The 56,716-nt window shown below is 72.6% G+C and carries 54 protein-coding genes and 2 tRNA genes (2 of these 56 running past the window's edge); 43 read left to right on the top strand and 13 right to left on the bottom strand.

Translation table 11 applies throughout. The features are described from left to right. The 4 genes from EV384_RS31065 to EV384_RS31050 form a co-directional block, all read left to right on the top strand. Window positions 1-73: the final stretch of an ABC transporter permease gene (locus tag EV384_RS31065; protein WP_130338970.1), read on the top strand. Its footprint begins 779 nt before the window's first position; the window shows 73 of its 852 coding nt (coding positions 780-852); the start codon falls outside the window, past its left edge; the stop codon is at window positions 71-73. A gap of 10 nt (window positions 74-83) precedes the next feature. After that, the gene (locus tag EV384_RS31060; protein WP_130338968.1) at window positions 84-335 is read left to right on the top strand and encodes a helix-turn-helix transcriptional regulator; all 252 of its coding nucleotides are present in this window, start codon (window positions 84-86) and stop codon (window positions 333-335) included. Window positions 336-404: 69 nt separating this feature from the next. Then, a complete protein-coding gene (dnaG, locus tag EV384_RS31055) occupies window positions 405-2,297 on the top strand; it encodes a DNA primase (protein WP_130338966.1) in 1,893 nt (630 codons plus the stop codon). Further along, window positions 2,297-2,833 carry a hypothetical protein gene (locus tag EV384_RS31050; RefSeq protein ID WP_130338964.1) on the top strand — a complete coding sequence of 179 codons (537 nt, stop codon included), beginning with the start codon at window positions 2,297-2,299 and terminating at the stop codon, window positions 2,831-2,833. The genes dnaG and EV384_RS31050 overlap by 1 nt, the downstream gene beginning before the upstream one ends. 128 nt (window positions 2,834-2,961) lie before the next feature. Here EV384_RS31050 and EV384_RS36575 read toward each other — a convergent pair whose 3' ends face one another. Beyond that, entirely contained in the window at window positions 2,962-3,240 is a 279-nt protein-coding gene (locus EV384_RS36575) for a TAXI family TRAP transporter solute-binding subunit (RefSeq protein WP_278045692.1), read from the bottom strand. A gap of 9 nt (window positions 3,241-3,249) precedes the next feature. Further along, a complete protein-coding gene (locus EV384_RS36570; RefSeq protein ID WP_242624376.1) occupies window positions 3,250-3,447 on the bottom strand; it encodes a hypothetical protein in 198 nt (65 codons plus the stop codon). A gap of 68 nt (window positions 3,448-3,515) precedes the next feature. On the opposite strand from EV384_RS36570, the gene EV384_RS31040 reads away from it, so the two are divergent. From EV384_RS31040 to EV384_RS30940, 21 genes are all read left to right on the top strand, one after another. After that, window positions 3,516-4,448, top strand: a complete 933-nt coding sequence (locus tag EV384_RS31040) for an ABC transporter ATP-binding protein (RefSeq protein WP_130338962.1) — start codon at window positions 3,516-3,518, stop codon at window positions 4,446-4,448. Between the two features lie 45 nt (window positions 4,449-4,493). Then, window positions 4,494-4,685: a DUF397 domain-containing protein gene (locus EV384_RS31035; RefSeq protein WP_130340924.1), complete on the top strand. Its 192-nt coding sequence runs from the start codon at window positions 4,494-4,496 to the stop codon at window positions 4,683-4,685. Between the two features lie 79 nt (window positions 4,686-4,764). Continuing rightward, entirely contained in the window at window positions 4,765-5,304 is a 540-nt protein-coding gene (locus EV384_RS31030) for a dihydrofolate reductase family protein (RefSeq protein ID WP_130338960.1), read from the top strand. A 198-nt stretch (window positions 5,305-5,502) separates the two neighbouring features. Next, window positions 5,503-6,297, top strand: coding sequence for an ABC transporter permease (locus tag EV384_RS31025; RefSeq protein ID WP_242624375.1), 795 nt, complete (start codon window positions 5,503-5,505; stop codon window positions 6,295-6,297). A gap of 12 nt (window positions 6,298-6,309) precedes the next feature. Next, window positions 6,310-7,119, top strand: coding sequence for an ABC transporter permease (locus EV384_RS31020; RefSeq protein ID WP_130338956.1), 810 nt, complete (start codon window positions 6,310-6,312; stop codon window positions 7,117-7,119). A gap of 65 nt (window positions 7,120-7,184) precedes the next feature. Continuing rightward, window positions 7,185-8,291, top strand: coding sequence for a YihY/virulence factor BrkB family protein (locus EV384_RS31015; protein WP_130338954.1), 1,107 nt, complete (start codon window positions 7,185-7,187; stop codon window positions 8,289-8,291). Between the two features lie 343 nt (window positions 8,292-8,634). Continuing rightward, on the top strand, window positions 8,635-9,813 hold the full coding sequence (locus tag EV384_RS31010) for an ROK family transcriptional regulator (protein ID WP_130338952.1): 1,179 nt from the start codon (window positions 8,635-8,637) through the stop codon (window positions 9,811-9,813). Between the two features lie 160 nt (window positions 9,814-9,973). Beyond that, window positions 9,974-11,536, top strand: a complete 1,563-nt coding sequence (locus EV384_RS31005) for a sugar ABC transporter ATP-binding protein (RefSeq protein WP_130338950.1) — start codon at window positions 9,974-9,976, stop codon at window positions 11,534-11,536. 43 nt (window positions 11,537-11,579) lie between these two features. Then, window positions 11,580-12,701, top strand: a complete 1,122-nt coding sequence (locus EV384_RS31000; protein ID WP_130338948.1) for an ABC transporter permease — start codon at window positions 11,580-11,582, stop codon at window positions 12,699-12,701. An 89-nt stretch (window positions 12,702-12,790) separates the two neighbouring features. Then, window positions 12,791-13,843 carry a substrate-binding domain-containing protein gene (locus EV384_RS30995; protein ID WP_130338946.1) on the top strand — a complete coding sequence of 351 codons (1,053 nt, stop codon included), beginning with the start codon at window positions 12,791-12,793 and terminating at the stop codon, window positions 13,841-13,843. Between the two features lie 20 nt (window positions 13,844-13,863). Next, window positions 13,864-15,075, top strand: coding sequence for a Gfo/Idh/MocA family protein (locus tag EV384_RS30990; protein ID WP_130338944.1), 1,212 nt, complete (start codon window positions 13,864-13,866; stop codon window positions 15,073-15,075). 311 nt (window positions 15,076-15,386) lie between these two features. Beyond that, on the top strand, window positions 15,387-16,547 hold the full coding sequence (locus tag EV384_RS30985) for an inositol-3-phosphate synthase (protein WP_130338942.1): 1,161 nt from the start codon (window positions 15,387-15,389) through the stop codon (window positions 16,545-16,547). Further along, window positions 16,531-17,448: an SCO3242 family prenyltransferase gene (locus EV384_RS30980; protein WP_130338940.1), complete on the top strand. Its 918-nt coding sequence runs from the start codon at window positions 16,531-16,533 to the stop codon at window positions 17,446-17,448. The genes EV384_RS30985 and EV384_RS30980 overlap by 17 nt, the downstream gene beginning before the upstream one ends. After that, the gene (locus tag EV384_RS30975) at window positions 17,445-18,500 is read left to right on the top strand and encodes a sugar phosphate isomerase/epimerase family protein (RefSeq protein WP_130338938.1); all 1,056 of its coding nucleotides are present in this window, start codon (window positions 17,445-17,447) and stop codon (window positions 18,498-18,500) included. The genes EV384_RS30980 and EV384_RS30975 overlap by 4 nt, the downstream gene beginning before the upstream one ends. 32 nt (window positions 18,501-18,532) lie before the next feature. Further along, entirely contained in the window at window positions 18,533-19,156 is a 624-nt protein-coding gene (locus EV384_RS30970) for an EboA domain-containing protein (protein ID WP_130338936.1), read from the top strand. Then, entirely contained in the window at window positions 19,156-20,007 is an 852-nt protein-coding gene (locus EV384_RS30965; RefSeq protein WP_130338934.1) for a TatD family hydrolase, read from the top strand. Before EV384_RS30970 ends, EV384_RS30965 begins: the two co-directional genes overlap by 1 nt. Then, window positions 20,007-21,206, top strand: a complete 1,200-nt coding sequence (gene eboE, locus EV384_RS30960) for a metabolite traffic protein EboE (RefSeq protein ID WP_130338932.1) — start codon at window positions 20,007-20,009, stop codon at window positions 21,204-21,206. Before EV384_RS30965 ends, eboE begins: the two co-directional genes overlap by 1 nt. Then, window positions 21,203-22,597 carry an alkaline phosphatase family protein gene (locus EV384_RS30955; RefSeq protein ID WP_130338930.1) on the top strand — a complete coding sequence of 465 codons (1,395 nt, stop codon included), beginning with the start codon at window positions 21,203-21,205 and terminating at the stop codon, window positions 22,595-22,597. The genes eboE and EV384_RS30955 overlap by 4 nt, the downstream gene beginning before the upstream one ends. Beyond that, a complete protein-coding gene (locus EV384_RS30950; RefSeq protein ID WP_130338928.1) occupies window positions 22,594-23,661 on the top strand; it encodes a polyprenyl synthetase family protein in 1,068 nt (355 codons plus the stop codon). The genes EV384_RS30955 and EV384_RS30950 overlap by 4 nt, the downstream gene beginning before the upstream one ends. 97 nt (window positions 23,662-23,758) lie before the next feature. Further along, window positions 23,759-24,712 (top strand): sensor histidine kinase, encoded by a 954-nt coding sequence (locus tag EV384_RS30945; protein ID WP_130338926.1) that lies wholly within the window; start codon window positions 23,759-23,761, stop codon window positions 24,710-24,712. Between the two features lie 261 nt (window positions 24,713-24,973). Continuing rightward, entirely contained in the window at window positions 24,974-25,984 is a 1,011-nt protein-coding gene (locus tag EV384_RS30940; protein ID WP_130338924.1) for a sugar phosphate isomerase/epimerase family protein, read from the top strand. A 342-nt stretch (window positions 25,985-26,326) separates the two neighbouring features. Here EV384_RS30940 and EV384_RS30935 read toward each other — a convergent pair whose 3' ends face one another. The 4 genes from EV384_RS30935 to EV384_RS30920 all read right to left on the bottom strand — a co-directional run bounded on the left by EV384_RS30935 (window position 26,327) and on the right by EV384_RS30920 (window position 32,776). Beyond that, window positions 26,327-27,511 (bottom strand): ROK family transcriptional regulator, encoded by a 1,185-nt coding sequence (locus EV384_RS30935; RefSeq protein WP_130338922.1) that lies wholly within the window; start codon window positions 27,509-27,511, stop codon window positions 26,327-26,329. Between the two features lie 108 nt (window positions 27,512-27,619). Further along, window positions 27,620-28,693: a sugar phosphate isomerase/epimerase family protein gene (locus EV384_RS30930; RefSeq protein WP_165440118.1), complete on the bottom strand. Its 1,074-nt coding sequence runs from the start codon at window positions 28,691-28,693 to the stop codon at window positions 27,620-27,622. An 85-nt stretch (window positions 28,694-28,778) separates the two neighbouring features. Then, window positions 28,779-32,111: a ThuA domain-containing protein gene (locus EV384_RS30925; protein WP_130338920.1), complete on the bottom strand. Its 3,333-nt coding sequence runs from the start codon at window positions 32,109-32,111 to the stop codon at window positions 28,779-28,781. A 260-nt stretch (window positions 32,112-32,371) separates the two neighbouring features. Next, window positions 32,372-32,776, bottom strand: coding sequence for a hypothetical protein (locus EV384_RS30920; protein WP_130338918.1), 405 nt, complete (start codon window positions 32,774-32,776; stop codon window positions 32,372-32,374). A 272-nt stretch (window positions 32,777-33,048) separates the two neighbouring features. On the opposite strand from EV384_RS30920, the gene EV384_RS30915 reads away from it, so the two are divergent. The 11 genes from EV384_RS30915 to EV384_RS30865 all read left to right on the top strand — a co-directional run bounded on the left by EV384_RS30915 (window position 33,049) and on the right by EV384_RS30865 (window position 45,240). Further along, window positions 33,049-33,121 (top strand) — tRNA-Asn (locus EV384_RS30915). A 226-nt stretch (window positions 33,122-33,347) separates the two neighbouring features. After that, the gene (locus EV384_RS30910) at window positions 33,348-35,483 is read left to right on the top strand and encodes an MMPL family transporter (RefSeq protein WP_130338916.1); all 2,136 of its coding nucleotides are present in this window, start codon (window positions 33,348-33,350) and stop codon (window positions 35,481-35,483) included. Continuing rightward, window positions 35,473-36,756 (top strand): FAD-dependent oxidoreductase, encoded by a 1,284-nt coding sequence (locus EV384_RS30905; RefSeq protein WP_130338914.1) that lies wholly within the window; start codon window positions 35,473-35,475, stop codon window positions 36,754-36,756. The genes EV384_RS30910 and EV384_RS30905 overlap by 11 nt, the downstream gene beginning before the upstream one ends. 18 nt (window positions 36,757-36,774) lie before the next feature. After that, window positions 36,775-37,722, top strand: a complete 948-nt coding sequence (locus EV384_RS30900) for a hypothetical protein (RefSeq protein ID WP_130338912.1) — start codon at window positions 36,775-36,777, stop codon at window positions 37,720-37,722. Then, a complete protein-coding gene (locus tag EV384_RS30895; protein WP_130338910.1) occupies window positions 37,719-39,422 on the top strand; it encodes a M16 family metallopeptidase in 1,704 nt (567 codons plus the stop codon). The genes EV384_RS30900 and EV384_RS30895 overlap by 4 nt, the downstream gene beginning before the upstream one ends. A gap of 64 nt (window positions 39,423-39,486) precedes the next feature. Beyond that, a tRNA-Ile gene (locus EV384_RS30890) sits at window positions 39,487-39,563 on the top strand. Between the two features lie 341 nt (window positions 39,564-39,904). Continuing rightward, window positions 39,905-41,053 (top strand): low temperature requirement protein A, encoded by a 1,149-nt coding sequence (locus EV384_RS30885; RefSeq protein WP_130338908.1) that lies wholly within the window; start codon window positions 39,905-39,907, stop codon window positions 41,051-41,053. A 364-nt stretch (window positions 41,054-41,417) separates the two neighbouring features. After that, a complete protein-coding gene (locus tag EV384_RS30880; RefSeq protein ID WP_130338906.1) occupies window positions 41,418-42,179 on the top strand; it encodes an ABC transporter permease in 762 nt (253 codons plus the stop codon). Then, window positions 42,176-43,417, top strand: a complete 1,242-nt coding sequence (locus EV384_RS30875) for a betaine/proline/choline family ABC transporter ATP-binding protein (RefSeq protein WP_130338904.1) — start codon at window positions 42,176-42,178, stop codon at window positions 43,415-43,417. Before EV384_RS30880 ends, EV384_RS30875 begins: the two co-directional genes overlap by 4 nt. Then, window positions 43,414-44,199, top strand: a complete 786-nt coding sequence (locus EV384_RS30870; protein ID WP_242624374.1) for an ABC transporter permease — start codon at window positions 43,414-43,416, stop codon at window positions 44,197-44,199. Before EV384_RS30875 ends, EV384_RS30870 begins: the two co-directional genes overlap by 4 nt. A 57-nt stretch (window positions 44,200-44,256) precedes the next feature. Further along, the gene (locus EV384_RS30865) at window positions 44,257-45,240 is read left to right on the top strand and encodes a glycine betaine ABC transporter substrate-binding protein (protein WP_130338902.1); all 984 of its coding nucleotides are present in this window, start codon (window positions 44,257-44,259) and stop codon (window positions 45,238-45,240) included. Window positions 45,241-45,627: 387 nt separating this feature from the next. On the opposite strand, the gene nadE is transcribed toward EV384_RS30865, so the two are convergent. Then, entirely contained in the window at window positions 45,628-46,557 is a 930-nt protein-coding gene (gene nadE / locus EV384_RS30860) for an ammonia-dependent NAD(+) synthetase (protein WP_130338900.1), read from the bottom strand. Beyond that, the gene (locus tag EV384_RS30855) at window positions 46,554-47,486 is read right to left on the bottom strand and encodes an SMP-30/gluconolactonase/LRE family protein (RefSeq protein ID WP_130338898.1); all 933 of its coding nucleotides are present in this window, start codon (window positions 47,484-47,486) and stop codon (window positions 46,554-46,556) included. Before EV384_RS30855 ends, nadE begins: the two co-directional genes overlap by 4 nt. Before the next feature lie 101 nt (window positions 47,487-47,587). Between EV384_RS30855 and EV384_RS30850 the strand changes: the two genes are divergently transcribed. Continuing rightward, entirely contained in the window at window positions 47,588-48,046 is a 459-nt protein-coding gene (locus EV384_RS30850) for an Lrp/AsnC family transcriptional regulator (RefSeq protein ID WP_130338896.1), read from the top strand. Between the two features lie 191 nt (window positions 48,047-48,237). Here EV384_RS30850 and EV384_RS30845 read toward each other — a convergent pair whose 3' ends face one another. Further along, a complete protein-coding gene (locus tag EV384_RS30845) occupies window positions 48,238-48,984 on the bottom strand; it encodes an MBL fold metallo-hydrolase (protein WP_130338894.1) in 747 nt (248 codons plus the stop codon). A 109-nt stretch (window positions 48,985-49,093) separates the two neighbouring features. Between EV384_RS30845 and EV384_RS30840 the strand changes: the two genes are divergently transcribed. The 3 genes from EV384_RS30840 (at window position 49,094) to EV384_RS30820 (ending at window position 52,170) form a co-directional block, all read left to right on the top strand. Further along, a complete protein-coding gene (locus EV384_RS30840) occupies window positions 49,094-50,389 on the top strand; it encodes an IS256 family transposase (protein WP_165439937.1) in 1,296 nt (431 codons plus the stop codon). A gap of 596 nt (window positions 50,390-50,985) precedes the next feature. After that, window positions 50,986-51,384 carry a hypothetical protein gene (locus EV384_RS30825; RefSeq protein ID WP_242624371.1) on the top strand — a complete coding sequence of 133 codons (399 nt, stop codon included), beginning with the start codon at window positions 50,986-50,988 and terminating at the stop codon, window positions 51,382-51,384. Between the two features lie 138 nt (window positions 51,385-51,522). Next, window positions 51,523-52,170, top strand: coding sequence for a biliverdin-producing heme oxygenase (locus tag EV384_RS30820; protein ID WP_130338892.1), 648 nt, complete (start codon window positions 51,523-51,525; stop codon window positions 52,168-52,170). A 187-nt stretch (window positions 52,171-52,357) separates the two neighbouring features. Here EV384_RS30820 and EV384_RS30815 read toward each other — a convergent pair whose 3' ends face one another. Next, complete coding sequence (locus EV384_RS30815; protein ID WP_130338890.1) at window positions 52,358-52,936, bottom strand: TetR/AcrR family transcriptional regulator; 579 nt, start codon at window positions 52,934-52,936, stop codon at window positions 52,358-52,360. 72 nt (window positions 52,937-53,008) lie between these two features. On the opposite strand from EV384_RS30815, the gene EV384_RS30810 reads away from it, so the two are divergent. Further along, window positions 53,009-54,217, top strand: coding sequence for an FAD-dependent monooxygenase (locus EV384_RS30810; protein WP_130338888.1), 1,209 nt, complete (start codon window positions 53,009-53,011; stop codon window positions 54,215-54,217). A gap of 10 nt (window positions 54,218-54,227) precedes the next feature. On the opposite strand, the gene EV384_RS30805 is transcribed toward EV384_RS30810, so the two are convergent. Beyond that, window positions 54,228-54,770, bottom strand: a complete 543-nt coding sequence (locus tag EV384_RS30805; protein WP_130338886.1) for an SRPBCC family protein — start codon at window positions 54,768-54,770, stop codon at window positions 54,228-54,230. Between the two features lie 2 nt (window positions 54,771-54,772). Beyond that, entirely contained in the window at window positions 54,773-55,081 is a 309-nt protein-coding gene (locus tag EV384_RS30800) for an ArsR/SmtB family transcription factor (RefSeq protein ID WP_130338884.1), read from the bottom strand. A gap of 107 nt (window positions 55,082-55,188) precedes the next feature. Between EV384_RS30800 and EV384_RS30795 the strand changes: the two genes are divergently transcribed. Next, window positions 55,189-56,118: an LLM class F420-dependent oxidoreductase gene (locus tag EV384_RS30795; RefSeq protein ID WP_130338882.1), complete on the top strand. Its 930-nt coding sequence runs from the start codon at window positions 55,189-55,191 to the stop codon at window positions 56,116-56,118. Between the two features lie 30 nt (window positions 56,119-56,148). Here the strand turns inward: EV384_RS30795 and EV384_RS30790 are convergent, their stop codons facing one another. Then, window positions 56,149-56,538 (bottom strand): hypothetical protein, encoded by a 390-nt coding sequence (locus EV384_RS30790; RefSeq protein ID WP_130338880.1) that lies wholly within the window; start codon window positions 56,536-56,538, stop codon window positions 56,149-56,151. A 118-nt stretch (window positions 56,539-56,656) separates the two neighbouring features. On the opposite strand from EV384_RS30790, the gene EV384_RS30785 reads away from it, so the two are divergent. Next, window positions 56,657-56,716: the beginning of a hypothetical protein gene (locus EV384_RS30785; RefSeq protein ID WP_130338878.1), read on the top strand. The gene runs 699 nt beyond the window's last position; only the first 60 of its 759 coding nucleotides appear in the window; its start codon is at window positions 56,657-56,659; the stop codon falls past the right edge of the window.

Genomic DNA, 56,716 nt, shown 5'->3' with positions numbered 1-56,716 from the left:
CCGGATGGCCCGCCGGGAGTCCGGCTCGCGGGTCGCCGCACGCCGGGAGAAGGCCATGCAGCGGGTGGTGTGAGAGGGCATCGATGAGTGAGACGGTGCACAACCGGATCGCCGTGCTGCGCGCCGAGCGCGGCATCTCCCGCCGGCAGCTCGCCGACGCCCTCGGCGTGCACTACCAGACGGTGGGCTACCTGGAACGCGGCGAGTTCCGGCCGAGCCTGCACCTGGCGTTGCGGATAGCCGCGTACTTCGAGGTGCCGGTCGAGGTGGTCTTCTCCATCGAGCCGTTCCCCAGGATCGGGGACACGACCACCGGCGCCGCCCGTACGGCCTGACGCCGCGCCGGGCGGCATTCGCCACACGGCCGTCCCCCGACCGCCGGATCGTCGGTCCGGCAGGGCAGGATGTACGCCGAGGAGGTGGCGGAGATGGCGGGGCGGATCCGGGACGAGGACATCGCGCTGGTCCGCGAGCGCAGCTCCATCGCCGAGGTCATCTCCGACACGGTCACGCTGAAGTCGGCCGGCGGCGGCAACCTCAAGGGGCTCTGCCCGTTCCACGACGAGAAGAGCCCCTCGTTCAACGTCTCGCCCGCCCGCAACGTCTGGTACTGCTTCGGCTGCGGGGCCGGCGGGGACGCGATCAAGTTCCTGATGGACGCCGAGCACCTCAGCTTCGTCGAGTCCGTCGAGCGGCTCGCCGCCCGCGCCGGCATCCAGCTGCGGTACGTGGAGGACGACCGGTCCGCCCCGCGCAGCCGCCCCCAACAGGGGCAGCGGCAGCGGCTGGTCGCCGCGCACGCCGCCGCAGTGGAGTTCTACCGCGCCCAGCTCACCACGGCCGGCGCCCGCCCGGCCCGGGAGTTCCTGGCCCAGCGCGGCTTCGACCGGGCCGCCGCCGACCGGTACGGCTGCGGCTTCGCCCCGGACGGCTGGGACCTGCTCACCAAGCACCTGCGCCAGCAGGGCTTCACCCACGACGAGCTGGTCACCGCCGGGCTGTCCCGACCGGCCCGGTCGGGCTCCCTGATCGACCGGTTCCGCCGCCGGCTGCTCTGGCCGATCCGCGACCTCACCGGCGACGTCATCGGGTTCGGCGCCCGCAAGCTCTTCGACGACGACGACGGCCCGAAATACCTGAACACCCCCGAGACGCCGATCTACAAGAAGTCGCACGTCCTCTACGGCATCGACCAGGCCAAGCGGGAGATCGCCAAGCAGGGCAAGGTGGTCGTCGTCGAGGGCTACACCGACGTGATGGCCTGCCACCTGGCCGGCGTCAGCACCGCCGTGGCGACCTGCGGCACCGCGTTCGGCACCGACCACATCGGGGTGCTGCGCCGCCTGCTGCTGGACACCGACGCGGTGGCCGGCGAGATCATCTTCACCTTCGACGGGGACGCCGCCGGCCAGAAGGCCGCGCTGCGCGCGTTCGAGGACGACCAGCGCTTCGTCGGGCGCACCTTCATCGCGGTCAGCCCCGACAACATGGACCCGTGCGAGCTGCGCCTGGCCAAGGGCGACCTGGCCGTCCGCGACCTGGTCGCCCGCCGCGAGCCGCTGGTCGACTTCGCGTTGCGCCACATGATCAACCGGTACGACCTGGACACCGTCGACGGCCGGGTGGAGGCGATGCGCCGGGCCGCCCCGCTGGTCGCGAAGATCAAGGACCGGGAGAAGCGCCCGGAGTACGTCCGCAAGCTCGCCGGTGACCTCGGCATGGAGATCGAGCCGGTGCAGCGGGCGGTGCTGGCCGCCGGCAACGGCCAGCCGAACGGCGAGCGCCCCGCCCCGGCCCGATCCGCCCCGGCCGCGCCCGCCGTGGACAGCCCGCGGTCGATGGTCGAGCGGGAGGCGCTCAAGCTCGCCCTCCAGGAGCCGGTGCTGGCCGGCCCGATGTTCGACGCCGTCGAGTCCGCCGAGTACCGCCACCCCGTCCATTCGGCGGTGCGGGCGGCGATCGCGGCGGCCGGCGGCGCGGCGGCGGCCACCGGCGGCGCGGTCTGGATCGAGCAGGTTCGCGACGCCTGCGAGGACCTGGCCGCCCGGGCGCTCGTCGGCGAGCTGGCCGTCGAGCCGCTGCGCATCGACGGCGAGCCGGACCCGCGCTACGTCTCGGTGACCGTGGCCCGGCTCCAGTGGGGCTCGGTGACCGCCCGGATCAAGGACCTCAAGTCGAAGATCCAGCGGATCAACCCGGTGAGCAACAAGGACGAGTACTTCGCGCTCTTCGGGGAACTGCTCTCGCTGGAGCAGCACGCGCGGGCGCTGCGCGAGCAGGCCGCCGGAGGACTGTGATGGGACTGTTCAACCGGAAACCGAAGCTGTCCCCCGCCGACCGGCCGCCGCTGGCGACCGACGAGCGGGTGCTCGCCTGGGCCGCGGCCGGCAACGGCGAGGGCGACGGCGTGGTGGTCGCCAGCAACCTCGGGCTCTGGCTGCCCGGCCGGGCGCACCGGCTGGGCTGGCACGACATCCTCAAGGCGGTCTGGTCGGGGCGCGAGCTGACCGTCACCCCGGCCGAGCGGGTCGCCGAACGGGACGGCTACCTGGTGGTGGCCGACTGCCCGGCCGAGACGTACCTGCTGCTCGATCCTGGGGACCTGCCGCACCAGGTGCGGGCGAGGGTCACCCGCTCGGTGGCGTACACCGCGCACCACGAGGTGCCCGGCGGCGCCGGGCGGATCGCCGCCCGCCGGGTGGCCGGCGTGGACGGGCTGACCTGGACGGTCCGCTACGACCCGGGCACGCCGGCTGCGGACGAGGCGGTGGCCGCCGAGACGGACCGGCTGGTCGCCGCCGCCCGCGCCTCGACCGCCCCCGTCGACGTCTGAGGCGTACCCCACCGGTGGAGCCGAGCCGCCAGTGAACCGGGTGCCGGGGGCGGGCCTGGCGCGACCGGGGCGAGCGCCCGGCCGCGATGCCGGGCCCGGACGGGATGTCCGGACCCGGCCCGGGTGGATCAGTTCGCGTCGAGGTCCTGCAACGCCTTGGCCGCGCCCCGGTGCAGTGGCACGGGGTCGGTCTTGCGGGCGTTCTCCAGGCTGATGCCCTTGGCCGCCGGATTGGCCTGGGCGAGGGCGTCCTTCTTCTCGAACACGGTCTTCGTGATCGCGCAGGCGACGTCGGCGTCGAGGTCCTTGCGCACCAGCAGCACATTCGGCACCACGATGGTCGGGGTGTCGGTGGGCGTCCGGTAGACGTCCGCGCGGATCGTCCCCGCCTGGTACGCCGGGTTCAGCTCGGTCAGCTACGGCAGCAGCGGGCTGATGTCGATGAACTTGACCTTGTCCCCGGCGGTGGTGAACAGGTCGGTGAGGCCGTCGGTGGGCAGCCCGCCGGACCAGAAGAAGCCGTCGATGCCACCGTCCTTGACCCCCTGGGCCGGGTGGAGCGAGGCGGCGGCACCCCGTCGCGCACCGTAGCTGGCATTACCTTGTGTAGCCACCCGCGCGCCTTCCGCCGCATCCCGGTTAACCGGTCGATGGTGTCGGACCCGGCCGCTATGGTCGGCCGGTGACCACTGCTCAACCACTCATCCAGGCTCGGGGGCTGGTGAAGCGGTTCGGCGACTTCACCGCCGTCGACGGCATCGACGTCGAGGTGCGACCCGGTGAGGCGTTCGGCTTCCTCGGGCCGAACGGCGCCGGCAAGTCCTCCACCATGCGCATGGTCGGCTGCATCTCCCCGCCGAGCGGCGGCGAGCTGCGCATCCTCGGCATGGACCCGGTCCGCGACGGCCCGGCGATCCGGGCCCGGCTGGGCGTCTGCCCCCAGCTGGACAACCTCGACCCGGAGCTGACCGTCCGGGAGAACCTCACCACCTACGCCCGCTACTTCGGCATCCCCCGCCGGGTGGCCCGCGAGCGCGCGGCCGAGCTGCTCGACTTCGTCCAGCTCACCGAGCGCGCCGACAGCAAGGTCGAGCCGCTCTCCGGCGGCATGAAGCGCCGGCTGACCATCGCCCGCGCGCTGGTCAACAACCCGGAGATCGTCCTGCTCGACGAACCCACCACCGGGCTCGACCCGCAGGCCCGGCACCTGGTCTGGGAGCGGCTGTTCCGGCTCAAGCAGCAGGGCGTCACCCTGGTGCTCACCACCCACTACATGGACGAGGCCGAGCAGCTCTGCGACCGCCTCGTGGTGATGGACGGCGGCCGGATCGTGGCCGAGGGCTCGCCCCGCGCCCTGATCGAGCGGCACTCCACCCGGGAGGTGGTGGAGCTGCGCTTCGCCGCCGACTCGCAGGAGGCGTTCGCCGGCAAGCTCGACGGGCTGGGGGAGCGGGTCGAGGTGCTGCCCGACCGGATCCTGCTCTACGTCGCCGACGGCGACGCGGCGGTCGCCGAGGTCACCGCGCTCGGCCTCGTCCCGGCCAGCGTGCTGGTCCGGCGCAGCAGCCTGGAAGACGTGTTCCTGCACCTCACCGGTCGCACACTGGTCGACTAGGGGCATCGGTCCGCCCGTCAGCGGCGGGGTGTGGCCCAGCCACAGATGGACCTGACCGGCGCCGTCTGGCGCAAGAGCAGGCGGAGCAACACCCAGGGCGGGGACTGCGTCGAGGTGGCCGGCAACCTGACCGGTGTCGTCGCCGTACGGGACAGCAGGGACCCGGACGGTCCGGCGCTGCTGATCCGCCCCGCCGCCTGGCGCTCCTTCGTCGCCGCTCCGCCCAGCCAACCCTGAACCGGCCGGTCCCACCGATGAGTTCGGCGGCCGGGCGCGGTCGACCCCATGACGACCGACCGGATGGGTGGAGGACGACATGAGCGGTGGACTGGTGCGGTGGCACGTGACGATGTCGGTGGACGGCTTCATCGCCGGGCCCGGCGACAGCATGGACTGGTTCCTCGGGCAGGGATACCGGGCGAGCGGAGCGGCCGACGAGGTGATCGTCGGCGCCGGGGCGATCCTGACCGGCCGGCGCAGCCACGACGTCGGCCGGGCGATGGGTCAGCAGCCGTACGGCGGCGCGTGGCGCGTCCCGGTGCTGGTGCTGACCCACCAGCCGGCGGAGGTGGACGGCCCCGACGTCCGGGGCGTGTCGGCGGAGATCGGCGAGGCGGTCGCGCAGGCTCGGGCAGCCGCCGGGCGGCGGGACGTCGTGGTGTTGGGCGCGCACGTCGCCCGCCAGTGCCTCGACGCCGGGCTGCTCGACGACATCCTGATCCACGTCGCCCCGGTGCTGCTCGGCACCGGCGTACGCCTCCTCGACCGGCCCGGCGCGGCGCCGGTCCGGCTCCGCCAGCTCGACCGCGCGGATCCCGCCCTTCTCCCGGACCTGCACTTCGCCGTCCCCCGCTGACCCCAGCGGTCCACCTCGTCGATCATGAGGTGTCACTTTCCACGTCGGCGTGGCGAGGCGACACCCCATGATCGACGCCCCGGATGCGGGAGACGGAAAGTGACGCGACAGGGGCGGTGGGTCGCCGTAGGGTGGCCGGCGGTCTGTCGTACCCCGAGGGTAGGAAGGCCTGGTGAGCGGAGAGCGGGGAGGGTCGACGTGAGCGTGGCGGAGCGGGTCCGGCCGGCGTTGCCGCGGGTGCCGGCGCTGGCGGTGCTCGCGCACTACCTGGTGGGTTACCGGCGCACCTGGCGGGCCGGGGTCTTCTCGTCCTTCCTGCTGCCGGTGCTCACCGTGGTCGGCTTCGGCTTCGGCGTCGGGGCGTACGTCGACCAGGGCGTCGGCGGCGTGCGCTACCTCGACTGGCTGGTGCCGGGCCTGATCGCCTCCACCGCCATGCAGGTGGCGATCGGCGAGTCGACCTGGCCGGTGCTGAGCAACTTCCGCTGGATCAAGACCTACTTCGCCCAGGTCGCGGCGCCGCTGCGGGTGGGTGACATCCTCGCCGGCCACCTTGCCTTCGTGCTGTTCCGGGCGTTCACCAGCACGGCCGCGTTCCTGCTGGTGACCGCCCTGTTCGGGGCGCTGCGCTCACCGTGGGCGGTAGCCGTGCTGCCGGTGGTGCTGCTGCTCAGTCTGGCGGTCGCCGCGCCGACCTTCGCGTTCAGCGCCTGGGCGCCGAGCGACAGCTACCTGGCGCTGCTGTTCCGCTTCGCGGTGATTCCGATGACGCTCTTCGCCGGGGTGTTCTTCCCGGTCGAGTCGTTGCCGTCGGGGCTGCGCCAGCTGGCGTACGCGACGCCGCTCTGGCACGGGGTGGACCTCTGCCGGGCGGCCACGCTCGGGGTGGCTCCACAGTGGTCGGTCCCCGGCCACCTGCTCTACCTCGCCGTCTGGGCGCTCGCCGGCTGGCTGCTGGCCCGGCGCGCGTTCCGCCGCGAGCTCGTCGTCTAGGGGAGGGGTGTCATGGTCGGTCTCGTCCTGCCCCGGCTGGTCAGCTTCGAGGGGGCGCCGCGCCGGTCGGCGTCGGTCGCCGAGCGCAACCTCACGTCGCTGAGGAGCGCGTACTGGCTGGTGCTCATCTCCGGCTTCCTGGAGCCGGTGCTCTACCTCTTCTCCATCGGCATCGGGGTGGGGACGCTGGTCGGCGACCTCACCCTCCCCGGCGGCCGGGTCGTCTCGTACGCCGGGTTCGTCGCGCCGGCGATGCTGGCCTCGTCGGCGATGACCGGCGCGCTGGCGGAGACCACCTTCAACTTCTTCGGGAAGATGAAGTACATGAAGCTGTACGACGGGATCATCGCGACCCCGGTGCAGCCGTTCGAGATCGCCCTCGGCGAGCTGGGCTGGGCGATGATCCGGGGGGCGCTCTACTCGGCCGCCTTCCTGGTCGTCATGGTGGCGATGGACCTGACCAGCGTGGGCCGGGCGGTGACCGCGTTCCCGGCCGCGGTGCTGGTCGGTTTCGCCTTCGGCGCGCTCGGCATGGCCGTCGCCACGTTCATGCGCAGCTGGCAGGATTTCGACCTGATGGGCTCGGCCCAGTTCACCCTTTTCCTCTTCTCCGGCACCTTCGTGCCGGCCGAGGCGTATCCGGCCGTGCTGCGCTGGGTGGTCGAGCTGAGCCCGCTCTACCGATCGGTGCACCTGATCCGGGGCATCTCCGTCGGCGCGGCCGGCTGGTCGTGGCTGCTCGACGTGGCGTACCTGCTGGCGCTGACCGGGGTCGGGCTCCTCGTGGCCTCCCGGCGGATGGGCAGGCTGCTCTACAAGTAGGTGGTTACCACCCCTTTCGTCGGGGCATGTCGTTGCTGACGATGCCGACCATGAGGGGAGGGGCGATGGCCTCCGACGAGTCTTCCGCCCGCAGCGGGCGCGACCGCGACAAATCCGGCGCGGGCTCCGCGCCCCGCAGGGGCGTGGAGCGGGCCCGGAACCGCCTCGACCTGGACCGGCGGGGTCGGGGGCCGGACCGCTCCGGGCCGGTCGGCCCGGCCGACGGGCCGGACAGCCCGACCCAGCTTCCGGGCGCCGGGTGGAAGGCCGCGCTGAAGCGCACGGTCAGGGAGTTCCAGGACGACAGCCTCACCGACTGGGCGGCCGCGCTCACCTACTACGGGGTGCTCTCGATCTTCCCGGGCGTGCTGGTGCTCATCTCGGTGCTCGGCCTGCTGGGCACCCGCGCCACCGAGGGGGTCAAGGACACCGTCAACCAGGCGGTGCCCCAGGAGAACATCCGCGAGATCATCGAGACCGCGATCGAGCAGGCGGGCGCCTCCGGCGGCCTGGCCAGCATCGCCGCGATCATCGGTCTGCTCGCCGCCTTCTGGTCGGCCTCCGGCTACATCGCCGCCTTCATGCGCGCCTCCAACACCATCTACGACGTGCCGGAGGGGCGGCCGATCTGGAAGACCCTGCCGATCCGGCTCGGGGTGACCGCCCTGGTCGGCGTGCTGCTGCTGGCCGCCGCGGTGATCGTGGTCTTCACCGGCGGTCTCGCCGAGCAGGTCGGCAGCGCGATCGGGCTGGGCTCGACGGCCGTGACGGTGTGGAACATCGCCAAGTGGCCGGTGCTGCTCATCCTGGTCAGCCTGATGTTCGCGATCCTCTACTGGGCCTCGCCGAACGCCCGGCACGGCGGTTTCCGCTGGGTCAGCCCGGGCGGTGTGCTCGCGGTGGTGATCTGGCTGGTGATCTCCGGTCTCTTCGCCCTCTACGTCAGCAACTTCGGCTCGTACAACAAGACCTACGGGGCGCTGGCCGGCGTGATCATCTTCCTGGTCTGGCTCTGGCTGAGCAACATCGCGATCCTGCTCGGCGCGGAGTTCGACGCCGAGTTGGAGCGCGGCCGGGCCATCGAGGCCGGGCACCCGGCCGAGGAGGAGCCGTACGTGGAGCTGCGCGACGACCGCAAGCTGAGGAAGAAGCGCAACGCCGCCGGTCGCTGACCGCCACCACCATCCGTCGACCGCCCCCCTGGGATTGGGTGCTCGAGAGCCACGCCGCGGACCACTGACCGTCGGACGGGTGACCGGGGACCGTCGTCCACGGGTCGGGGCCGCGGGTGGCATCGCCACGCGCGGCCCCGCTGTCTGCGGTCGTACCCACGCCCGTCGCCCGCGACCAGCGCGCTTTTCGTGATCCACTACGTGCTTTTGCTCAGATGGACAAAAGTTTGGGTCGGATCGCGCTGAAGCTATGGACACGCGGCCCGGAAGGCTCCTACTGTGTCGGACACGACACATCGCCGTTGCGTCGATGTGAACGACTCCGATGCGGAGGTGAGTCCCGGTGCGGACGGTGGACCCCCTGCACGTACGGCTGTTGCGGTTGCTCCGGGACGAGGGGCCGGTGTCCCGGGCGGAGCTCTGCGACCGGTTGCAGATGCCGCGCCCCCGCCTCCTCACCGAGCTGGAACGGCTGGTCGGCCTCGGCTACGTCGCCGAGGCTGGGCTGGCCGCGTCCCGCGGCGGGCGGCGCTCCACACTGGTCGAGCTCAGCCCGCACCTGCGCTTCGCCGCGGTCGACCTGGGCGCCAGCTCGATCGACGTCGAGGTGGTCAACGGCCGCCTCGAACCGGTGGTCGCCTACACCGAGCCGGCCGACATCCGCTCCGGCCCGAAGGTGACCCTCCAGCGAGTCAACGAGCTGCTGCACAAGGCCAAGGTGGATGGCGCGTACGAGCGGCTCGACTCGGTCGGCATCGGCGTGCCCGGGCCGGTGAGCTTCCGCGACGGCGTCCCGGTCTCGCCGCCGATCATGCCGGGCTGGGACCGCTTCCCGGTCCGTGAGCTGCTCACCCGGGAGCACGGGTGCCCGGCGGTGGTCGACAACGACGTCAACATCATGGCGATCGGCGAACGGCACGGCGGCGTCGCCCACTCGGTGGACGACTTCCTCTTCATCAAGATCGGCACCGGGATCGGCTGCGGCATCTACCTCAGCGGGGAGGTGTACCGCGGCACCGACGGCTGCGCCGGGGACATCGGCCACATCCAGGTCGACGCGAACGGTCCGATGTGCTCCTGCGGCAACCTCGGCTGCCTGGAGGCGCTGTTCAGCGGCGCCGCGCTGGCCAAGGAGGCGACCGCGGCGGCCCGGGCCGGCATCTCCCCGGCGCTCGCCGAGCGGCTCGACGCCCGGGGCGCGCTGACCGCGCTGGACGTCGCGCAGGGGGCGGCCGAGGGGGACGTCACCTGCATCCAGCTCATCCGCGACGGCGGCCGGCGGGTCGGCGGCGTGCTGGCCGGGCTGGTGAGCTTCACCAACCCGTCGATGATCGTGATCGGCGGCGGGCTCGCCCAGCTCGGGCACATCCTGCTCGCCGAGATCCGCAGCGTGGTCTACCGCCGGTCGCTGCCCCTGGCCACCGGCAACCTGCCCGTCGTCCTCTCCGAGCTCGGCCCGCGCGCCGGGGTCGCGGGGGCCGCCGTGCTCGCCAGCGACCTGGCCTTCGGCGAGGCATCGTGAGCGCGAGGAGTGAGCCGGGCTTGCGAGCCCCGCAGTCGCGAACCTGGGAGGCATTGTGACCGGCCGCGACACCGATCCGGCCGGCCCGGCCGGCGCCGACGACGCGCAGGAACCGGCCGGCCCGGGCCGGCCACCGACGAGCGGGAGCGAGGAGGTCGTCGTGACGAATGCACCGCTGGTGGAGGCGCCCGCGGACACCATCGCGGGGGAGGTGGTCCTGCGCCTCACCGATGTGGTCAAGACCTTCCCCGGCGTACGCGCGCTGGACGGGGTGCAGCTGGAGGTGCGCGCCGGCGAGGTGCACTGCCTGCTCGGGCAGAACGGCGCCGGCAAGTCCACCCTGATCAAGGTGCTCTCCGGGGTGCACCGGCCGGACTCCGGCGAGGTCCATTGGCGCGGCGAGCCGGCGGCCTTCGCCAGCCCGCAGGCCGCGATGCGGGCCGGGATCGCCACCATTTACCAGGAGCTCGACCTGGTCGACGACCTCTCGGTCGCGGAGAACGCCTTCCTCGGCCACGAGCCGCGCCGGTTCGGTTTCGTCCGTCGCGGCCGGATGGCCCGCCGGACTCGGGAGATCCTCGGCCGCCTCGGCCACCCGGAGATCCCGCCGGGACGGATGGTCCGGGCGCTCCCCGCCGCCGGCAAGCAGGTCGTCAGCATGGCGCGGGCGCTCTCCCACGAGGCCCGACTGATCATCATGGACGAGCCGAGCGCGGTGCTGGCCCACGATGAGGTGGGCAACCTGTTCCGGATCATCCGCGAGCTGACCGCGCAGGGCATCGCGGTCATCTACATCTCGCACCGGCTGGAGGAGATCCGCGAGATCGGCGACCGGGTGACCGTACTCAAGGACGGCCGGACCACCGCGGCGAACCTGCCGGCGCGCGACACCCCGACCCGCGACCTGGTCGCCCGGATGACCGGCCGGAGCATCGAGTACGTCTTCCCGGACCGCCCGGTCGACGACCCCGCCGGCGCCGAGCTGCTGCAGGTGGAGGGCCTGACCCGGCCGGGCGAGTTCGCCGACGTCTCGCTGACCGTGCGGGCCGGCGAGATCGTCGGCGTCGCCGGGCTGGTCGGCTCGGGTCGCTCCGAGCTGCTGGAGACCATCTACGGCGCCCGCCGCGCGCAGGCCGGCACGGTCCGGATGGGCGGCCGGACGCTGCGACCGGGCAGCGTCGGCGCGGCGGTGCGGGCCGGCATGGGGATGGCCCCCGAGGAGCGCAAGAGCCAGGCGCTGCTGCTCGGCGAGTCGATCTACCGCAACGTCACCCTGGCCACCTTCGGCCGGTACGCCCGCTTCGGCTTCACCGACGCCGGGCGGGAGCGGGCCGAGGCGGACCGGATCGCCGACTCCCTGGAGCTGCGTCCCCGCGACGTCCGGCGGCCGGTGCGCACGCTCTCCGGGGGCAACCAGCAGAAGGTGGTGGTCGGGCGCTGGCTGCTCGGCGACACCCGGCTGCTGCTGCTCGACGAGCCGACCCGGGGCGTGGACGTGGGCGCCCGGGCCGAGCTCTACCAGGTCATCCGGGCGCTGGCCGCCCGGGGCGTCGGCGTCCTGCTGGTCTCCAGCGAGGTGCCCGAGGTGCTGGGGCTCGCCGACCGGGTCCTGGTGATGCGCGAGGGCCGGGTGGTCCGCGAGGCCCCGGCCGACGAACTCGACGAGAACACCGTGCTCGACCTCGTCATGGCGGGGTCCCTCATGGAAGGTGCGCCGGCATGAGCGAGCGCAGCGAGCGAATCGACGCGTGGACGGAGGTGGCGGCATGAGCGAGATGTCTCCCACGGCGACGCCGGAGCGGGCGGCGGGCCTGCCGGCGCAGTCGCCGCCGGTGGACCCGGCCGAGACCGCGGCGGCGGCCGCGAAGTCCGACGCGCCCGGCCGGCTCTCCTGGTGGCGGGGTGACGGGGGTGAGGGCGCCAAGCGCAACCTGGGCCTGCTGGCGACCCTGGTGGTGCTCGTCGTCATCGGCATCCTCACCCGGCCCGACCTGTACGGGAACGCGAGCTGGGTGTGGGGCAACACGCTCACCATCCTCAAGCTCGCCTCGGTGGTCGGCGTGGTGACCGTCGGGATGACCTTCGTGATCATCGGCGGCGGCATCGACCTGTCGGTCGGCGCGATCGTCGCCCTGGCCGGCGTCTGGTCCACCACGGTCGCCACCCAGAGCTACGGCGCCGGCGGCATGATCTTCAGCGCGCTGACCGTCGGGCTGGCGGTCGGCCTGGTCAACGGCCTGCTCATCTCGTACGGGCGGCTGGTGCCGTTCATCGCCACGCTGGCCATGCTCGTGGCGGCCCGGGGACTGGCCGCCGAGATCTCCGACAAGCAGACCCAGGTGTCGACCAACGCCACCATCAACGGCATCGCCAGCACGGAGCTGCTCGGCATCCCGCTGCTGGTCTACATCCTCGCGGCGGTGGTGGTCGCCGGCTGGGTGCTGCTCAACCGGACCACCTTCGGCCGCCGCACGGTCGCGGTCGGCGGCAACCCGGAGGCCGCCCGGCTGGCCGGCATCAACGTTCGGCGGCACACTCTGCTGCTCTACGCGCTCTCCGGCCTCTGCTGCGGCATCGCCGCGATCATGCTGACCGCGCAGGCCACCTCCGCGCAGGCGGCGATGGCGAACCTCTACGAGCTGGACGCGATCGCCGCCGCCATCATCGGCGGGACGCTGCTCAGCGGCGGGCGGGGCACCATCATCGGTTCCCTGCTCGGGGTGGTCATCTTCTCCACCATCACCAACCTCTTCGCCATCAACAACGTCTCGATCGAGGCCCAGAACATGGTCAAGGGCGGCATCATCGTCGCCGCCGTTCTGGTCCAGCAGGTGCAGTTCCGCAGTCTCACCCAGTTCCTCGGCCGCAACCGGGCCACCACCACCTGATCCATGCGAACCGGCGGCCACCTCGACAGCGACGGTGGCCGGGACCAGCACACCCATTTTCACCCCACCACCTCATCCAGGAGGTCGTCATGACCCAGCACAGTCGCGATCTGTCGCGCCGCCGGCTGCTGTTCGGCGGGGCCGCGCTCTCCGCCGGCGTCGTGCTCGCCGGCTGCACCAGCAACGAGACGGCACCGACCGCCGCCCAGACGAAGGCCGCCGCCGCCGGCGGCAACGCCGACCCGGGCAAGAGGGTGACCATCGGCTTCTCCGCCCCGGCCGCCGACCACGGCTGGATCGCCGCCATCACCAACAACGCCAAGGCGCAGGCCGGGGCGTACTCCGACGTGGAGTTCAAGAGCGTGGAGGCCGGCGCGGACGCGGCGGCCCAACGCGCGGCGCTCTCCACCCTGATCTCCCAGAAGCCGGACGTGATCGTGCTGCTGCCGCACGACGGCAAGGAGCTGAACGCGTTCGGCCTGGAGGCGATGAAGGCCGGGATCCCGGTGGTCAACCTGGACCGGGCCTTCCCCGACGCGCGGGCCTACCGACTCCAGATCAAGGGCGACAACTACGGCATGGGGGTGGCCGCCGCCACCTACATCGTCGAGCAGCTCAAGGCCAAGGGGGTCAGCAACCCGGTCATCGGCGAGATCCCCGGCATCGACTCTCTGGAGCTGACCCAGGAACGCTCCAAGGGCTTCGCCGACACCCTCGCCGCGAACGGGTTGAAGGTGGCCAACCGCCGCCCGGCCGAGTTCACGGCCGACTCCGGCCAGCAGGCCGCCACCGGCCTCTTCCAGGCGCTGCCGAAGATCGACGCGCTCTGGAACCACGACGACGACCAGGGCATCGGCGTGCTCGCCGCGGTGAACCAGGCCAACCGCAAGGAGTTCTTCATGGTCGGCGGCGCCGGCTCGAAGAAGGCGATGGAGGACATCCAGGCCGACAACACGGTGCTCAAGGCCACCGTCACCTACAGCCCCTCGATGGCCTCCTCGGCGATCTCCCTGGCCCGCCTCATCGGGCAGGGGAAGGGCATGTCCGACCTGGTGGAACTTCAGGTTCCCAAGGAGATCGTGCTCGCCTCGGAGACGATCACCAAGGAGAACGCGGGCAACTACCTGAAGCTCGGGTTCTGACACACGGGGGGAGACCCACCTTGTCCACTCACGACAGACAGCTGCGGGTCGGCATGGTCGGCTACGCGTTCATGGGCGCGGCGCACTCCCAGGCGTGGCGCACCGTGAACCGGGTGTACGACCTGCCGGCGCGGGTCCGGATGTCGCTCATCTGCGGCCGGGACGCCGGGAAGGTGGCCGACGCCGCCGACCGGCTCGGCTGGGAGGGGCACACCACGGACTGGCGGCGGCTGGTCGAGTCCGACGAGATCGACGTGGTCGACATCTGCACGCCGGGCGACAGCCACTGCGAGATCGCGATCGCCGCGCTGGCCGCCGGCAAGCACGTGCTCTGCGAGAAGCCGCTGGCCAACACCGTCGAGGAGGCCCGGCTGATGGCGGCGGCCGCCGCCCGGGCCCGGGCCGACGGGGTACGCAGCATGTGCGGGTTCAACTACCGTCGGGTGCCCGCGGTCACCATGATGCGGCAGCTCGTCGCCGACGGGCGGCTCGGCGTGATCCGGCACGTCCGCGCGGTGTACCTGCAGGACTGGATCGTGGACCCGCAGTTCCCGCTGGTCTGGCGGTTGCAGAAGGACAGGGCGGGCTCCGGCGCGCTGGGTGACATCGGTGCGCACATCATCGACCTCACCCAGTACGTCACCGGGCAGCGGATCACCGGGGTGAGCGCGGTGACCGAGACGTTCGTCAGGGAGCGGCCGTTGCCGGCCGGGTCGAGCGGCCTGGCCGCGCAGGCCGACGGCAACGGCCGGGCGATGGGCCAGGTCACCGTGGACGACGCGGCGGCCTTCGTCGCGCGGCTCGACGGCGGGGCGCTGGCCACGTACGAGGCGAGCCGGTTCGCCACCGGCCGCAAGAACGCGCTCCGGGTGGAGATCAACGGCTCGCTCGGCACCGTCGTGTTCGACCTGGAGCGCCTCAACGAGCTGGAGTTCTACGACGCCACCCGGCCGGCCGGCGAGCAGGGCTTCACCCGGATCCTGGTGACCGAGGGCGAGCACCCGTACATGTCGGCCTGGTGGCCGCCCGGCCACATCATCGGCTACGAGCACTCCTTCACCCACCAGATGCGGGACTTCGTCGAGGCGGTCGCCACCGGCGTCGACCCGGCCCCGTCCTTCGCCGACGCGTTGCAGGTCCAGCTCGTGCTGGACGCGGTGACCCGCTCGGCGGAGCGGGGCTCCTCCTGGACGGAGGTGGAACCGGCGGCGGTGGCCGAGCTGGCCGCCTGACCCGACGCGGCGCCGGCCGAACCGCCGGCGCCGCCCGAGCGACTTTCCGGAGCCGGCCGGCGAGGGACCGGCCGCGGTTGCGCCCCGCGGCGGGGACGAGGCCGGCCCCGGAGGGCGTGCCACCGGGGCTTCTCCGGTGCGGCACGAGCAGCACGGCCGTCCGGTGCGGCCGGACCGGGATTCCCCGGCCGCACCGGCGGTCGCGTACCACCCGGCGACGCGGAGGAGGCCGGACCCCCGGACGGACGGGGCCCATCCACACATCGACGACCAGCGAGATCACGGCCGGAGGTTCCACGGGAAGGAGCACTATGCGTACGGGTATCTGGCTGATCGGGGCGCGCGGCTCGGTCGCGACCACCAGCATCGTCGGGGCACTCGCCCTGCGGGCCGGGCTCACCGGCCCGACCGGCTGCGTCACCGAGTTGCCCGAGCTGCGCGGGCCGGCCCTGCCCGCCTTCACCGATCTCGTCCTCGGCGGCCACGACGTGGCGGCGACCCCGCTGATCAAGCGGGCCGAGACGATGGCCGCCGCCGGCGTGCTGCCCGGCCGGCTGGTCGACGCCCTCGCCGGGGAGCTGGCCGAGGTCGAGCGGGCGCTGCGCCCCGCCCCGACCGGGGGCACCCAGGCCGACCGGGCCGCCGCCGTCGGGCGGGACCTGACCGACTTCCGGGACCGGCACGGGCTGGACCGGGTGGTGGTGGTCAACGTCTCCGCCACCGAACCGGCCGCCGCCCCGCACCCCGCGCACCTCGACCCCGCCGCGCTGCGGACCGCGCTCGCCGGCCCCGACGAGGTGCTGCCACCCAGCTCGCTCTACGCGTACGCGGCGTTCACCGCCGGGTGCCCGTACGTCGACTTCACGCCGTCCACCGGGGCCCGGCTGCCGGCGCTGGCGGCGCTGGCCGCGGAGCGCGGCCTGCCGTACGCCGGGCACGACGGCAAGACCGGGGAGACGCTGGTCAAGTCGGTGCTCGCGCCGATGTTCGCGATGCGCCACCTGGCCGTCCGCTCCTGGTCGGGGGTGAACCTGCTCGGCGGCGGGGACGGCGCGAACCTGGCCGACCCGGCGGCGAACGCGGCCAAGGTGGCCAGCAAGCAGCGGGTGCTCGGCGAGACGCTCGGCTACGTCCCGCAGGGCGACACCCGGATCGACCACGTAGAGGAGCTGGGCGACTTCAAGACCGCCTGGGACCTGATCACCTTCGCCGGCTTCCTGGGCACCGGGATGCGGATGGAGTTCACCTGGCACGGCTGCGACTCGGCGCTGGCCGCCCCGCTGGTGCTCGACCTGGCCCGGCTGACCGCCGCCGCGCACGCCGCCGGCCGGCGCGGCCCCCTCCCGGAGCTGGCCTTCTTCTTCAAGGACCCGCTCGACGCCCCCACCCACTCGCTCGCCGAGCAGTGGGCCCTGCTGCGCGACTTCGTCGCCGGCCTGCACCGGGGAGGCGTCGATGACCAGTCTCGCTGACCTCGCCGAGCTGGTCCGGGCGCCGGCCGCGCTCTCCGTACCGGGGGACGTGCTGGCGGGTGCGGCGGCCGCCGGCGTCCTGGACCGCCGGACGCCGGCGCTGGCCGGGGCGTCGGTGCTGCTCTACTGGGCCGGGATGGCGGCCAACGACTGGGCCGACCGCCGCCTGGACGCGGTGGAGCGGCCGGAGCGGCCGATCCCGTCCGGCCGGGTGAGCCCGCCGGCCGCGCTCGGCCTCGCCGCCGGCCTCACCGCCGCCGGGCTCGCCCTGGCCACCGCCGCCGGCGGCCGGCGGGCGGCGGCCGTCGCGGTGCCGCTCGCCACCGCCATCTGGGGGTACGACCTGCTGGCCAAGAACACCGCCGCCGGTCCCGCCGTGATGGCCGCCTGCCGGGGCCTGGACGTGCTGCTCGGCACCGCCTCCGCCGGCCCGGCCCGGGGGCCGGCCGGCCGTCGCGCCGGCGCCTCGGAGTCCCGTGGTTGGTCATCGTCGGCGGGAGCACGCCTGGCCCGGGCGCTGCCGGCGGCGCTGACCGTGGCCGCGCACACCTGGACCGTCACCGCGCTCTCCCGCCGCGAGGTCACCGGCACCGACCGGCGGCTGCCCCGGGCCACCCTCGCCGGCACCGCCGTCGTGGCGGCGACCGCGCTGAGCCGGGCCGACCCGGTCCCGGTCGCGCTCGCCGCCGGCTACGCCACCCGGTACGGCTCCGCGCAGGCCAGGGTGGTGGCCGACCCGTCGCCCGGCCGGGTCCGCGCCGCCGTCGCCGCCGGCATCACCGGCCTGCCCGCGTTGCAGGGCGCGCTGACCGCCCGGGCCGGCGCCCGGATGCTCGGCCTGGCCGTCGCGGCCGCCGCCCCGCTCGGGCGCCGCCTCGCCCGGCTGGTGTCGCCGACATGACCGGGCGCGCGGCACCGGGTGCGGCCGGGGCGGGCCACGCCCCGCTCCGCCCGACCGGGCTGCGGTTCGGCTACGGCACCAACGGCTTCGCCAACCACCGGCTGCCCGACGCGCTGGCGGTCATCGCCGACCTCGGCTACCAGGGGGTGGCGCTCACCCTGGACCACGACCACCTGGACCCGTTCACGCCCGGGCTGGCCCGTCGGGTCGCCGCCGTGCACCGCCGGCTGGCCGCGCTCGGCCTGGCCGTCGTGGTCGAGACCGGGGCCCGTTACCTGCTCGACCCGTGGCACAAGCACGCCCCGACGCTGCTGCACGACGATCCGGCCCGGCGGGTCGACTTTCTCCGCCGGGCGGTACGGATCGGCGCCGACCTGGGCGCCGAGGCGGTCTCGTGCTGGGCCGGGGTACGCCCACCGGAGGTCCCGGTTGCCGTCGCGTGGGACCGGCTGGTGGCCGGCTGCGCCACCGTCTGCGCCGACGCGGAGGCCGCGGGCGTGCCGTTCGGCTTCGAGCCGGAGCCGGGGATGCTGGTCGAGGAGATCGCCGGCTGGCGGCGGCTGCGCGCCGCGCTCGGCGCGCCACCCGGGTTCGGCCTCACCCTCGACATCGGACACTGTCGCTGCCTGGAGCCGGCACCGGTGCCGGACTGCGTGGCAGCGGTCGCCGACCACCTGGTCAACGTGCAGATCGACGACATGCGCCGGGGCGTGCACGAGCACCTGGAGTTCGGCACCGGCGAGATCGACTTTCCGCCGGTGCTGCGCGCCCTCGCCGACGCCGGCTACCACGGCCTGGTCGCGGTGGAGCTGCCCCGGCACTCGCACGCCGCGCCGACCGTGGCCGCCCGCTCGATCGAGTTCCTCCGCGCCGCCGCCCGGACGGCCGACGCCGCGGCCCCGCCGGTCCGCGCGTCCGGCCCGGCCGGTCCCGCGCCGGGCGGGACCAGCGACTCGGCCCCTTTGCTCTGCTGCAGCGACGGCAACACCCCACGTCCGGTAGCCGGACAACCGCTGTTGCGTGGGGTGCAGCAGAGCAAAGGCGGTGGCTGAGCACCTGCCACCCGGCTCAGAGGGGAGACGGCATGACACCCGACCGACTGCGCGCCGCGCTGCGGGGCGTACCCGATCCACGGTGGCTGGACGCGGCGCTGCGCCGCGTCGCGACCGAACCCGCGGCGATCGCCCGGCTCTTCCCCGCCGCCGCGCGGCGCTGCGGGCGGGGACCGCTGCCCGACCCGCCCGGCTGGACCGTCGACGAGGCCGCCCGGGCGCTGCTGCTCACCGCGCTCCCCGTCGACCACGCGGCGACGACGGCGGAGACCCTCTACCGGCACGGCGACGCGGCCGAGAAGCGGGCCGTGCTGCGGGCGCTGCCGCTGCTGCCGATCGGCGCGGCCTGCGTACCGCTGCTGCACGACGCCATCCGCACCAACGACACCCGGCTGGTCGCCGCCGCCCTCGGCCCGTACGCCCGGCACCTGGAGCAGGCGGCCTGGCGGCAGGCGGTGCTCAAGTGCGTCTTCACCGGCGTACCGCTGGCGGTCGTGGACGACCTCGACGGCCGGGCCGACGGGGAGCTGGCCGCGATGCTGGCCGCGCTGGCCGCCGAGCGGCACGCGGCCGGCCGCACCATGCCCGCCGACGCCACCGACCTGCTCGACCGGCTCGGCGCCGGCTCGGACCTGACCACCGCCAGGGAGGCGTGATGCGCATCTTCGACCCGCACATCCACATGACCTCACGGACCACCGACGACTACGAGCGGATGGCCGCCGCCGGGGTGCGCGCGGTGGTGGAGCCGGCGTTCTGGCTGGGTCAGCCCCGCACCAGCGCCGCCACGTTCGTCGACTACTTCGACTCGCTGATCGGCTGGGAGCCGTTCCGGGCCGGGCAGTTCGGCGTCCGGCACCACGCCACCGTCGCGCTCAACCCCAAGGAGGCCAACGACCCGCGCTGCCACCCGGTGCTCGACCTGCTCCCGCGCTACCTGGACAAGGACGGCGTGGTGGCGGTCGGCGAGATCGGCTACGACTCGATGACCCCGGCCGAGGACGCCGCGTTCGCCGGCCAGCTCGCCCTGGCCGTCGCCCACGACCTGCCCGCCCTGGTGCACACCCCGCACCGGGACAAGGCGCGGGGCGTCGAGCGGAGCCTCGCGGTGGTCGCCGAGTCGGGCATCGAGCCGGGGCGGGTGCTCGTCGACCACCTCAACGAGGTCACCGTGAAGCTGGTCCGGGACACCGGCTGCTGGCTGGGCTTCTCCATCTACCCGGACACCAAGATGACGCCACCGCGGATGGTCGAGCTGCTGCGGACGTACGGGACCGAGCGGATGCTGGTGAACTCGGCGGCCGACTGGGGGCGCTCCGACCCGCTGCTGACCCGGGCCACCGGCGAGGCGATGCTGCTCGCCGGCTTCACCGACGACGACGTCGACCGGGTGCTCTGGCGCAACCCGGCGGAGTTCTACGGCCAGTCCGGCCGGCTCGACCTCAGCGACCTGGACGCGCCCGCCGCCACCTTCGCCGGCAACTCCATCCTGCGCGGGGGCGAGTGATGCGGCTCCGCCACGCCGACGGCAGCACCGTCCACCTCGGCTACTGCACCAACGTCCACCCCGCGGAGGACCTGGCTGGCATCCTCGCCCAGCTCGACCGCTACGCCGTGCCGGTCCGCCGGGCCCTCGACGCCGACCTGCTCGGCCTCGGGCTCTGGCTGGCCGCCCCGGTCGCGGCCGAGCTGGCCGCCGACCCGGCGCTGCGCCGTCGGCTGCGGACCGAGCTGACCGTACGCGGGCTGGAGGTGGTCACCCTCAACGGCTTCCCGTACGCGTCGTTCCAGGCGCCGGTCGTCAAGGGTGCGGTCTACCACCCGGACTGGACCACCGGCGACCGGCTGGCGTACACGCTGCACCTGGCCCGGGTGCTGGCCGACCTGCTCCCCGACGACGCGGCCCGGGGCTCGGTCTCCACCCTGCCGCTGGCCTGGCGGGAGCCGTGGGACGCCCACCGCGCGGCGGCGGCCCGGCGGCGGCTCGCCGAACTGGCGACCGGACTCGCCGCGGTCGAGCGGGAGACCGACCGGCCGATCCGGGTCGGCTTCGAACCGGAACCGGGGTGCATTGTGGAGTCCACGGGACAGGCCGGCGCGCTATTGTCAGCCATGGATACCGACCGGCTCGGGATCTGCCTCGATCTCGCGCACCTCGCGTGCGCCTGGGAGGAGCCGGTCGAGGCGCTGGCCCGGCTGGAGTCGGCCGGGCTGCCGGTGGTCAAGGTGCAGGTCTCCGCCGCCGTCGAGGCGACCGACCCGGCCGGGTCGACCGAGGCGCTGCGCCGCTGGGTCGAGCCCCGCTTCCTGCACCAGACCCGGGCCGCCGGCTGCGCGTCCGCCGCCGACCCGGCCGACCCGGCGTACGCGGCCGACGACCTGGACGCCGCCCTCGACGCGCGGCTGCCCGGGCCGTGGCGGGTGCACTACCACGTGCCGCTGCACGCGCCGCCGGAGCCGCCGCTGCGCTCCACCCTGCCGGTGCTGCGGGCCGCCCTCGCCGGGCTCTTCGCCGGCCCCGCCGCCGGCTGCGACCACCTCGACGTCGAGACGTACACCTGGGGGGTGCTGCCGGCGGCGCGGCGGCCGCGCACCGACGCGGAGCTGGCCGCCGGGATCGCCGCCGAGCTGGCCTTCGCCCGCGACGAGCTGGTCGCGGTCGGCCTCGCCGCCGCGACCCCGGCCGGGACGGGGGTACGGCGGTGAGCCGGCGGCTGGTGGTCCTCGACGTGGTCGGGCTGACCCCGCGCCTGCTGGCGCACATGCCCCGGCTGCGCGCGGTCGCCGAGGCCGGCTTCGCCGCCGAGCTGGGCACCGTGCTGCCCGCCGTGACCTGCTCGGTGCAGTCCACCTTCCTCACCGGCGAGCCACCGTCGGGGCACGGGATCGTCGGCAACGGCTGGTACTTCCGGGACCTCGGCGAGGTGCTGCTGTGGCGGCAGCACCACGCGCTGGTCGGCGGGGAGAAGCTCTGGCAGGCGGCCCGCCGGGTGGAGCCCGGCTATACGGTGGCGAACGTCTGCTGGTGGTACGCGATGGGCGCCGACGTGGACTGGACGGTCACCCCCCGGCCGGTCTACCACGCCGACGGCCGCAAGGAGCCGGACTGCTGGACCGACCCGCCGGAGCTGCACGACGTGCTCACCGACGGGCTCGGCACCTTCCCGCTCTTCACCTACTGGGGGCCGGGCGCGGGGCTGCCCTCGTCCCGGTGGATCTGCCGGGCCGCCGAGCGGATCCTGGCCGACCACGCGCCGGACCTGACCCTGGTCTACGTGCCGCACCTGGACTACGACCTGCAACGCTTCGGCCCGAACTCGCCGCGGGCCGCCGCGGCGGCGGCCGAGCTGGACGCGGTGCTCGCCCCGCTGCTGGACGCCGCCCGGGCGAAGGACGCCACGGTGGTGGCGCTGTCGGAGTACGGCATCACCGACGTCTCCCGGCCGGTGGACGTCAACCGGCTGCTGCGCGCCGAGGGGCTGCTGCGGGTCTACACCCAGGCCGGCATGGAGTACCTCGACCCGTGGACGTCCCGGGCCTTCGCGGTCGCCGACCACCAGGTCGCGCACGTCTACGTCCGGGACCCGGCCGACGTGCCGGCGGTGGCGAAGCTCTGCGCCGGGCTGCCCGGGGTGGCCGAGGTGCTCGACGCCGACGGCCAGGCCGGGTACGGGCTGGACCACGCCCGCTCCGGCGAGCTGGTGCTGGTGGCCGAGCCGGACGCCTGGTTCACCTACTACTACTGGCTCGACGACGCCCGCGCTCCCGACTTCGCCCGGCTGGTCGAGATCCACCGCAAGCCCGGGTACGACCCCGCCGAGTTGTTCTTCGACCCGGCGGCGCCGGCCGCCGCGAAGCGCCGGGCGGCGGTGGCGCTGGCCCGCAAGAAGCTCGGCCTGCGCTACCTGATGAGCGTGGTCGGGCTGGACGCCGGCGCCCGGGCGGTCCGCGGCTCGCACGGCCGGCTGCCCGCCGACCCGGCGGACGGGCCGGTGCTGCTCTGCTCGGACCCGTCCGTCGCCCGCGACCGGCTGGCGGCGACCGACGTGAAGGCGCTGCTGCTCCAGCTCGCCGGACTGGCCCGGGAGGCCCCATGACCGTAACCGTCGTACCGACCGACCCGACCCTGCTGCGGGAGCGTTTCGACGCGGAGCTCGCGGCGTTCCTGCACCGGCAGGGGCCGGGTCGGTCGGACGCCGTTCCGGGGGTCGTGCACGCCGCCCTGCACCGGTTCGTCCTGGCCGGCGGCAAGCGGCTGCGGCCCCTCTTCTGCTACTGGGGTTGGCGGGGTTTCGGCGGGCCGGACGGGCCATCGATCGTGGGCGCGGCGGCGGCGCTGGAGCTCTTCCACGCCTTCGCGCTGATCCACGACGACATCCTGGACGGCAGCGACCGCCGGCGCGGCCAGCCCACGGTGCACCGGCACTTCGCCGACCTGCACGCCCGGTCGTCCTGGCGGGGCGACCCGGCGGCGTACGGGCGTGACGCCGCCCTGCTCTGCGGGAACCTCTGCGCCGCCTGGGCGCAGGAGATGTTCCACGGCTGCGGGCTCGGCGCCGAGCAGCTGCGCCGGGGGTACGCGATCTTCGCGCTGATGCGCGCCGAGGTGATCGCGGGGGAGTACCTCGACCTGGTCTCGGCCGTCGGTGACGGCTCGGTCGCGACGGCGTTGACCGTGATCCGGATGAAGACCGCCCGGTACACGGTGACCCGGCCGTTGCAGATGGGCGCGGCCCTGGCCGGCGCGGATCCGGCCGCGGTGAACGCGCTGGCGGAGTTCGCCGACCCGCTCGGCGACGCCTTCCAGCTCCGTGACGACCTGCTCGGGGTCTTCGGCGACCCGGCCGTCACCGGCAAGTCCACCGTGGACGACCTGCGCGAGGGCAAGCCCACGGTGCTGATGGCGTTGACCCGGGCCGCCGCCGACCCGGCGGGGTCGGCCCGGCTGCGGGCCCTCTTCGGCAACCCGGCGCTGGACGCGGCCGGCGCGGCCGAGCTGCGCGAGGTCATCGAGGCCACCGGGGCCCGCGAGCAGGTGGAGCGGATGATCCGGGTACGCGCGGCGCAGGCGCGGGCCGCGCTGGACCGGCAGGCCCTGGCGGAGCCGGCGCGGTCGGCGCTCGCGGAGCTGGCGGCCCGCGCGCTGTACCGCCGGCACTGACCGCAACCCGCTGAGCGCCCCGACCGGTCCGGCGACGCGCCGGCCCGACCACGGACGCGCGCGGTCCCGGCCGGGCCGGCTGCCGTACCTTGACCGCATGGAACGCCTCGCCGAGTGGCGTCGGGTCGCGTGGGCCTACCCGACCGCCGCCGACGCGCTGCTGGCCGCGCTGCTCTTCGCGGTCAGCCTGCTGCCGGTGAACCCGCCGGGCGGCCCGCCCCGGGACCCGCTCACCGCCGGAGCGGTGCTGCTGGCGTTCGTCGGCTGCGCCGCGCTCGCGGTCCGCCGCCGGTACCCGCTGCCGGTGCTCGGCCTGACGTTGGCCGCCGTGGTGCTCGCGCTCCTCACCCACCAGGTGCGCGGCCCGTTCGTGATCACGGTGGCGATCGCCGCGTACACGGTCGCCACGCGCACCGACCGGCGCACCGCGTTCCTCGCTACCGCGGCGAGCGCCCTCCTGCTCGGCGCGGCGGCGACGCTCACCCTCGATGTGCCGTGGCTGGATCCGGCCGTCGTGGTGCTGCTGCTCTGGTTCGGCGTCGCGGTCGCCGTCGGCGACGCGGTGCGCAGCCGGCGGGCATACGTGGCGGTGCTGGAGGACCGGGCCTGCCGGGCCGAGCAGACCCGTGAGGAGGAGACCCACGCGCCCACTGAACCGGCGCCCAGCCTCAACCGGCTCGACGCCCTGATGGAGGGGTTCAGCACCGGGCAGCCGGTGCGCTGGACGGTCGCCGGGCAGCCCCGGCCGCTGCCCAGCGCCGTCGACGTGGCCGCGTACCGGATCATCCAGGAGTCGCTGACCAACGCGCACAAGCACGCTCCGGGCGCGGCCGTCGCGGTCCGCCTGCGCTACGACCCCGAGGGCGTCACCATCGAGGTACGCGACGAGGGCGCGCCCGCCGCGGCACGCGGGGTCGGGGCCGGGCCGGGGCTGGTCGGCATGCGGGAGCGGGCCGAGACCGTCGGTGGCGTCTTCTCCGCCGGGCCGCGTCCGGGCGGCGGCTGGCTGGTCCGGGCCGAGCTGCCCGCCCCCGAGGAGGAGGCCGAATGACCGTCCGGGTGCCGCTGCGGACGACCCGGCCCGGCGTGGACCGGTGCGCCTGCCCGCCGCCGCCGGGCCTTCCCCGACGGTCCGCGCCGACCTAGAGTGAGGGCGGCGACCGCGAGGTGGCCGGTGACCCGACGGGAGGCGCAACCCGTCGGGCCCAGGCGCGGACCCGCGCCCACCGGTGCTCCGTCGGGGCCGCCCGTACCCGGTCGCCCTCGCCCCGGTCCGCTACGGAATCCCCCATCACGACAGGGGAGAAGGACAATGGCGCGACCCATCACGCTCTTCACCGGCCAGTGGGCCGACCTTCCGTTCGACGAGGTCTGCCGGCTCGCCGCCGAATGGGGCTACGACGGCCTGGAGATCGCCTGCTGGGGCGACCACTTCGAGGTCGACAAGGCCCTCGCCGACGAGTCGTACGTCGACCGGAAGCGGGCCATGCTCGCCAAGCACAACCTGCAGGTCTTCGCCATCTCCAACCACCTGGTCGGGCAGGCGGTCTGCGACCACCCGATCGACGAGCGGCACCGGGACATCCTGCCCGCGCGGATCTGGGGCGACGGCGAGCCCGAGGGGGTACGCCGGCGCGCCGCCGAGGAGATCAAGGACACCGCCCGGGCGGCGGCGAAGCTGGGCGTCAAGACCGTGGTCGGCTTCACCGGCTCGTCGATCTGGCACACCCTGGCGATGTTCCCGCCGGTGCCCCCGGCCATGATCGAACGCGGCTACCAGGACTTCGCCGACCGGTGGAACCCGATCCTGGACGTCTTCGACGAGGTGGGGGTCCGCTTCGCCCACGAGGTGCACCCCAGCGAGATCGCCTACGACTACTGGACCACCAAGCGGGCCCTGGAGGCGATCCGCCACCGCCCGGCGTTCGGGCTGAACTGGGACCCGTCGCACTTCGTCTGGCAGGAGCTGGACCCGGTCAACTTCATCTTCGACTTCGCCGACCGGATCTACCACGTCGACTGCAAGGACGCGAAGGTCCGCACCGGCGACGGCCGGCGCGGCCGGCTCTCCTCCCACCTGCCCTGGGCGGACCTGCGCCGGGGCTGGGACTTCGTCTCCACCGGCCACGGGGACGTGCCCTGGGAGGACTGCTTCCGGGCGTTGAACGCGATCGGGTACACCGGCCCGATCTCGATCGAGTGGGAGGACGCCGGCATGGACCGGCTGGTCGGCGCGCCCGAGGCGCTCCAGTTCGTCCGCCGGCTCGCCTTCGACGCCCCGGCGGCGGCCTTCGACGCCGCGTTCAGCAGCAACCGGGACTGACCCGCGCCGCCCGGGGCCGGCGGGGCCGGCCCCGGCGTGGCTGTCGGCAGATGCCCCGGTCGGCAGCTACGAACCTGATGACGCAGATGATTCATCGCGAGCCCGCCCCGCCAACGACGCGCGCCGAGCGCCCGGGCGCGGGACGGCCGGCCGGCCCGGCACGGTGACTCATCCACGTCATCAGGTTGGTAGCGTCCGCGCCGGTGGCTGACTCCCGCCGGCCGCCTGGCCGACGCCCGCTGCCGGGACCTGGGCGCGGCCGGACCGAGCGCCGCGTGCCCACGTGGGCGGACCCTGGCGCCGCGCCCCCGTGTGGTCGGACCGAGCATCGCCCACCCCGGGTCAGCGGGCCGCGAAGACCTGGTCGCTGATCAGGCGGGCCGCGCCGACCAGGCATGCCCGGTCGTCCAGGTCGGACAGGACGATCGGCATGCTGCCGGTGGCGAGCGGGGTGGAGCGCCGGTAGACCACCCCGCGGATCTCGGCGAGGAGGATCGGGCCGACGCCGGGGGCGGCGCCTCCGATGATCACGATGGCCGGGTTGAAGAAGCTGACCAGGCCGACCAGCACCTGCCCCAACCGGCGGGCGCCGCCACGGACCAGGGTCTGCGCGGTCGGATCGCCGGCCGTCGCCGCCCGCGCGACGTCGGTCGCGGTCAGCGTCCCGGCCTCCGCCACCCGGTCGCCGAGCGCCGCCGACCGGCCGTCGTGCACGGCGGCCAGCGCCTCCCGGACCAGGGCGGCGTCCCCGCAGTACGCCTCCACGCAGCCGGTGTTGCCGCAGGCGCAGAGCGGGCCCTCGTCGGTCAGCCGCAGATGCCCGATGTCGCCGGCCCCGCTGGTCGCGCCCCGGTAGAGCGCGCCGCCCAGCACCAGCCCGCAGCCGATGGCGCTGCCGAGCTTGACGTAGAGAAAGTCGTCGAACGCCCGGCCGGTGCCGGCGTGCAGCTCACCCAGCGCCATGACGTTGGCGTCGTTGTCCACCTGCACCGGGCAGCCCAGCTCGGCGGCGATCGTGTCGCGGACGGGGAACTGGTGCCAGCCCGGCAGGGCGGGCGAGGAGACCGGGGATCCCTCCCGCACCGCGACCGGCGCGGGCAGGGCCACGCCCACCCCGGTCAACCGGGACAGCCCCGCCTCGGCGCGGAGCTTGCCGAGCAGCTCGACGGCGCGGCTGACGACCGCCTCCGGGCCGACCCGGACGTCGACCGGCTCGCCGAGGCGGGAGAGCACGGTCAGCTCGCCGTCGGTCAGCGCGACGTCGAGCCGCCCGGCGCCGACGGCCACCGCACCGAAGCGGACCTGCCCGGCGACCCGGAGCAGGGAGGAGCGGCGACCGCCCCGGGACGCGGCCGGCCCGGCCGTCTCCACCAGGCCCTGGGCGGTCAGCCGGTCCACCTCCGCGACGAACCGGGTCCGGTTCAGTCCCAGGGCGTCGGCCAGCTCGACCCGCGAGCGGGGGCCGTCGTCGCGCAGCAGGCGCAGCAGCCGCGCCTGGTCCGGGTTCTCCGGTCCGATCAACGTCATCGCGATCACCTCACTCCGAAATCTGCCACACCGGCGTCACGAGGCGTGACGCGAGGGGGCCGCGCCCGGTCTCCCGGACGCGGCCCCTGGTGCCACCGGTCGGGTCCGTCAGCCCCGCAGACCCGACATGTGCTGGTAGCTGACCTCCGCGTAGCGCAGCGACCGGCCCGGGTCGGCGGTGCCGCCGGGCGCGTTGTCCTGCTCCCACATCGGGTTGTGGTAGCCCTTCGCGCCCATGTTGGCGAAGAAGGTGCCGTAGTCGATGTCGCCCTCGCCGAGCGGCACCATGTCGTAGCCGGCGGAGTTGGCCGGGTTGAACGCGCCGTCCTTGGCGTGGAACAGCGGGAAGCGCGTGGTCCGGGCCGCCACCGTGGCCAGCGGGTCGAAGACGTTCGTCTGCGTCACGCCGTCCGGGTCGACGTAGCTGCGGTACCGGTACTGCGCCACGTGCGCCCAGTAGATGTCCATCTCGAACCAGACCCACTCCGGGTTGGTCAGCCCGAAGAAGTACTCCAGCTTCCGGACGCCGGAGGACCGGGTCGGCCGGCCCAGTGCGTCCAGCGGCCCGCTGTCCAGCAGGAAGTTGTACGCCGCGTCGTGGTTGTGCGTGTAGAGCTTCAGCCCGCGGGCGGCGGCCATCTCGCCGAACGTGTTCCACCGGTCCGCGGCGGCGTCCCAGTCGGCCTTGTAGTTGCTGCCGGTCGGGTCGCTGCCGGTGCCGATGTGCGTCATGCCGAGGATCTCGGCGGTGTCCAGCGTCCGCTCGAACGTGGCGATGGTGTCCGGGGTGACCGTGCCCGGGATGGAGGCGTGCGATCCGTTCGCCCGCAGTCCGTTGTCGTCCAGGATCTTGCGGATCTCCTCCGGAGTGATCTGCCGGCCCAGGATCGAGGTGTGCTGGGTGTAGCCGGCGAACTCGACCTCGTGGTAGCCGATCTCGGTGAGGCGGGCGAGCACCCGCTCGAAGCCGTACGGCACGCCGGAGGCGTCCGGCGCGGCGCCGATCCGGTCCCGGACGCTGTACAGGATGATGCCGCGCTTGCCGGTGGGGATCAGAAGGCTGTTGCCCTCCGCGGCGGCGGAGGGCGCCCAGCCGGCGGCGCCGACGGCGACCGCGCCGGCGGCCCCGGCGACGGTGCCGAGCATCCGGCGGCGGCTCATGCCTTGCTGTGTGTCGGTCATGTCCTGGCTGCCTTTCCATGCTGACTGGTGATGGTTGGTTGGTGCCGGGTGAGGCCGCTGGCGGCGGCCCCACCCGGGGCGGTCGTCACGGGGTGACGCCGATGCCCTGCCCGGTGAACTCGACCCAGTTGAGGTTGCCGAAGCCGCTGGTCGGGCCGCCGGGAACGGTGGTGAAGACCAGGTAGAGCCGGTGCGTGCCGCCCGGGTCGGTGATCGGCACGGTGGTGGTGGTGAAGGCGTTGTTGCCGCTGGTCGCGTTGACCGTGGCGGTGGTCAGCAGCGGGCCGGTGGGGGAGTCGAGCCGGAGCTCGACGCCGAACCGGGGCTGCCCGGCGGTGGCCGCGCTGCCACCGGAGGTCCGCAGCGTCACCGACTGCATGTTCGTCAGGTTCACGGTGTTGTTGATCGCGACCCAGTCGCCCGGGTCGAGACTGCCGCGCTGCTGCCCGCCGCCGGTGTCGGCGCTGGTGCCCACCGTGGTGCCGGACTCGTCGGTGGCGAACTCGACCTCCTGCCGCTTGGCCTGGATGATCTGCTGGTCCACCGTGGTCAGTGCCGGCTGCCCGTTCGCCCCGTTGTCGGTGTACGACGCGCTCACCACGCCGTAGATGTAGCCGCCGTGCGAGGCGTCGTCGGCGTCCGTGGGCAGCACCCCGGAGCAGCCGAACTGGTTGGCCTCGCCGTGGCCGTGCTGGTCGTGGCCGAGGACGAAGGTCACCTCGACCTTGGCGCAGTCGACCGGCCCGTCCTCGGGGTCGGTGACGGTCACCGACCACGGGATGTCGTCGCCCCAGCTGAAGAAGCCACCCTCGAGCGGGGTGGTGACGGTGACGGTCGGCGCGGTGTTGCCGACGGTGATGGTGGTGTTCGCCGACGCGGTCTTGCCGCTGGAGTCGGTCACCGTCAGGCGGGCGGTGTAGACGCCGTTGGCGGTGTAGGTGTACGTCGGGTTCGGGTCGATCGAGTCGGTGGTGCCGTTGCCGTCGAAGTCCCAGGCGAACGAGATCGAGTCGGCCGGGTCCGGGTCCTTCGAGCCCTCGCTGGAGAACGAGACCGTCAGTGGCGCGATGCCGTTGGTGGGCGTCGCGTTCAGGACGGCGGTCGGCGCCCGCAGGCCCTTGACGTAGCTGAACTTCAGCATCGCCGCGTCCGGGTTGATGTTGAAGAACCCGTCGCCGTACGTGAGCAGGTAGAAGTTGCCGTCCGCGCCCCAGCGCATGTCCATCGGGTTGTCGCAGAGGAACGGCTTGGTCGGCGTGGTGGGCGCCTGGCCGCAGTTCAGCACGTTGTTGATCTTCAGGATGTCACCCTTGTCGTCCAGCCGGATCTCCTTGAGGGTGTCCCGGGTGAACTCGCCGAAGAAGATCGCGCCGTCGTAGTACTCGGGGAACTTCGTCTCCGACCTCAGCTCCGGGTCGAAGTCGTACTTCGCCGCGCCGTGCGGGCCGACGCCGCCCGTGCCGAGCTCCGGGAAGAGCACCGGACAGGTCTGCGTGGGCGTCGACAGGTACGACTCCGGGCACGGGGTCGGCGCCTGGAACGAGTACCACAGCTCGGACTTCTCCACCTTCGGCAGGTCGGTCAGGCCGGTGTTGTGCCGGGAGGTGTTCTTCGGCGCCGCGCAGTCGAAGGGCGCGACCGGCGAGATCGGCGTGGTGGTCCAGTTCATCTCGATGTACGGCAGGTTCGGCTGCACGCACATCGGCCAGCCGTAGTTCGCCGGCTTGTCGACCACCATCATCCGGCCGGTGCCCGCCGGCCCGCGACCGACCTGTGCGGTCGAGGAGTCCGGGGAGTAGTCGGTGATGTAGGCGACGTCGTTCTTGTCGACGGTGATCCGGAACGGGTTCCGGAAGCCCATCGCGTAGATCTCCGGCCGGGTCTTCGCGGTGCCCGCCGGGAAGAGGTTCCCCGACGGCACGGTGTACGACCCGTCCGCCCCCACCGAGATGCGCAGGATCTTGCCGCGCAGGTCGTTGGTGTTGGCCGAGCTGCGCCGGGCGTCCACGAAGGGCGCCTGGTAGACCCCGGTGGCGCTGACCGAGTCGTTGTGCGGCGAGAAGCCACCGGACCCGCCGCCGCCGGCCGGAGTGTCGTCCCCGGTGACCAGCCAGAGGTTGTTCTTCGAGTCGAACGTGATGTCCCCGGCCACGTGGCAGCAGGCGCCCCGGTCCACCGGCACCTGCAGGATCTTCTGCTCGGTGGCCAGGTCCAGCGAGGGCGTCTCCCCGTCCACGAACTTGAACCGGGAGAGCTGGAAGTAGCCCTTCCACTGGTCCCACGCCGTCGGGTCGGTGCTGGTGGTCGGCGCGCCTCCGGTGGGGGTGTCCAGCGGGGGCGCGTAGTAGAGGTAGACCCACTTGTTGGTGGCGAAGTCCCGGTCGATCGCCGGGCCGTACATCCCGTCCTCGCTGTGGGTGTAGACGGGGATCTGCGCCAGCACGGTGGTCTCGTTGCTCTCCGGGTCGTGCAGGCGTACGCCGCCGCGCCGGTCGGTCTGGATCACCCGGCCGTCGGGGAGCACGTCGAAGCCGATCGGCTCGTTGACGTTGGGCTGCGCCCCGACCACCGTCATCTGGTAGTTGGCCAGCACGGTCGCGCCGCAGTCGCCGTCGGTCACCCCGGCCGCCCACTGGATCGCGCCGCCGAGGTGGGCGCGCAGGTCGGTGCTGGCGAAGCTCTCCGCGGTGGCCCCGAGCCCGGTGTAGAACGACCGGCCGCCCTGGTAGTCCTTGCACCACGTCACCGGGTGGTCGAAGCCCATCGTGCCGCCGGTGTACGTCTTCTCGTCCACCGTGGCCAGCACGTGCGAGACGCCCCGGACGTTGGCCGCGAAGTTGTACCACCGGTCGGTGGTGGTCCAGCGCTGCGGCAGCGTCTCGGAGGCGGGGTGGACCCGGTCGGCGACGGTGACTGTCGCCTTGCTCACCGGGGAGGCGGTGGTGGCCCGGGTGCCGAGCACGTTGGTCAGGAAGGACCAGCCCGGCTCGGCCTCGATCGCCGAGTGGACGCCGACGAAGCCGCCGCCGTCGCGGTAGTACTGCTCGAAGGCGGCCTGCTGGGTGTCGGTCAGCACGTCGCCGGCGGTGTTCAGGAAGACCACCGCGCGGAACTGCTTCAGGTGTGGCTCGTCGAACTTCCGGGCGTCGTCGGTGACCTCGACGGTGAAGCGCCGGTCACGCCCGAGCTGCTGGATGGCCTGCACACCGGCCGACGTGGCGGCGCCGTTGCCGCCGGTCGACTTGGTGAAGACGAGCACCTTGTACTCGATGCCGTTGCTGACGGCGGCCGGTGCGGTGAGGACCGGCGCGGCCTGCGCCGGGGTCGGCTGCTGCTCCGCCGTCGCGACGAGCGTCGCGCCGACGAGGGCGAGCAGGCTGAGATGGGTGGCGGCCCTGCGGCCGAACGGTCTGCGCATCGAACCTCGCTCTGGTCGGGCGGGTCCGCCTCAGCCGGGACGAGGCTGAGGAGGTCGCTGGGGAGGTGACGAGAGCCTGGCCAGGTTCTACGCAGGACGATATTTGCGTACGAGAAGAAAGAGAAGAGGTTTGAGGCCAAAGTTTTAGATGAATCGCACCCACTTTTGTTCGTCATCAGCAAAAGTGCCGGCGTCCGGTCCGGACAGACGACAGCGGGCCGGTCACCCGAAGGTGGCCGGCCCGCTGTGGTCGGTGCGGGTCAGAGGGTGCTGTTGTTGGTGCCCGTGCTCGACGGCTTGGTGCGCGGGCTCGTGGTGGTCGACGACCCGGAGGTCGAGCCGGACGTGCCCGTGCTGGACGAACCGGCCTTGGCGCCCACCGTCGCCGGCGTGCCGGCGAACGGCTTGTCGGCCGCGGTCAGCTCCTGGGTGTGGCCGTTGCCGCTGAGCTTCTCGCCGAGCTTGGTCTGCCCCAGCTTGTCCTTGCCCTCGCTGTAGAGCCGGGTCGCCTGAGCCTGCGCGACGCCCGCCGCCTCCTGGACGGTCGGGTGGTCGAGCACCTTGCGGCCCCGGACCACCAGCTCCTCGTACTTCTCTCGGCCGGCACGGGCGCCCAGGACGAATCCCGCAGCCAGCCCGCCAAGAAACATGATCTTTCCGCGCATGGCGGCTCCTCTCGTACCTGACGCGCTGTGTTCCCGAACGGGAACGACCCACTCGCGCCTACGTCCTCTGTCGTCGGCTAACTACCCATCCTGCTCCGCGCTCATGCCTCCATGCGCCGAGATGACGATATGTCCGTATTCGTGGGCGGGTCGGGACCTCGGGCGGGGGCGGGCGGCGATGCGGTAACCCCCTGGCGCACCACCCCCCGGTGTCCTGTACTCTTGTGCCCGTCGCGTGGCGCGGAGAGATCCGCCAGCCGGGCGATGCACGGTCCCCCGTAGCTCAATTGGCAGAGCAGCCGGCTGTTAACCGGCAGGTTTTTGGTTCGAGTCCAAACGGGGGAGCTCAGCTCCATCACGCGCCCGTCGGCCCCGCCGGCGGGCGTTTCCCGTTGTGTCGCCCCGGGCTCGTGACCCCGCAGCCGGCACCAGGACCGCGCCCCTCGTCCCCGGCCGGAAGATCCTGCGGCGGGCGGTTTGTGCCCCGGAGTGACCCCTTGGGCGGCAGGATGGTCGATGTCGACTTAGACTCCCGCTGCGTCGATTGGTGCGTCGATTCCAAGGGGTGGAGATGACCGGAGGACGGGGTCGCTGGACGGCCACGCTGATCGCGGTGGTGGTCGTGCTCGGCTGGCTGGTCATCGGCGGGATCGCCGGGCCGTACTCGGGGAAGCTCGGCGAGGTCGCGACAAACGACAACGCCGCGTTCCTGCCCACCGACGCCGAGGCCACCCGGGCGCAGGACCTCGCCGCCGGCTTCGTCGAGAAGGAGACGACGCCCGCGCTCGTCGTCTACGAGCGCACCTCCGGGATCACCCCGGCCGACGAGCAGCGGGTCCAGGCCGACGCCGCCAGGTTCGCCCAGCTGCCCGGCGTGGTCAGCCCGCTGCCGCCGCCGATCGTCAGCCAGGACCGCCAGGCCGTGCAGGTCGTCGTCCCGATCGACGCCGCCGAGGGCGAACAGATCCGGCAGGTCGTCGACGAGCTGCGCGACATCGTCGGCCCGGACCGGGACGGGCTCACCGTCAACGTGGCCGGACCGGCCGGGCTGCTCGGCGACCTGATCGAGGTCTTCACCGCCATCGACGGGCCGCTGCTGCTGGTCACCCTGGTCGTCGTCCTGATCATCCTGCTGATCGTCTACCGCAGCCCGGTGCTCTGGATCTTCCCGCTGCTCGCCGCCGGGATGTCGTACTCGCTGGCGTCGGTCTTCGTCTACTACCTGGCGAAGAACGACGTGATCAAGCTCAACGGGCAGGCCCAGGGCATCCTCACCGTGCTGGTCTTCGGCGCCGGCACCGACTACGCCCTGCTGCTGATCGCCCGATACCGGGAGGAGCTGCACCGGCACCACCGGCCGTGGGACGCGATGAAGACCGCCTGGCGGGGCGCCGCCTCGGCGATCATCGCCTCCGGCACCACCGTCATCGTCAGCCTGCTCTGCCTGCTGCTGTCCAGCCTCAACTCCAACCGGGCGCTCGGTCCGGTCGCCGCCCTCGGCATCGCCGCCACGCTGCTGGTGATGCTCACCTTCCTGCCCGCGCTGCTGGTGCTCGGCGGACGCTGGGCGTTCTGGCCGCGTACGCCCCGGCAGGACCAGGCGGACCCGCAGGCCGACGGCATCTGGAGCCGGATCGCCGGCTTCGTCGCCCGCCGGTCCCGGGCCGTCTGGCTGGTCACCGCCGTCGCCCTGGCCGCGCTCACCCTCGGCCTCAGCCAGCTCGGCGCCACCACCCTCGGCCAGTCCGACCTGTTCACCAGCCGCACCGACTCGGTGGCCGGCCAGGAGGTGATCGCCCGGCACTACCCGGCGGGCACCGGCAGCCCGGCCACCGTCTTCACCACCCAGGCGACCGCGCAGCAGGTGGCCCAGGTGGCCCAGGACGTGCCCGGGGTGGCCTCGGTCCGCCCGCTCACCCAGCAGGGCCAGGCCGGCCCGCCCGACCCGAACGCGCAGCCCAAGGTCGTCGACGGCCGGGTGGAGCTGCAGGTGACGCTGGCCGACCCGCCGGACAGCGACGGCGCCGAACAAACCATCCGCGACCTGCGCGAGGCGGTGCACAAGGTGCCCGGATCCGACTCCGTGGTCGGCGGCTTCACCGCCATCAACGTGGACACCGCCGCCGCCTCCACCCGGGACCGGAACGTCATCATCCCGGTGGTGCTGGTGGTCATCGCGGTCATCCTGGCGCTGCTGCTGCGCGCCCTGCTCGCCCCGGTGCTGCTCATCGCCACCGTGGTGCTGTCGTTCCTGGCCACGCTGGGGCTCTGCGCGCTGATCTTCAAGTACCTGCTGGGCTTCCCCGGCGTCGACCAGTCCTTCCCGCTCTTCGCGTTCGTCTTCCTGGTCGCCCTCGGCATCGACTACAACATCTTCCTGATGAGCCGGGTCCGCGAGGAGTCGGTCAAGCGCGGCACCCGCGCCGGGGTGCTCAGCGGCCTCGCCGTCACCGGTGGCGTGATCACCTCCGCCGGCATCGTGCTCGCCGCGACCTTCTCCGCGCTCGCCGTGCTGCCGCTGGTGGTGCTGGTCGAGTTGGGCGTGGCGGTCGCCGTCGGGGTGCTGCTCGACACCATCGTCGTGCGGTCGCTGCTGGTGCCCGCCCTGGCGTACGACATCGGGCCGAAGATCTGGTGGCCGAGCCGCCTGTCGCGGACGAGCCGCGAGGGGGACCGGGCCGGCACGGAGGTGGGTCATGCTCGCTGAGACCGACGTGGTCGTGGTCGGTGGAGGCCTGGCCGGCCTCGCCGCCGCCCGCCGGCTGCACCGCGCCGGCGTGCCCTGGCGGCTGCTGGAGGCCGGCGACCGGCTCGGCGGCCGGGTCGCCACCGACCAGGTCGACGGCTACCTGCTCGACCGCGGCTTCCAGGTGCTCAACACCGCCTACCCCCGGCTGGGCAGCCTGCTCGACCTGGCCACGCTCGACCTGGGCTGGCTCACCTCCGGGGTGCTGGTCCGCCGCGGTGACCGGCTCGACCGGCTGGTCAACCCGCTGCGCGAGCCGACCGGGGCGGTGCGGACCGCCACCGCCGGGGTCGGGTCCGTGCTGGACCGGCTGCGCTTCGCCGCGCTCGCCACCGGCTGCGCCACCCTGCCGGCGAGCCGGCTGCTCACCGCGCCGGAGACGACCAGCGAGGCGGCCCTGCGCCGGGCCGGCCTCTCCGACGCGATCATCGAGGAGCTGCTCCGACCGTTCCTCTCCGGCGTCTTCATCGACCGGGAGCTGGAGACCTCCAGCCACGTGCTGGCGATGGTGCTGCGCGCCTTCGCCCGCGGCCGGATCGGCCTCCCCGCGCAGGGCATGGGCGCGCTGCCCCGGGCCATCGCCGACCCGCTGCCCGCCGACCTGATCGAGCTGGACACCCCGGTCGCCGAGGTCGCGCCCGGCCGGCTCCGCACCCAGGCCGGCGACATCGCCTGCCGCGCCGTCGTGGTCGCGGTGGACCCGCCGGCGGCGGCCGCGCTGCTGCCCCGGCTCGGTCGGGTACGGATGCACAGCTACACCACCTACTACCACGCCGCCGACGCCGCGCCGCTGGACGAGCCGATCCTGCTGGTCGACGGCGACCGGCGGGAACTCGTCGCCAACACGGTGGTGCTCAGCAACGCGACGCCGACGTACGCGCCGGCCGGGCGGCACCTGGTGGCCACCTCGGTGGTCGGCCCGCAGGCCCCACCCGAGACGGTGATCCGGCGGGAGCTGGACCGGCTCTACGGGCGGTCCACCGCCGACTGGACCCACCTGACCACCGTGTCGGTCCCGGACGCGCTGCCCGCCGCGCCACCACCGCAGGGCCGGCTGCGCAAGCCCGTGGCGCTCGGCGACGGGCTCTTCGTCGCCGGCGACCACCGGGACAGCCCCTCCATCCAGGGGGCGCTCGCCAGCGGGTGGCGCACCGCCGGGGCCGTCCTCGCCGCGCTCCGCCCCAGGCGGGGTGCTTTGTCCGAGCTGGACGGGGGAACCGGACCCCGCTCGTGATCACCTATGATCGCCGCCATGCCCGCACCCCTCCCGGCGATCGACTTCGACCCGGCTGCCGCCTTTCCCGAGGTCAACGACATGCGCGCGGCGCTCGCCGCGCGGGACTGGCCCCGGGTACGGCAGCTGCTCGACCCCCGCGACTGGGCGGGCCGGTCGCTGCTGGTGAGCGCCGCCGACGACGTCGAGGGGGTCGGCGACTTCCTCCGCGCGGTGCTGGCCCGGCACCCCGGGGACACCGTCGCCGCGACGATGCTCGCCGCGCACCTGGTCGACGCCGGCTGGAAGATCCGCACCAGCCTGCGCGCCGAGCACGTCAGCCGGGAGCAGTTCGCCCAGCTCCACGACCACCTGCGGCAGGCCGAGCAGATCCTCATCGACGTCTGCGCCCGCGACCCCGGCAACGTCCTCGCCTGGCAGGAGCGGCTGACCACCGCGATGGGCCTGCAACTGGGCCAGGCCGAGGCCCGCCGCCGCTACGACCGGCTGGCCCGGTACGCGCCGCACGACCGGCGGTCGCAGTCCGCGCTGCTCCAGCAGCTCTGCCCGAAGTGGGGCGGCAGCTGGGACAAGGTCTTCGCGTTCGCCCGGGAGCGGATGCTGGCCGCACCGGAGGGCGCGCAGAACGGCGTCCTGCTCGCCGACGCGCACTTCGAGCGGTACTTCGACTTCGACACCGACGGGGAGCGGGCCGCGTACGTGCGGGACCCGCGGGTGGCGCAGGACATCTGGACCGCCGCCCAGCGGTCCGTGCTGCACCTGCACTTCCGGCGCGAACCCGGCTGGGTCTCCACCCGGTCCGTCTTCGCCCTCTGGTTCGGCCTGCTGGACCAGTGGGCCGCCGCCGCGGCCCAGTTCGCCGCCCTGGGACACCTGGGCAGCGAGTACCCCTGGTCCTACCTGGGCGGGACCAGCACGCTCGACAACTTCCGCACCGAGGCGTACGCGAAGGGTGGCCCCCGATGATCCGGCAGCTGGACGTGGACGGGGTGCCCACGCTGATGGCCGCCACCGCCGGGCCGATGCGGGCCGGGCTGACCTTCCGGGTCGGCACCGCCGACGAGACCCTGGGCCGCAGCGGCATCACCCACCTGCTGGAGCACCTGGCGCTCGCCCCGCTCGGACTGACCGACTACCACTTCAACGGCGCCACCGCGCCGATCTTCACCTCCTTCTACATGCAGGGCTCCGAGTCCGACATCGCCGGCTTCCTCACCGCCGTCTGCCGCACCATTCACGACCTGCCGATGGCCCGGCTGGAGGTGGAGAAGGAGATCCTGCGCACCGAGTGGAGCAGCCGCGGCAACGCGGCCATCGACGCGGTGCCGCTCTGGCGGCACGGCGCCCGCGACCACGGCCTGACCAGCTACCCCGAGTTCGGCCTGCACGCGATCACCGAACACGACCTGCGGGCCTGGGCGGCCCGCTGGTTCACCCGGGAGAACGCGGTGCTCTGGATCGCCGGGGACCGGGTGCCGGCCGGGCTGCGGCTCGCGCTGCCCGCCGGCGTACGGCAGCCGGTGCCGCCGGTCTCCTCGGCGCTGCCGCGCACCCCCGCGTACTTCGTCAACGGCTCGCGGGCCGTGGTGCTGGACTCGGTCGTGCGGCGCCGGACCGCCGCGGGCGTCTTCGCCGGAGTGCTGGAGCGCGAGATGTACCGCTCGCTGCGCCAGGAGGACGGCCTCTCCTACACCATCAACACCGGGTACGAGCCGCGCGGCGACGGCCACGCCACGCTGCGCGCCCTCGCCGACGCGCTGCCGGAGAAGCAGGACGCGGTGCTCGGCGGCTTCATCGACGTGCTGGCCAAGCTGCGGGTCGGCCGGATCGAGCAGGCCGACCTGGACGCCACCGTGGCCAAGCGGGAGGACACCCTCGGCGCCGCCGAGGTGGACGCCGCGCGGCTGCCCAGCCAGGCGCTGGACCTGCTCACCGGCCAACCGACCCTCACCGTCGACGAGCTGCGCGCGGAACTCAAGACCGTCACCCTCGCCGACCTGCACCAGGTGGCCCAGGAGGTCACCGCCACCGCGCTGCTGATGGTGCCGGACGGCACCACCGCCGACTGGGCCGGCTTCACCGAGGCGCCCACCCGCTCCACCCACACCGTGCCCGGCACCGCCTACCGGGAACGGGAGGGCGACGGCGAGCTGCGGGTCGGCGTGGACGGCGTCAGCTACGTCGGCCCCGGCGGCCCGCTCACCGTCCGCTACGCCGAGTGCGCCGCCCTGCTCGCCTGGCCCGACGGCGCCCGCCGGCTGATCGGCCACGACGCGATCGCGATGCACATCGAGCCGACCCTGTTCGACCTGCACCCCGGCGCCATCGGGGTCATCGACCAGCAGGTCCCCGCCGACCGGCGGGTACCCATGCCCGCCCGCCCGCCGGAGAAGATCCCCCAGCCGTACGCGGCGGCCAACCGGCCGCAGCCGGGGCAGCGGCCCGCGCCGGTTCAGCGCTCCTGGTGGGAGGTCCCGCTGATGGTGCTCAGCGGCCTCGCCACCCTCGGTGTCGGCGGGATCACCCTGCTGCTCACCTTCGGCCTCTTCATCGCCGACGAGTCGGACGGCGACACCGGCTGGCTGTGGGGCATGGTCGGGGTGGGTTGGCTGCTCACTGTTATCCTCGCGTTGCCCATCGTGCTGTTGAGGCGGCGGCGACGCTGAGACAACCGGCCGTTTTCGTGGTGGCCGATGATCGACCGGGCGGGTTACGATCCGGCGCGGTAGCGGGGCGGTAGCTCAGCGGGTTAGAGCAGGGGACTCATAATCCCTCGGTCGCGGGTTCGAGTCCCGCCCGCCCCACCACGGAAACGGGGCCAAGTGCGTTCGGCTGGTGAGGCGCTCCACCTTGTCCCCGTCCGGGGAGGCTGGACGGTCTACGACTGTGCGACGAGGCGATCCGCTCTACGACTCACCATCCAAGCCCAGCGCGCTAGGCAGGCTGTGGATGAAGTCAGCCCGTTCAGGCTCGTACGCCTACTACGACCCGATCGACACCCTCCCCGAGGCCGGCCAGGCCTGGTGGGACGCCCACCGCAACGACTGAACCGCCCGCTCCCCCGGCCACCCCCGGCGTCGCCCCCCGCGACCCGGGAGATCGTCCTGTACGCCCTCGGACGGCCGCCGCCACCCGCTAACGTCACGCCATGCCGAGCGAGCCCCGCGACCAGAGCGCCGACGTCGCCGACCGCGCCACCCCCGTCGAAATCTTCTTCGACGTCGTCTTCGTGCTCACCGTCACCGAACTCGCCGGCCTGCTCGAGCACGACCTCAACTGGGCCGGCGTCGGTCAGACCGTCCTGATCCTCGGCCTGCTCTGGTACCTCTACAGCGGCTACGCCTGGCTCACCAACCACGTCCCACCCCGCCGCCCCGCCCGCAAGCTCCTCCTCTTCGGCGGCATGGCCGGCTTCCTCCTCACCGCCGTCGCCATCCCCGACGCCTTCGCCGGCAGCGGCCTGCTCTTCGGCATCGGCTACCTGATCGTCGTCACCGTCCACGTCGCCCTGTTCACCCGCACCACTGCCCGCCCCGCGGTCCGCCGGTTCGCCCCCTACAACCTCGGCGGCGCCGCCCTCGTGATCATCGCTGGCCTACTCGCCGGACCCGCCGTGCCGGTTCTCTGGGTCGCCGCCATCTTCACCCAGACCGTCCTGCCCCACCTGCTGCCCGGCCACTCCTGGGTCGGCGCCGCCGCGAGCTTCCACATCCGCCCCACGCACTTCGTCGAACGGCACGCCCTGCTCGTCATCGTGGCCCTCGGTGAAACCGTCGTCGCCATCGGCATGGGCGCCCCGGTCGACCACCTCAACGCCGGCGTCGCCGGCGCCGTCGTGATGGCCCTCGCCCTCCCCGTCACCCTCTGGTGGACCTACTTCACCGACACCGCCGCCAGCGAGGCGGCCCTCGAACGCGCCGACGACGCCACCCGAAGCCGCCTGGCCGCCCGCGTCTACGTCCTCACCCACTTCGTGCTGCTTCTCGGCATCATCGCCACCGCCACCGGCCTGCACGCCGTGGTCGCCCACCCCGAGACCCCCGCCGGATGGCCCGCCGCGCTCGCCCTCACCGCCGGCGTGGCCCTCTTCCTCGCCGCCATCGCCGACCTTCGCCACTCCGTCGGCGTCGGGCGGACCACCATCCGCCTTGCCACGGCCGCGCTCGTCCTGGCCAGCACCCCCATCGGCGCAAGCGTCAACTCCGCCCTGCACCTGGGCGTCGTGATCATCCTGATGCTCGTCATGCTGCTGATCGACGGGCACCGTCCCGGCGCGCCACTCAGCCGCGGCGCGTAAATGATCACCGCGACGCATGGGCGGCGCTCCTTCGCTCTGGTCGGCTCATTTCAGGCTCCGGTCCCGGGCCGGCCGAACTGACGAGGAGCCCATGGCGTACCGTGGCACCCCCATGACCGCCTTGTACAGAAGTTTCTGTCCGGAAGGAGGAGATGGCCGAGGTGGTGGCGCGCCGACTCCGTGTCGCTCGGCGTGCCCGTCAGAACTTCTCTGCTGATTTCTCCAACCGACTCCACGTCCCACACGGAGGGCCTTTGCCGAACGCCTACGCCCGAAATGTGATGGCCAACCGGCCATGGCAGGTCCAGCACCGTCGCGGCCATCTCTGGCCAGGGGCCTGCCAGCCGCCGAGAGGACGTGTCAGATGACGTTCTTCGAATACCTGGAAAGCCGCCGCGACCTGCTGATCGCCCAGACCATCGAGCACGCCACGATCGTGTTGATGGCGATAGCGCTGGCGACGCTCATCGGCATGTCCATCGCCGTCCTCACCTACCGCCACCGGCGCGCCCGGGGAATCGCCGTCGCGGTCGCCGCCGCTGTGCTGACCATTCCCTCCTTCGCGTTGCTCGGCCTGCTGATCACGCCGCTGGGCTTGGGGTACCTCCCCGCGTTGGTCGCGCTGACCCTGTATGCCCTGTTGCCGATCATCCGTAACACGGTGGTGGGACTGACCGAGATCGACCCCGCGCTGACCGAGGCCGCCCGCGGCATCGGGATGAGCCGGACACGGTCGCTGTGCACGGTCGAGATACCGCTGGCCTGGCCGGTTATCCTGGCCGGTATCCGGGTCTCCACCCAGATGACCATGGGCATCGCGGCGATCGCCGCGTACGTCGGCGGCCCGGGCCTGGGCAACCAGATCTTCTCGGGCCTGGCCAACCTCGGCGGCGTGAATTCGCTGAACCAGGCCCTGATCGGCACGCTCGGCGTGGTCGTCCTCGCCCTCGTCGTGGACATGTGCCTGGGCTTGCTCGGTGTGCTGACCCGGGCCGGCCGGGGCACCCGGCGGTCCCGATCAAGGTCAACCGCGCCGTCCCTCGCCGAGCAACCAGATTCCGTCATGGCGCTCGCCGGCCCGCCGGCCCTCGCGGCCCCGTCCACCGCCCAGAGAGGTCAACGATGACCGCTGACGTGATGATCGACCTGCAACAGGTCAGCAAGCTCTACCGGGGACAGAAGACCCCTGCGGTCGAGGACGTTTCGATGACCATCCGGCGCGGCGAGATCGTCGTGCTGGTCGGCCCTTCCGGCTGCGGCAAGACCACCACCATGAAGATGATCAATAGGTTGATCGAGCCCACCTCCGGGCGGATCATGGTGGACGGATCCGACGTCACCTCGCTCAACCCGACCGAGCTGCGTCGGCGCATCGGCTACGTCATCCAGCAGGTGGGGCTCTTCCCGCACATGAACGTGGCGACCAATGTCGGGTTGGTGCCGAAGATGCTCGGTTGGGATCGCAAGCGGATCGACGCCCGGGTCGACGAGCTGCTGCACCTGGTCGGGCTGGAACCCGGCCAGTACCGTCACCGCCTGCCACGTCAACTCTCCGGCGGCCAGCAACAGCGCGTCGGGGTTGTCCGGGCGCTGGCTGCCGACCCCCCGGTGATGCTGATGGACGAGCCGTTCGGCGCCACCGATCCGTTGACCCGGGACCGGCTGCAGAACGAGTTCCTCCGGCTGCAGGAGAAGCTGCAGAAGACGATTGTCTTCGTCACCCACGACTTCGACGAGGCGATCAAGATGGGCAGCCGCATCGCGGTGCTCGGTGACCGGTCGAGCATCCGGCAGTTCGACACCCCGGAGCGGCTTCTGAGTAACCCTGCGGACAAGACGGTGGCCCAGTTCATCGGTGCCGGCGCCTCACTCAAGCAGCTCAACCTGCGCCGGGTCGACGAGGTCGACTGGGACGAGGCCGAGTTGGTCCGGCTGGATGACTCGCCGACGTCGGCGCTGCGCCGGCTGGACGAGACCGGCGAGTGGGCCGTACTGAGCGTCGACAGCGAGCGGCGCCCCGTGCACTGGATCACCGCCCGGGACCTGGATCCGCATCAGGACAACCTGCACGGGATCGGCGGACCGGCCACCGTGGTGGAACCTCGTGCCACGCTGCATGACGCGCTCGACGCGATGCTCAGGAGCAGCAGCGGTGCTGCGGTCGTGATCGACGACGCCGGCCGGTACCGCGGCACGGTGACCATCGACCGGCTGATGCGAGCGATCGGTGAGATGCGCGAGACTGAGCGGCGCCGCGATCGGCCGGTGGCGGAGGCGCCGGAGACAGCGGACGGGCCGAAAGTCGCGGCGATGCCCGCGCAGCGCCGTGGCGCCCGGTCGACGGCGGATCGGGAGACGCCGTGAGCGTCGGCACGCTCGGCTCTGGTCAGCTCGCGGACGCCGCCCCACCCTCGCGGTGGCGGGGTCTGTTGCGCCGGCACGCGACCATGCCGCTGGTGCTCGCGGCGGCGCTGCTCGCCACGTACCTCTGGGTGAGCTCGCTTGCCCTGGACGACATCGAGCGACGCTCGCTCAACGCCGGGCAGCTGTTCCGGGTGACCGGCCAGCACGTCTCGATCTCCGCGATGACCACCCTGCTGGTGGTGGTGATCGCGGTCAGCGCCGGCGTTCTGCTCACCCGCCCGGCGCTGCGCTGGCTGGCGCCGTTCGTCACCGCTCTGGCCAACGTCGGTCAGGCGATGCCCGCCATCGGGCTGCTGGTACTGCTCAGCATCTGGTTGGGCATCGGCGCCGGCACTGCGCTGATCGGGCTGGTGGCCTATGCGGTGTTGCCCGTGCTGCGTAACACGATCGTCGGGATCAACCAGGTCGACCGGCATCTGATCGAGGCGGGTCGGGGCATCGGCATGTCCCCGCTCGCGGTGCTGCTGCGGGTCGAGCTGCCGCTGGCGGTGCCGGTGATTCTCGCCGGCGTGCGCACCGCGCTCGTTCTCGCGGTCGGGGTCGCCACGCTCGCCACCTTCATCGACGCGGGCGGACTCGGCGGACTGATCGTGACCGGGATCAAGCTTCAGCGTGATCCCGTCCTGATCACCGGCGCGGTACTCACCGCCGCTCTCGCCCTGACGCTGGACTGGCTCGGCGGTGTGATCGCCGATCTGCTGCGCCCGCCCGGGCTCGATTGATCCATAGGTTCACGTCCCCTTCCCCAACCGACGCCCCGTGCGTCGTGGAGGTCGTCAATGCGTACGCGCACACCCCTTTCCCGGCTGGCTGCCGGCACCGCACTCATCGCCATGGCACTGACCGGTTGCTCGGTCACCACTGAGGACTCCGGTGGAAAGGTGGCGGTCGGGGCGGGGTCGATCAAGCAGGATGACGCGCTCGCCGGCCAGACGATCGTGGTCGGCTCAAAGGACTTCACCGAGAACATCGTCTTCGGCCACATCACCATGCTGGCGCTGAAGGCGGCGGGCGCGAACGTGACCGACAAGACCAACATCAAGGGGTCGGTCAACGTCCGCAAGGGTCTGCTCGCTGGTGAGGTCGACGTGTACTGGGAGTACACCGGCACCACCTGGATCACCTACCTGAACCACACCGACCCGATCGCGGACTCGAAGCAGCAGTACGACGCGGTGGTCAAGGAGGACAAGGAGAAGAACCAGGTCGTCTGGGGTGCCATCGCGCCGGCCAACAACACCTACGCGATGGCGGTGCGTGCGGAGAAGGCCAAGGAGTGGAACCTCCGCACCCTGTCCGACCTCGCCGCGTTCGCCAAGAGCAACCCGGCCGACGCGACCTTCTGCCTGGAGAGCGAGTTCGCCGGACGGAACGACGGGTGGCCCGGCATGACCAAGATGTACGGCATGAACCTGCCGAAGTCCAACATTAGGAGCGTCGACACCGGAGTCGTCTACACCGAGACGAAGAAGGGCGAGTCCTGCAACTTCGGTGAGGTGTTCACCACGGACGGCCGGATCAGCAACCTCGACCTGGTGGTGCTGGAGGACGACAAGAGGTTCTTCCCGATCTACAACCCGGCGCTGACGGTGAACGGCGCAGCTGCCGCCAAGTATCCGAGCCTGACCAAGATCCTTGAACCGATCACCGCCAAGCTCGACGACGACACCATCCGCAAGCTCAACGAGCGCGTCGACGTCAAGGGTGAGCCGGTGGCGCAGGTCGCCGCGGACTGGTTGAAGGAAGAGGGCTTCATCGCCTGACTTCCCGCGCGTACGCGAGCGGCTCCCAGGGTCCGGGGAGCCGCTCACGTTCGTACCTGTCCAGGTCGATGGTGAGCCGCAATTCGGTTGCGGGCCGCATCACGCCGCAGCTCGAGTCCTTGGCGGCGTTCGATGCGGCTTCGATGAATCTCATTGGGTACCACCTCGGCCCGGTGCCTTGGTCAGAGGTAGCGGAAGCGCCTCACCGGCGCCGCCCACCATGGAAACCACCGGTCAGCCATGGTGACGGCGAATCGGACGAACGTGCGGTCGAGGCGGTCTGCGACCTGGTCCAGGTCGTCCTCGAACAGGCTCGCGTAAACGTCCAGTCGTCAACGCCGCCGAGGCGTGTACGAGCATGCGTCGAACTGCCTTCACATTCGCTCCCTACGAGGTCGAGCCCGCGGCGACCGAGTCCTTCCGCGCTGGTGGGCATGCAGTTTCGTTTTCGTGTTCTAGGAATTCGGGGCGGAGTGTCGTGCGGGGGGTGATGGGCAGGTTGCGTTTGTGGGCGCTGAGGCGATAGCGGGCAATGATCGCGTCGACGACGTCCGGTGCGACGGGATGTCCCTCAAGGAAGTCGTCGATGTCAGCGTAGGTCAGCCCTAATGCCTGTTCATCTGGCTTGCTGGGTGCGAGGTCTTCCAGGTCGGCGGTGGGGGTCTTGTGAATCAGGCGCTCAGGAGCGCCAAGTGCTCGGGCCACGGCTCGGACTCGCCGCTTGGTCAGCCCGGCCAGGGGCACGATGTCGGCGGCCCCGTCGCCGTGTTTGGTGAAGAACCCCACGACCGCCTCGGCAGCATGGTCGGTGCCGACCACAAGACCGTCGAGTGCGCCTGCCATGGCGTATTGCGCGATCATTCGCTGCCGCGCCTTGATGTTGCCGAGCACGAAATCCTGGTGGTGCGCGTCTCGGAAGGTAAGCCCGGCGGTTGCCAGTGCACGCAGGCTTGCATCGCTGGCTGGCCGGATGTCGACAGTGAGCACGGTGTCGGGTTGGATGAACGTGAGCGCTAGTTGAGCGTCGTCCTCATCTTGCTGAGTGCCGTACGGCAGGCGCATCGCAACAAATTTGGCGTGGTGCCCGGTGTGGCGGGCTTCTTCGGCGGCGAGTTGGCACAGCCGCCCCGCACTGGCCGAATCGATGCCCCCGCTGATGCCGAGGACCAGGGCCCGGCGGCCGGTCGTGATCAGCTGGTCGACGAGGAACCGTGCTCGCCGATCGGCCTCTACCGCAGGGTCGAACCCGGCTGTCACCGCCAGATCCTCGGCGACGTGTCGCTGCCATCCAGCCGACGCGGGGTGTGCGTGGCTCACTGGTGCACCTGCTGGATCGGCTCGGGATAACGGGCGCCGTTGACGGTGACGCGCAGCGCGTACAGGCTCGTGGCGGCGGTGATGAACAGGTGGTTGCGTTTGGGTCCGCCGAAGGTGAGGTTGGCGACGGACTCGGGCAGCAGCAGCTTGCCGATGAGGGTGCCGTCGGGGTCGAAGCAGTGCACGCCGTCCCAGGCTGCGGCCCAGACCCGGCCGGCGTCGTCGAGGCGTAGGCCGTCGAAGCGTCCGAAGTCGCACTCGGCGAAGATCTTCCCGCCGGTCAGGGTGCCCTCGGCGGTGACGTCGAAGACGCGGATGTGACTGGGTTCCTGGCGGGTGTCGGCGATGTAGAGCCGCTGCTCGTCGGCGGAGAAGGCGATGCCGTTGGGCCGGCAGAAGTCGTCGGCGACGACGCGCAGGTCGCCGGTGGCCGGGTCGAGGCGGAACACGTAGCAGGCGCCACCGAGCTCGCTGTCGTCCTTGTTGCCCTCGTAGTCGCTGTGGATGCCGTAGCTCGGATCGGTGAACCAGATCGTGCCGTCGGCGCGTACGACGATGTCGTTGGGGCTGTTGAGTCGCTTGCCGTGGTAGCGGTCGGTGAGCACGGTGATGGTGCCGTCGTGTTCGGTGCGGGTGACCCGCCGGTTGCCCTGCTCGCAGGTGATGAGCCGGCCCTGGCGGTCGATGGTGTTGCCGTTGGCGTACCCGGAGCAGTGCCGGAAGATGCCGACGGCGCCGGTGGTTTCGTCCCACCGCATGAGCCGGTCGTTGGGGATGTCGCTCCAGACGAGGTAGCGCCCGGCTGGGAAGTACACCGGGCCCTCCGATTTGCGTGCGCCGGTGTGCAGGCGTTCGACGACGTAGTCGCCGTCGCAAGAGCGGAAGCGCTCGTCGAGTACCTGGAACTGGGCAGGGATGGTCTCAGCCACCGAAGTCTCCTCACCTTAGGATGACGTTCGATAAGAAGCCTCTCCTGCCAAATCTGATATGGTCAACAGCGAAGTTATCCGTTTCACATCTTGGAGCGCGTATGGACAGCATCGACCGAGCATTGCTGGCGCAGCTGCAGGTCGACGCCACGCAGTCGTACGCGTCCTTGGGTCAGGCGGTCGGGCTGTCGGCTGGGTCGGCCCATGAGCGGGTGCGCAAGCTGCGCGAGCGCGGTGTCATCCGGCGTACGACCGTCGACGTCGATCCAACCGCGGCCAGCCGCGCCGTACTGTCCTACGTCATGCTGCAGGCAAGCGCCTGGATGGGCGACCCGCCGACCCGCGACGCGCTGGCGGATATCCCCGAGATCCAGGAGGCGCACATCATCGCCGGCTCGGCGTCGTTGCTGGTGAAGATCCGCACCTCGACCACCGAGGAACTGCAGGCCGTGCTGCGACGAGTCTTCGCCGTCGACGGCGTCACCGGCACCCAGACCATCGTCGTACTGGAGACCTTCTTCGAACGGCCCATGTACCTCGGCGGCGACGGTTCCAGCTAACCCCGCCTCGGGCGGAGACATCCGAACCGTCTCTGTGGGCGACCACCTACTCGCCGATCGACCGCCGCAACGATGGCAACTGGCCCCTGAACAGCGTGAATGCGGTTCGGGTTCTGCCGCATCCGGTCCACCACTGAAGACCGTGGTCAGCCATGGTGACGGCGACTTGGACGAATCGCGTCAAGTGCCGTCTAGGGAAGGTCCAGGACCAGGTCAGCAGTGGCGACGCCTACCTCGCCGTCGTACCTGTCACCGGCCGCGGCTCGCGCAGCCACGGGATCCGTGCCTGGCCACAGGTGGGTCAGTAGTAGCTGTCTGACGCCGGCATCCGCGGCCTGCCGACCTACCTGGCGGGCGCTCGACAGGTAGCGCCGCGAGTCCTCCGGCACCTGATCCACGTAGGTGGCCTCGGCCAGCAGCAGGTCAGCGTCGCGTGCCAGTTCCACGACGTCGGGGCTCGGGCCCGTGTCACCGGTGTACGCGAGAACCCGGTCGCCCGCAGTCAGCCGTACGCCGGCATTTGGCACCCAGTGCGGCAGTAGGCGGGTCTGGGCGCGAAACGGGCCGATGTCGAGGCGGCTGCCGACGGTGATCTCGTGCAGAACGTAGGCGGCAGCCAGCATCCCGGGGCGGTCCAGCGCTAACACCGCATCCAGCGCGCCAGGCAGCGCGTACACCGGTAGCGGCGCCGGCGGATTATCGCGCAACGTTCGCGCCCGCAGCAGCGGGTTCAGGTCGGCGCAGTGATCGGGATGTCCGTGGCTGATGAACACAGCGTCAACCTGGTCGGCGGTGATCCGTTCCAGCATCCGCGGCACGGTCGCATAGCCGAGGTCGACGAGCAACCGGAACCCGTCGTGCTCCACGAGGTAGCCGCTGCATGCCTGGCCCGCCTCTGGCCATGCACCGCACCCGCCGAGAACCCTGAGCCGGAGCAATGCTTGAAACCTGTGGATGACCTTGGGAGGGGCGTACCTTCCCGGGGATAGCCGATGAAGGTTTCCAGCAAGGCCCGCGCCTGCCAGCGCGGGTCGGGAAGGTACGCCCGTGCTCACGGTAGTCAACCCTGATGACCCCACGCCAGCGACCGGATCGGTCCCGGCCGGGACGGGTGGGTCGTTGATCGACGAGATCGTGCGGGACGGTGCCCGCAGGATGCTCGCCGCTGCCCTCGAAGCCGAGGTCGCTTCGTATATCGCGGCGCACACCGGCGACGTCGACGATGCCGGGCGGCGGTTGGTCGTGCGTAACGGTCACGCCCAGCCGCGGAAGGTCCTGACCGCGGCCGGGGCGGTGGAGGTCGCCGCGCCGCGGGTCAACGACAAACGCGTCGACGATGCCGGCGAGCGTCAGCGGTACTCGTCGGCGATCCTGCCGGCGTGGTGCCGTAAGTCGCCGAAGATCACCGAGGTGTTACCGCTGCTCTACCTGCATGGCCTGTCGTCGCAGGATTTCGCCCCCGCGCTGGAGAACTTCCTCGGCACCGGCTCGGGACTGTCCGCGGCGGTGATCACCCGGCTGACGGTGAAGTGGCAGGACGAGGCCCGCCAGTTCGCCGACCGCGACCTCTCGGGTGTGGACTATGTCTACCTGTGGGCGGACGGGGTGCACCTCAACGTGCGCCTCGACGAGGAGAAACTGTGCCTGCTCGTCATGATCGGCGTCCGCGTCGACGGCACCAAGGAACTCATCGCCCTGGCCGAGGGCTACCGCGAGTCGTCCGGCTCCTGGGCGGACCTGCTCCGCGACTGCAAACGCCGCGGGATGCGCGCCCCGGTCCTGGCCGTCGGCGACGGCGCGCTCGGCTTCTGGTCGGCGTTACGTGAGGTGTTGCCCGAAACCCGTGAGCAGCGCTGCTGGTTCCACAAGATCGGCAACGTCCTCGCGGCGCTGCCGAAGTCCGCGCATCCCGGCGCGAAGAAGGCCCTCGCCGAGGTCTGGAACGCCGAGGACCGCGACCACGCCCGCCGCGCCGTCGCCGCGTTCAAGCTCGCCTACGGCGCCAAGTTCGCCAAGGCCGTCGCCAAGGTCACCGACGACCTCGACGAGCTCCTCGCGTTCTACGACTACCCCGCCGAGCACTGGGTGCACCTGCGCACCACGAACCCGATCGAGTCGACGTTCGCGACCGTGCGGCACCGCACGAAGGTCACCAAGGGCCCTGGATCGAAGGCCGCCGGTCTGGCCATGGCGTTCAAACTCATCGAGGCCGCCCAGGCCCGGTGGCGGGCGGTCAACGCACCACACCTTGTCGCCCTCGTCCGCGCCGGCGCCCGCTTCGAACGCGGCCACCTCGTCGAACGGACAGATCAGGAACCCACCACCATCACTGCCGCAGCCTGATCAAAGATTTCTCATCCACAAGTCTTGACGATTGCTCCTGAGCCGCATCTAAAAACCCTATCGGCCGGTTCGCCAAATTTGCCAGTTGACTCGTGGCGCATGTCGGTGCCCGAACATCTTCGACTGCCGCTGATCGGGCGCTGGCGAGCCGCGTGGAAGACGTCCGACTTGGTAGCCGAGATGAGTGCGGGGCCCTCAAACGGTGAGGCCAAGGCCTCGGCGAGGACGATCGAGCGGTGCGGCGGCGTCTTCGAAGGCGTCCGGGAGACCAGATTCGGGCCAGCCCGGCGTTACTGGATCGAGCTTTAGCGATCGGCCAGATGCGCGCTTCTGTCGCGATCCGCGCGGGTCCGACCCCGCACCCAAGGGCCGCCGCTTCTCATCCCTGGCCGGGCCGCAGCGTGCCGCCCTGCGTGAGCTGCTGGCCACCCGGGTGCCCGCCGAGCCGGACGGGTCGATCCGGCTGACGGCCCGGGCCTGGGCGGTCCGCGGCGCGGCACCTGAGTGAGCACCGGCCGCGTCGCGGGACTCACCGTTCCGCCATCTTGAGTAAGCGTGCTCATCCGGTTTCCGGCCCCGACGGGCAGGATCAGGTCGTGAACCTGACGATGCGCACCCTGGTCGGCGGCCTGATCATCGCGGCGGCGACGGTCGGGGCGTGGTGGGCCTGGCTGGGCTGGGAGACCGGATACACGGTGGACCCGGAGACCGGCGCGACCAGCGGCCCGTACGCGCCGTGGCAGGTGGCCGGCTGCGTCCTCACCCTGGCCCTGATCGCCGCCGTGGGCGGCTGGCTGCTCAGCCCCTGGGTGGTGGCCCCGGTGATGACGGTCGCCTTCACCGTCGCCTGGGCCGCGCACGCCGCCTCGACCGACGGCACCGGTCTCTGGGCGGTGGGGGCGGCCCTGGTCCTGGTCGGGACGGCCGCCGGGGCCACCGTGGTGAGCGTCGGCGCCCGGCTGATCCGCCGCCGTACGGGACGGTCGGCCGGCTGACCGGTCGGCCCGGCGCCCCTCCTGGGCGCTCGACCGAGCGGTCCTTCGCCCCTCCGCCGGAGCTGACGCGACGGTCGGTCGCGGGGGCGCAGTGCGCCGCAAATTGGGCTCCGTACCAGCTCGGGGCATACTTGCCCGATGTCCGAGCAGGCCCGACCGCGACGCCCGGAGGCGGTGTCCCCGATGCTGGACGCGCTGCGCGCCGGCACCCGGGAGCACCATCTCGACCTGGAGCGTGACCTGGACCTTCCCGGGCGGATCCGGTCACGGACGGACCTGTCGTCCGTCCTGTCCGCGATGCTCGCCGGGTGGCAGCCCCTGGAGCGCCGGCTCGCCGCCGTCGACTGGGCCGGTCTGCGGCTCGACCCCCGGCTCGGCGAGGCGACCGACCTGCTCCGGGCCGACCTCCGAGCGTTGAACGGCGAACCGCACGACGGCGAGGCGGGACCGGAGCGCACCGACGCTCCCGGCTTCGACCGCCTGGCCCGCGCGGTCGGCGGCCGGTACGCCCTGCTCGGCAGCGCCCTGGGCGGGCGGGTCATCGCCCCGGTGGTGGAACGCCGCCTCGACCTGCCCGAGGGCGCGGCGACCCGGTTCTTCCGCCGCAGCGGCATGGCGCCGGGCCGGGACTGGCGTGACTTCCGGGCCGCGCTGGCCGCCCGCGACTGGTCCCCGACGGAACTGGACCAGGCCGTCGCCGCCGCCCGGGAGACGTTCGTCTTCGTCGGCCGGGCCGCCGCGCCGATCCTCGGCCGGCGACCGGCCGCACCCCACCGCGTGGCCTGACGACCGGACCGGCACCGCTTCGGCGGCGCGCCGAGGGCGTGCGGCGGCGGGTAGGCCCGTGCGCCGGCGCCCCCGAGCTGCGGCGTGTGCTCGGCGTCGGGGAGGACAACTGCGGCGAGCGATATGCCTGAGGGTCATCAATATGCCGCTCAGTCACGACGCTCGCGCCGACGTCCCGCCGGTCCGCTCAGCCGGTGAACTCGGCGGCGATGGTGCGCAGCGCCCGGGTCAGCTCCGCGGCCGACGGCGCGCGGTCCGGGTCGACGAGCCACTGGGCCGCGACACCGCCGAGCAGGGCCTGGTAGAACGAGCCGAGCGCCAGGGACTGCGCCTCGTCGGCGTCCGGATCGAGCCGGTGGAAGACCTCGGCCAGGCCGAGCCGGGCGAGTTGGTTGGCGGTGGCGAACGCCTCGCGCAGCTCGGGCGCCCGGTCCATCTGGGCGATCAGCTCGAACTGGATGGCCCAGAGCGGCCGCAGCCGGGCGAAGGACTCGATGATCCGGGTCCAGGCCGCCTCGAACCGTTGCTCCGGGGTGGCGTCGGGGCCGGCGTCGACCGCGAGGGCCCGTTGCAGCTCCTCGCCCCACTCCGCCATCGCCTCGAAGAGGGCCTCGTTGAGCAGCGCCTTCGTGGTGCGGAAGTGGTAGCCGATGGCGGCCAGGCTGGTGCCGGAGGCGGCGGCGATGTCCCGGGCGGTGGTGGCCGCGTACCCCTTCTCCATCAGGCAGCGCTTGGCGCCGGCGAGCAGGTCTTCCCGATTTCCCATGGTCGCCAGCCTAACCGATTCCTGGAACAAACGTCTTGCACAAACATCTTACACGTTCGTACAGTAGCCGGCATGACGACCGTCCTGATCTCCGGCGCCAGCGTCGCCGGCCCTGCCCTCGCCTGGTGGCTGCGCCGCCACGGCTTCCGTCCGACCGTCGTGGAGCGCGCCCCGGCGCTGCGCGAGGGCGGCTACAAGGTGGACATCCGGGGTGCCGCGCTGGAGGTGATCGACCGGATGGGCCTGCGCGGGCAGGTGGAGCGGCACGACACCGGGATGAGCGCGGCCCGCTTCGTGGACTCGACCGGCGCGCAGCTCGCCACCATGGACGCCGCGCTCTTCGGCGGCCGGGAGGGCGACGACGCCGAGATCATGCGCGGCGACCTGGCCCGCATCCTCGCCGACGCCACCCCCGACGTGGAGTACGTCTTCGACGACTCGATCGCCACGCTGACCCCGTCGGCCGACGGGGTCGAGGTGAGCTTCGAGCGGGGTCCGCGCCGGACGTTCGACCTGGTGGTCGGCGCGGACGGGCTGCACTCCAACGTCCGGCGCGTGGCCTTCGGCCCGGAGTCGGTCCACCTGCGGCCGCTCGGGCACCACATCGCGATCTTCACCGTGCCGGCGGAGTTCGGCGAGGAGCGGATCGAGCTGATGCACCCCGCGCCGGGGCGCACCGTCGGGGTCTACCGCACCGCCGGCTCGCCGGACGCCAGGGCGCTGTTCCTCTTCCCCTCGCCCGAGGGTGGCGCCGAGCACCGGGACGTCGCCGGCCGGAAGGCGCTGCTGGCGGAGGCGTTCGCCGGCGCCGGGTGGCAGGTGCCGCGCCTGCTCGACGCGATGTGGGACGCCCCCGACTTCTACCTCGACTCGATGAGCCAGGTCCGGATGGATCGCTGGTCGACCGGGCGGATCGCCCTGGTCGGGGACGCGGCGTACGGGCCGTCGCCGGCGTCCGGGCAGGGCACCAGCCTCGGCCTGGTCGGGGCGTACGTGCTGGCCACCTCGCTCGCGGCGGCGCCGGGCGACCCGGTGGCCGGCTTGGCCGACTACGAGCGGCGGATGCGCCCCTTCGTCGAGGCGAACCAGCGGCTCGCCGAGCGCAACCTCAAGGGGATGGTGCTGGGCTCGGCCGCGCAGATCCGGTTCCAGACGCTGATGCTGCGCCTGATGCCGCACCTGCCCGGCCGGGAGCGGATCATCCGCCGGGTGACCGAGCCGATCCGCCGGGCCGCCACCGCGATCACCCTCCCGGACACCCCGACGCCGCGCCGGGCGTGACCTCCGCCGGTCAGCGCGCCGGCGGTTCGTCGTCCAGGCGTTCGGCGTACGCGGCCCGCAGCTCGTCCCAGCCGAAGTTCCTCGACTCGGCCCCGCGGATCGGGCCGACCGGGTCGCCGTCGAGCAGGTGGCCGGCGACGTCGAGGCAGAGGTGCCAGCCGGCGGCCATCATCGGCGCCAGCTCGGGCTTGTCGACGGTGTGCCGCAGGGTCAGCCGGGTGCCGGCGGCCGACGGGCTCAGCTCCCAGCGCAGCAGGCCGTCGCCCCAGGTGTACTCCAGCAGGGTCGGCGGCTCGGCGCGGAGCACGGTCGCCGGCTGGGGGAAGGTCTCGTCGCCGTCGACCGTGCTGAGCGTGGCCTCGCCCGGGGTGCCGAGGTCGCGGCTGGCCAGGAAGGGCGCCCACTGGGCGAGCCGGTCCGGCTCGGTCAGCGCGGCCCACACCTTCTCCGGCGGGTGCCGCAGGTCCCGGACGAAGACCAGCTCCCACCGGTCGTCGGCGGGTACCCGGGCGACGTCGGCGAGCGGGCCGGGTCGGAAGCGGTCGCGGTCCATCGTCACTCCTGACTGTCGAGATGGCGTTCGAGGGCGTCGAGGTGATCGGCCCAGAGTCGGCGGTACGGCCCGAGCCAGTCGTCCACGGCCCGCAGCGGGCGTACGTCGAGCCGGTAGATGCGTTGCTGGGCCGCCGTGCGGACGGTGACGAAGCCGGCCTCGCGGAGCACCTTGAGGTGCTTGGAGACGGCCGGCTGGCTCATCCCCAGCGCGTCCACCAGGTCGCCGACGCTGCTCTCGGCGCGGCGCAGCCGTTCCAGGATGCGGCGCCGGCTCGGCTCGGCCAGCACAGCGAAGGCGTCGACGGACACCCCGACAATATGCCCCTTCACTCATATGCTTGTCAAGTAATACGAGCTGGTCCCGGCTTCCTCGCGAGCACGGCACGGCGGGCACGCCCGCTCCATATGCTCGGGGCATGGAACTGCGGATCTTCACCGAACCCCAGCAGGGCGCCAGTTACGACCAGCTGCTCGCCGTGGCCCGCCGCGCCGAGGAGACGGGCTTCGGCGCGTTCTTCCGCTCCGACCACTACCTGAAAATGGGCTCGGGGCGCGGCGAACCCGGCCCGACCGACGCCTGGACCACCCTCGCCGGCCTGGCCCGGGACACCACCCGGATCCGGCTGGGCACCCTGATGACCGCGGCCACCTTCCGGCTGCCCGGCCCGCTCGCGATCACCGTGGCGCAGGTCGACCAGATGAGCGGCGGCCGGGTCGAGCTGGGCATCGGCACCGGCTGGTACGCCGAGGAGCACACCGCGTACGGGATCCCGTTCCCGGCGCTGGGCGAGCGCTTCGACCGGCTGGAGGAGCAGCTCACGGTCATTACCGGCCTCTGGGAGACGCCGGCCGGCGCGACGTTCGACTTCCAGGGGAAGTACTACCCGGTCAGCGACTCGCCGGCGCTGCCCAAGCCGGTGCAGCAGCCGCGACCGCCGATCCTGCTCGGCGGGGCGGGTCCGAAGCGCACCCCGCGGCTCGCCGCCCGCTACGCCGACGAGTTCAACCTGCCGTTCGCCTCGGTCGAGGACTCCGTGGCCCAGTTCGCGCGGGTGCGGGCGGCCTGCGCCGAGATCGGCCGGGACCCGTCCGGCATGGTCTGGTCCAACGCGCTGGTGCTCTGCTGCGGCCGGAACGAGGCGGAGATCGGCCGGCGGGCCGCGGCGATCGGCCGGGAGCCGGCCGAGCTGCGGGAGAACGGCCTCGCCGGCACGCCCGCCGAGATCGTCGACAAGCTCGGCCGGTACGCCGAGATCGGCAGCCGTCGGGCCTACCTCCAGGTGCTCGACCTGGCCGACCTGGACCACCTGGAACTGGTCGCCGCAGAGGTCATGCCGCAGCTCTGAGCCCGCCCGGTGCCCACCGGACCGGGCCGGTCAGCGGGCCGGTCCGCGCGGCTCGCGCAGCACCGTGTCCAGCCGCCCGTCGCGGTCGCTGTCCAGATAGGTGATGTCCGGTACGCCGTCGCCGTCCAGGTCGAACTGGACTACGTCGGCGATCCCGTCGCCGTCCAGGTCGGTGACCACCTCGGTCGACCCGTCCAGGTGGTGGGTGACGATCGAGTACGACCCGCCGTCGGCCGCCCGCGGCGCCGGTTTCGGTCCCGGCGCGGGGTCGGGCTCGGGCTCCGGGGTGGGCGCCGGCACTGGAGCGGTCGGGTACGCCGACGGCGCGCCGCCCGGGTCGGGGCCCACGCCGGTCGGGTCGATCTCCTCCTCGGACGGATACACGCCGCCGCGCAGGGTCGGATCGCGGTAGCTGCTCATTCGCGTAGGGTTCCCCCTCCACGCCGCCGCAACCGTGCCCGATCGACCGGTGCCCGCCCCTTGACCCGGCGACGGATGATGCAACCGACGACGACGGCGGCGCGAACGGGGGTACGACATGGAGCTGCGCCGGAACCGGGGGACGCTGGTGCTGGCCGCGATCTGCGTGCTCGGCGGC

Origin of the sequence: Micromonospora kangleipakensis, assembly GCF_004217615.1 — a bacterium.
Taxonomy (GTDB): Bacteria; Actinomycetota; Actinomycetes; order Mycobacteriales; family Micromonosporaceae; genus Micromonospora; species Micromonospora kangleipakensis.
The sequence above is the reverse complement of the archived record's forward strand: the minus strand, read 5'-3'. Positions and strand labels throughout refer to the sequence as shown.

Coding starts and splice junctions, on each gene's coding strand:
- EV384_RS30810 (WP_130338888.1), top strand. CDS start 53,009: ATGACGACCGTCCTGATCTCCGGCGCCAGCGTCGCCGGCCCTGCCCTC.
- EV384_RS30940 (WP_130338924.1), top strand. CDS start 24,974: ATGGCGCGACCCATCACGCTCTTCACCGGCCAGTGGGCCGACCTTCCG.
- EV384_RS30935 (WP_130338922.1), bottom strand. CDS start 27,511: ATGACGTTGATCGGACCGGAGAACCCGGACCAGGCGCGGCTGCTGCGC.
- EV384_RS31050 (WP_130338964.1), top strand. CDS start 2,297: ATGGGACTGTTCAACCGGAAACCGAAGCTGTCCCCCGCCGACCGGCCG.
- EV384_RS31020 (WP_130338956.1), top strand. CDS start 6,310: ATGGTCGGTCTCGTCCTGCCCCGGCTGGTCAGCTTCGAGGGGGCGCCG.
- EV384_RS30930 (WP_165440118.1), bottom strand. CDS start 28,693: ATGACCGACACACAGCAAGGCATGAGCCGCCGCCGGATGCTCGGCACC.
- EV384_RS30965 (WP_130338934.1), top strand. CDS start 19,156: ATGCGCATCTTCGACCCGCACATCCACATGACCTCACGGACCACCGAC.
- EV384_RS31000 (WP_130338948.1), top strand. CDS start 11,580: ATGAGCGAGATGTCTCCCACGGCGACGCCGGAGCGGGCGGCGGGCCTG.
- EV384_RS30950 (WP_130338928.1), top strand. CDS start 22,594: ATGACCGTAACCGTCGTACCGACCGACCCGACCCTGCTGCGGGAGCGT.
- EV384_RS30790 (WP_130338880.1), bottom strand. CDS start 56,538: ATGAGCAGCTACCGCGATCCGACCCTGCGCGGCGGCGTGTATCCGTCC.
- EV384_RS31035 (WP_130340924.1), top strand. CDS start 4,494: ATGGACCTGACCGGCGCCGTCTGGCGCAAGAGCAGGCGGAGCAACACC.
- EV384_RS30900 (WP_130338912.1), top strand. CDS start 36,775: ATGCCCGCACCCCTCCCGGCGATCGACTTCGACCCGGCTGCCGCCTTT.
- EV384_RS30925 (WP_130338920.1), bottom strand. CDS start 32,111: ATGCGCAGACCGTTCGGCCGCAGGGCCGCCACCCATCTCAGCCTGCTC.
- EV384_RS31015 (WP_130338954.1), top strand. CDS start 7,185: ATGGCCTCCGACGAGTCTTCCGCCCGCAGCGGGCGCGACCGCGACAAA.
- EV384_RS30995 (WP_130338946.1), top strand. CDS start 12,791: ATGACCCAGCACAGTCGCGATCTGTCGCGCCGCCGGCTGCTGTTCGGC.
- EV384_RS30850 (WP_130338896.1), top strand. CDS start 47,588: ATGGACAGCATCGACCGAGCATTGCTGGCGCAGCTGCAGGTCGACGCC.
- EV384_RS30805 (WP_130338886.1), bottom strand. CDS start 54,770: ATGGACCGCGACCGCTTCCGACCCGGCCCGCTCGCCGACGTCGCCCGG.
- EV384_RS31060 (WP_130338968.1), top strand. CDS start 84: ATGAGTGAGACGGTGCACAACCGGATCGCCGTGCTGCGCGCCGAGCGC.
- EV384_RS30945 (WP_130338926.1), top strand. CDS start 23,759: ATGGAACGCCTCGCCGAGTGGCGTCGGGTCGCGTGGGCCTACCCGACC.
- EV384_RS31030 (WP_130338960.1), top strand. CDS start 4,765: ATGAGCGGTGGACTGGTGCGGTGGCACGTGACGATGTCGGTGGACGGC.
- EV384_RS30920 (WP_130338918.1), bottom strand. CDS start 32,776: ATGCGCGGAAAGATCATGTTTCTTGGCGGGCTGGCTGCGGGATTCGTC.
- EV384_RS30885 (WP_130338908.1), top strand. CDS start 39,905: ATGCCGAGCGAGCCCCGCGACCAGAGCGCCGACGTCGCCGACCGCGCC.
- EV384_RS30910 (WP_130338916.1), top strand. CDS start 33,348: ATGACCGGAGGACGGGGTCGCTGGACGGCCACGCTGATCGCGGTGGTG.
- EV384_RS30880 (WP_130338906.1), top strand. CDS start 41,418: ATGACGTTCTTCGAATACCTGGAAAGCCGCCGCGACCTGCTGATCGCC.
- EV384_RS30815 (WP_130338890.1), bottom strand. CDS start 52,936: ATGGGAAATCGGGAAGACCTGCTCGCCGGCGCCAAGCGCTGCCTGATG.
- EV384_RS30975 (WP_130338938.1), top strand. CDS start 17,445: ATGACCGGGCGCGCGGCACCGGGTGCGGCCGGGGCGGGCCACGCCCCG.
- EV384_RS30980 (WP_130338940.1), top strand. CDS start 16,531: ATGACCAGTCTCGCTGACCTCGCCGAGCTGGTCCGGGCGCCGGCCGCG.
- EV384_RS30970 (WP_130338936.1), top strand. CDS start 18,533: ATGACACCCGACCGACTGCGCGCCGCGCTGCGGGGCGTACCCGATCCA.
- EV384_RS30865 (WP_130338902.1), top strand. CDS start 44,257: ATGCGTACGCGCACACCCCTTTCCCGGCTGGCTGCCGGCACCGCACTC.
- EV384_RS30875 (WP_130338904.1), top strand. CDS start 42,176: ATGACCGCTGACGTGATGATCGACCTGCAACAGGTCAGCAAGCTCTAC.
- EV384_RS30905 (WP_130338914.1), top strand. CDS start 35,473: ATGCTCGCTGAGACCGACGTGGTCGTGGTCGGTGGAGGCCTGGCCGGC.
- eboE (WP_130338932.1), top strand. CDS start 20,007: ATGCGGCTCCGCCACGCCGACGGCAGCACCGTCCACCTCGGCTACTGC.
- EV384_RS30985 (WP_130338942.1), top strand. CDS start 15,387: ATGCGTACGGGTATCTGGCTGATCGGGGCGCGCGGCTCGGTCGCGACC.
- EV384_RS30820 (WP_130338892.1), top strand. CDS start 51,523: ATGTCCGAGCAGGCCCGACCGCGACGCCCGGAGGCGGTGTCCCCGATG.
- dnaG (WP_130338966.1), top strand. CDS start 405: ATGTACGCCGAGGAGGTGGCGGAGATGGCGGGGCGGATCCGGGACGAG.
- EV384_RS30895 (WP_130338910.1), top strand. CDS start 37,719: ATGATCCGGCAGCTGGACGTGGACGGGGTGCCCACGCTGATGGCCGCC.
- EV384_RS30795 (WP_130338882.1), top strand. CDS start 55,189: ATGGAACTGCGGATCTTCACCGAACCCCAGCAGGGCGCCAGTTACGAC.